Source organism: Nitrincola alkalilacustris (assembly GCF_008973755.1).
GTDB classification, from domain to species: Bacteria; Pseudomonadota; Gammaproteobacteria; order Pseudomonadales; family Balneatricaceae; genus Nitrincola; species Nitrincola alkalilacustris.
Map to the genome: position 1 here is coordinate 57,672 of NZ_WBOM01000004.1, position 57,671 is coordinate 115,342.

The window sequence follows — 57,671 nt, forward strand, 5'->3', positions numbered from 1 at the left end:
CATTGGTATAGGGGCTGAGATCCAGCAGATGCTGCGCCAGCATACCCGGCCAGACGACATCTATCTGCAGCACATCGATATCCTGAGTACCTGCCGAAAGGAGCTGCTGATAGAGCGAGAGGCGTTCTGTAGAGGAGTTCGGCGTTGATACCAGCTCGACATGGTTGCCGGTCTTGGCGCGCCAGGCGGCGACGCCCTCTTCACACAGTTGCAGTTCGGCACCGACAGCGCCACAAGAGATGGTAATGGAGGTTGCATGTACGGCGCCTGCCAGCAGCCATGCGGAACCGGCGATGAATGCCGACTTGTACAGATGTGAGGTTTTCATTCAATCGTACCTTTTATTTTTTTTATCGTGTGCTGATTCAAAATAGCAACTTAAACGTTTAAGTTATTAAGCGAATGCTATCAGAGTCAGTTCGTCGTTCAATGCATGAAATATCTTAATTGCCACTTAATTATTTGTGCGCTGCAAAAAAGGAGGGTAGTTCACCCTCCCCTTTCGTTCTGACAGGGTTGAAGGGGGACCCAATCAGAACGCGTAGTTGAAGCGCATGCGCAGTGCGTTGACTGTCTTGTCTGCCGCTACATTGCTTGCACGTGAGGTCGAGCCCGCAAAGGTGACACTTGCACGATCAATATCGAACAGAGGAACCGTGTAAGCGGCATACGCAGTCGTCACATCAGGATCAGACGCGCCTGGCAGGCTGGTTTTGGAATGAATCAGACCTGCACCGAAGGGACCATAAGTCACGTTTGCACCATAGCTGTTGACCTTGATCTTATCTGATGCACTGCTGTCACGCAGGTGTGCAACACTCAGATTGATGACAGCATCGCCGGCATTGAAGCCCGCCGTAACACCCACACCATTCTTATCCACCTTGGCGCCACCCGACTCATCAAACTTCTGATGCTCATAGCCTGCGCTCAGGCTGAACGCATCAGCACGGAAGGTCACAGAAGGACGAATACCGGTAAATGCACGTGTTTTATCACCTTGTCCATAGGCCGTTGCCAGCTCGAAGCTCAGATTGTCCGATGGATTGAGATGGAAAGCGAACTGCCCTCCATCACTGACACGCCCACGTACCAGGTTCGCCTCATAAACAGATGCCTGACCACCACCGGCATGTGCAATCAGTGTATCTTTGCCCAGTGGGAAAAGGTTCAGCGCCTCAAAGCGCCCTGCCTGCAGATCCCAGGCATTGCTGCCAAACATGATCCACATATCATCAGTTCCGGTATCGCCGCCTTTCTTCAGCAACCCCGTTCCTCTGGCCTTGACGAAGTGCTCACCCATGCGGTGCTCACCATGGACATTCACTTCCACACGGCCACCCTGGCTGTATTTAGTGCTGCTGGAGGAACTCTTGACGGCATCGGTATCCAACTCGATGTTGGCGTCAATACCAAAAGATGTGTCTGCCGCGAGCACAGGTGCTGCCAGTACCGCGCTCAAAACCACCAATCCTATCTGCCCGGAAAGACGGTGTTTTGCAAAAGGTTTACGATTCATAGGTTGTGCCACCATTTTTCTATTTATATAAGTGGATTTACTTAATTTATCTGCATACAGCCTAATATATGCTCATTAATGCTGTAAATTTAATAATATTTAATTAAATACTACATGGGCAAGGCGTAAACCTTCTTAAATCACACTTAATTTTTGTGCAGACGCACTCAGAAAAGAGGGGACAGCCGCCTGATATCAGACAAGCTTTTGATTAATATTAAGAAAGTGCTCAAAATCTGCGGAGGGTAAGGGACGACTGAAGAGATAGCCCTGGAAATGGCTGCAACCATGCTCCAGAAGGAATTGGCGTTGAGCCTCGGTTTCGACTCCCTCGGCGATGATGTCCAACCCCAGGCGTTGCGCCATGGCAATGATCGCCTGCACGATCACTGCATCGTTAGGATCATCTGTCAGATCGCGTACGAAGGATTGATCAATCTTGAGCTGATCCAGGGGTAAACGCTTAAGATAGGACAACGACGAGTAACCAGTACCGAAATCATCGATCGAGAGTGACACTCCCAGCGCCTTGAGGCGGGACAAGCGCTCAATCGTGCCTTCGATATCATCCAGCATCATGCTTTCGGTGATTTCGAGTTTAAGGCGCGCAGGGTTCACACCTGTGCTGGCAAGCACTCCAGCTATGTCATCTACAAATCCAGCATGACGAAACTGGCGAGCACTGATGTTCACAGCCAGCGTGATCTGCTCCAAGGCAGGCCCAACCTCCCAGGCTCGCAAGCGCTCACAGGCGGTTTTCAATACCCAATGACCGATAGGCAGGATCAACCCCGTATCCTCGGCCAGTGGGATAAACTGAGCGGGTGACACCATGCCCCTTGCGTGGTGCAGCCAGCGTAACAATGCCTCAGCACCTATTACCTGCCCGCACTCATCAACCTGTGGTTGGAAATAAAGCTCAAACTGCTCATGCTCCAATGCATAGCGCAGGTCACTTTCGAGCGCTGCGCGCTCTTCCACTGCGGCCTGCATCGACGGGTCAAAAAAGCGGATCATATTACGACCACTTGCCTTGGCCCGATACATCGCCATATCCGCTCGTTTGAGCAACTCATCCACACTCAGACTGGTACCGCTGAACAACGTGACCCCAAGGCTCGGTGTACTGTGATACAGGTTCTGGCCCAACAGATAGGGCTCATTCAGCACCGACAGAACCTTTTCCGCCACATGCTCTGACTCTGTCACCGCTCTTGACTCATCAGAGCTCAGCCCCTCAAGCAGGATGATAAACTCATCACCACCCAACCGGGCCACTGTATCGATATCCCGGATCGTCAGATTCAGCCTTTGCGCCACCGAAACCAGCAGCCGGTCCCCCACATCATGCCCCAGCGTGTCATTGAGGTTCTTGAAATTATCCAGGTCGATGAACAGCAGACAGCCATGATTACGATGCCGTGCACTGTTATGCATCGCATGCTGCAGTCGATCGAGTAACAGCCGCCGATTCGGCAGATGAGTAAGTGTGTCAAAGAAAGCCAGGTTACGAATCTGCTCCTCGGACTCACGCCGCTCAGTGATGTTGCGGCTCACCCCCAGCAACCCGATAACCTCACCATCGCTGCCTCGCATCGGGGCTTTCAGAGTATCGAACAAGACCCGTTCTCCACTCGGATAGGTCATCCAGTGCTCATTACGTTGTGGCTCCAAATGCTCCAGCACCAGTCGATCATGACTGTTGAAAAGATCAGCCGTATCAGGATCAAAAAGTGCATCAACCCGCTTGCCAATCACCTCCTCCTTTGAGCACCCAACGAAACGGGCAAACTCCGAATTACACCCCAGATACTCTCCATCAACGCTTTTAAAGGAAACTATGTCGGGTATGGAGTTAAGGAGACTGTTCAGGATTGCGGCTTCATGCCGCAGACTGGCCTGCACCTGATGCTGAACCAATGCGGCAGAGAGAGTGCTGCCCATCACATACATCAGACTGATCTCCTTATCAGTCCAGCACCGGTAATCACTCACCGAGTCAAACCCGAAAAAGCCGATCACCCGGTCACCCGACAGTACCGGAATCGCCAGCAGGCTCTTGACTCCCTGACTCCTGAGCAGGGCTTGCTCCACCTCTGCCTCAGGTGGCATCAGATCTACATCTGGAATAAACAGACACTTTCCGGTTTTCATCCAGTTGGACCACCAGGGCATCACCTCAACCGGCAGGTTCTGCAGTTGGTCCATCTCTGGCCTGACTCCAGCCGCACACCACTCATGTGTGTTTGAAACCTGTGTATTACCATTACAGAGCTGGAACAGGTAAGCACGCTCCACATCAAAAAACTCACCGGCACGGCGCAACATACTGTCAATTGTTTTGTCCAGCTCTCCCGGTGCACTGATAACGAAATCACGCGAGATATTGGCGAGCATCTCCTCAAAGTTCAACTGATTCTGCAGTTGCAGTTCAGCCTGCTTACGCTCACTGATGTCCACGAGTATCCCTCGCAGCCCCACCAGCTCACTCTCGTGATAAACCAGACTGACTATATCGCGTACCCAGATAATCCTGCCATCTGCCGTGCGCATTCTGTATTCAAACTCGTGGTCCAGGCCTTGCTGAGTAGAAGCCAGGCAATACCCTACGGCCTTTTGCCTGTCCTCCGGATGCACGTGTTTCTCCCAGAAGCCCTGGCGATACCAGTCCTCAATAGGATAACCGAGCAGGCGTTCGGCATAAGTGGACACATAGGTAAAGTTAAGCTCAGGATCTGCTTCCCAGGCGATAACACTGACATTATCGAGGATTTCGCGATAGCGGGCTTCGTTAGAAGCCAGACGGTCAACCAGCGCATTAAAGGAGTGCACCAGACTGCCTATCTCGTTTGATCCGTGACTACTACCGACACTCAGCTCTCGAACCTCTGTCGAGAGCATATCCTGAGCTTCTGACGCCAACTGCCTGAGCGGCCTTGTCACCCTCACCCTCAATAAAATGAGTATTGCCAGAAGCATCATGGCAACTGCCAGCAGAGGAATGGCCAAGCTGCTCATGGCTGCCCTGTAGCAGGTGGGCCGTCTGAACGACCAGCCGGATAATCAAGAAACAACTCAGACACAGGCGATCACTTTTCGAAAAATAAAGGCCAGAGTGTCGCGCATTATGACAGTTTAATCAACATGCAACATATTGATATAACCAGACTTACAAATCCCCCTTATCCGACTCCACCGAACGGGGTGTCAAATCTGTCCGATTACCCTGCTCTGCAAGCTGCTGCTCAATACGTTGCAACTGATCACTCATCATCTGCATATGTTCACGCATCCAGTGAATTTCGGCTGCCTCACCCTCACCGCTTTCGAGCTGCATCTGAGTGCTCTCCTTTTGCATCACATCCAGCACTATGCCAATCATCATATTCAGGAAGATAAAGGCGTTCAGAAATATAAAGGTCAGAAAGTAGATCCAGCTGTAGCCATAGTGCTCCATGGTCGGATACAGCACGGCAGTGGCCCAGCTTTCGAAGGTGGCCACCTGAAACAGCGTGAGCATCGCCAGCGCTATATTGCCCCAGAGTTTTTCATCCACATCATGAAACAGAAAGCTGCCGACCGCCGCATAGATATAGAAGATGATGAACATCAGCAGCGCGACATAGCCCATGCGCGGTATCGACTTCATCAACGCGGTCAGCAGCATGCGCAGCTCCGGGATCATCGACACCAGACGCAGCACGCGGAACACCCTGAGCAACCGTGCAATCAGCACCATCTCCGAATCATCCACCGGCATCAGGCTGGCTGCGACTATCAGGGTATCGAACAGATTCCAGCCATTGCGGAAGAAATCACGGAAACGCTTTTCCGCCGCCATTCGCACCAGCAGCTCAAACAGGAAAAATAGCGTGACCGTGATATCCAGCCAGCCCATCACCTGCTCGAAGCGGCTGCTCTCCTCATAGGTTTTGGCACCAACCAGCAAGGCGGAAAAGATGATGACGAAAATAATAAAGGTTTCGAACAGCTTGTTGGCCCGCAATTGCTCCAGCCGAACGCGCAGGCGTTGCCAGTGAACTCTCATTTAACCAGAACTCCGGAAATTATCTATCGCTCAGACAGCGATAACAGGGCGCACAACGGCACTACATGAAAATAAGCGCACTATTATCGCTAAAGCGAGCCGGATACGAAAGGTAAACCGCTATGCCTTGTTGCTCGACTCATTAATATGCTTCATCACAGCACTGACCAGATCCACCGGCAAGGGAAAAACGATGGTTGAGTTCTTCTCGCCGGCAATATCGATCAGCGTCTGCATATAGCGCAGTGTCATCGCGTTGCTGTTCTGCGACAGTACCGCGGCTGCATCTGTCAGGCGCTGAGATGCCTGAAACTCACCCTCGGCATGAATCACCTTGGCGCGCCGCTGACGCTCGGCTTCTGCCTGGCGCGCAATAGCCCGGATCATGCTTTCATCAAGATCGATATGCTTGATCTCGACAGTAGACACCTTCACACCCCAGGCATCACTCTGCTCATCCAGAATTTTCTGGATATCCAGATTCAGCTTGTCACGCTCCGACAGCATCTCATCCAGTTCATGCTTACCCAGCACCGAGCGCAAGGTGGTCTGGGCCAGCTGGCTGACGGCATCGTAATAGTGCTCGACATTGATGATCGCCCGCTGCGGATCCATAACCCGGAAATAGACCACCGCATTCACCTTGACGGAGACGTTATCCCGACTGATCACATCCTGTGTCGGCACATCCATGACGACGGTACGCAGATCCACCCGCTCCATCGTCTGTATGAAGGGGATAATGAAGATCAGACCCGGCCCCTTGACGGATTGAAACCGCCCCAGAATAAATACCACCGCTCGCTCGTACTCTCTCAGGATTCTGATCGCATAGATGATCAGCATCAAAAACAACAGGACCAGTACTGCCACAATCGTGTAAGTGACCATTATTCACTCTCCTCTATCTTTCCAGGTCTGAACTATTCAGGTCTGAACTATCCAGATCCGAGCTATCCAGATCTGAGCTATCCGGGGCAAGCGCCGACTTCACCTCAAGACGCAGTCCATTCTGAGCAACAATCTGCACCAGTTGCCCTGGCTGTAAGGGTTCGTGCGATGTTGCTGCCCAGAGTTCACCATCCACCTTCACTTCCACCTTCTCACCCGCAATATCTGTAACCCGCGCGATGCGCCCAACCATAGCCTGCTCAATGGCGGTACTGGCAATACGCAGGCTCTTGCTGATCGCCAGCACCACACCCAGCATCAGCAATGCACTGACCACACCTATGGCGGCGATCAGTTCAGTGGGCACCGTCAACCCCGGCACATCCGTGTCGAACAGCATCACCGACCCGAACACCAGCGCCACGACTCCCCCCATGCCCAGAATACCGAAGCTCGGCAGCATCGCCTCCGCCACAATCAGCAAGGAACCCACCACAATCAACGCCAGCCCGGCATAGTTCACAGGCAACAATTGCAGCGCATAGAGCGCCAGCAACAAGCTGATGACCCCCACAACACCCGGCACCATCGCACCCGGGTTGTAACCCTCCAGTATCAGCCCATAGATGCCCATCAGCAGCAGGATATAGGCAAACTGGGGGTTGGTGATGAAGGCCAGAATCTCATTACGCCAGTCCGGATCATAAGCCACCACTGGCAGATCACTCAGCACCAGCACTAACCGATCGCGCTCCATCTGCACCTCTCTCCCATCCGCCTGTTGCAGCAGATCTGCCAGATCAATCGCCACTATATCCACCACCTGCTGCTCCAGCGCCTCCGCAGCCGTCAGGCTTACCGCCTCCCGGACCGCCGCCTCTGCCCAATCGGCATTGCGATCATGACGATCCGCCAGACCACGAATGAAGGCAACAGCGTCATTAATGATCTTGCGCTCCATTGCGGTAGCAGGTTGTGGTGTGGAGGATTGGTCACGTTCACCGGAAGCATCAGGATCAGACGGCGTGCTTGGCGAAGGTTGCCCAGGTGGTTGACCAGGAGCCTGACCACCGCCTATCTGAATCGGTGTTGCCGCGCCCAGCGTGGTTGCAGGTGCCATAGCGGCTATATGACTGGCATAGAGAATATAGGTGCCAGCGCTTGCCGCACGGCCACCCGAGGGATAAACATACGTCATGACAGGCAGTGGAGAAGCCAGAATAGCCTTGATGATATCGCGCGTGGCAGCATCCAGGCCGCCCGGGGTATCCATCTGAATCACCACCGCTCTGGCACCCTGCTCCTGTGCTTTCTGCATCGCCCGCAACAGATAATCCGTGACGGCAGGCCCGATCGCCCCCTGCACGCTCAAGCGCGCAACATGCGGCTGCCCCGGCTCGTGAAGATTGGGGTCAGTGTCAGCCGACATCTGACTCGCCGTCCCCAACCACCCAAGCAATAAGGCTGTGAAGATCAGTATCCAATATTTCATGACCGGGCCTGCGACACGCTTCTCCTGGCACTATTGGCTATTCTCTGCAAGAATCTGCATGAATTAAGCCTAGCAGAGATTCATCCCTTTGCGCGCCCGAGGCTGACGCGGAGCAATGCGTAGAAAACGCACCTGGTCACTGGTTCAAAGGCAAACGATAAAAATCCAGATCCAGCCAGCGGTCGAACTTGAATGCTGCCTGCTCTATCGTCCCGGCATGGGTGAAACCCAATGATTTATGCAGCGCAATACTGGCGTGATTATCATGGTCGATAGCGCCAACCATCAGATGATACCCCTGTGCACGCGCCTTTGTTATCAGCGCCTGCATCAGGCTCCGCCCCAACCCACACCCCTGAAATCGTGGATCAATATAAACAGAATGCTCAACCGTACTGCGAAATGCCGCCTGGGGCCGAAAACTGCCATAACTGCCAAACCCCATCAGCTCACCCGCCTCGGATTCAATACCGATCACAGGCAAACCGGCAGCCGCCTTGGCTTCAAACCACTGAGCTACCTGCTCAGTCGAACGGGGGTCATATTCGTAGAGTGCCGTGGTGTGGGCAATAGCATGATTGAAAATACGGCAGATGGCGTCCAGATGGTGTTCGCGGTCGCATCCTATCATCTTGCCTGAATTGAGATCTGTGTTAATTTTTATATCCTGATAAACAACTGCTAATAACAATGGTTAAACAACACAGTGCAGTACCGGTATATCACGCTATCGCCTGAATACCATTCTTCTTGACTATAGTCAGGAGCCGCAATGCCGGACCTCCTGGCCTGCGAGTTCCCCGCTCCCAGTCCGAAATCAAATTCCTGCTAACGTTAAGATAACGAGCAAAAACAGGCTGAGAAAGGTGCTCCCGCTCACGCAACGCTCGGATATCCTCAGGTGTCAGGGCCTCGACAGGCGTCAGGCAAGCATCATCAAACTCACGCATAGTCTGCTTATCGACTGCCCCGATATCATGCAGGGCCTCCATCGTTTCATGAATCGATGCAAGCGCATCACTACGATATTTTTTAGCCATCATCAGTAACCTCCGACAGTTGTCCGATACTAAGTAACTCGGCCAGCTTCACATCTGAAAGACCAAGCACATAAGTTGCTGCTTTTTTAAACTGAGCCTCTTCATTATCAGTGATGTTGTCACGGTCATTCTTGGCAAATCCATAAACAAAAAAGGCCCGCTCGGCTGTTCGATATAAAATGATAGTACGAAAACCAGCTGACTTACCCTGCCCGTGCCGCGACACACGCTGTTTGATTACACCACCACCGAGATTAGCGTCGATCTGACCTTTATCAGCACGCTGAACAGCTTCAAATAGTGCCTTATATGAAATTCGATGTTTTCTGGAGAAGCGCTCGAACCATGCATTTTTAAATATTTTCATCTAATCGCCTCATCCTTAAGCCGATCAGAAAAATCATACAAAGTATGATAGATGAATAAAAAAAATGCAATCGCGCCAAACTAGCTCTCGACCACAATTACAGCATCAGAAATTATCATTCCAACACCTCTACCAATGTAACCGGCAAGGCAGATCTGCGCTTTTTCAGGGCCGGCAGCAGCTTATCTTCCATCAGCTGCTCCAGACTGATATCGGATTGCCCAAGCACAGCCAGATAATCATGGATATAAGGTGTCAGGATCTGCGGTACTTTATGCAGGCGGTCACATACACAGTGCGCCAGATAGATCAGCGCAACATTGGCTCTGACCACTTCAGGCACCTGATCCGGCCGCGCAAACTCCGGATGATCCTGATACTGAATACTGCTGCAGACCTGTTCAGGCAGATGCCAGCTCTTGAGCAGCTCCGCACCCAGCATCGCGGGCTCCAATAAAGAGAGCAGCGATGCCAGCTTCGGATTCTGCTCACGCATCAGCTCACGTACGATACTGCCCAGATCATGCAGCAGCCCCAACGTTGAAGCTTCCGCTGGCTTACCGATCGCGCACACCTGCGACAATGTAAAGGCGATATACGACACCTCCAGACTGCGCTGATAGATCGCCTGAAACAGAGGTGATTCCGGCATGCTTTTGCGCATACTCTCCAGCATCACGATCTGATAGACGCTGTCAAAACCAAGCAGCCCGATCGCATGATTGAGATCAGATACCTTCTGATGGAAGTTATAGGCCGGAGAGTTAATCGCCTTGAGCAGCATACTGGTCAACGCAGGATCGTGCCGAACCAGTTCGACAATTTCGGGGCGGGTAGTCTTTTCATCAAGCATTTTGTTCAGCAATTCCAGGGTCGAAACCGGCAGGCGCGGCACCTTTCTGATCACCTGCTGAACCAGTTCGGATCGACTCAGATCTTCATCCTGACGTGTACGTGCGGCGTACAGCAGTTCAGCCAACCCCTGACGCTGCACCAGCAAGCCCGACTGCTGCTCAGCCATCCATACCAGCAGCGCCTGATAGGCTGTCGCAAACTGCTGATGCAGAACCAACTGAAAAGCCTCACTGAAGCGATTCATATCCTGTGGGTTTATCAGCAGCAGCTTGCCTTCGTTGTGCATTCTTGCCACAACGGGTGAAGCGCTCTGACCAGCGATCAGCCACTCCCCCTCGCAGACATGGCAGACACTGCCACCCTGAGGCAAACACAGCTCAATCCGGCCCTGAAGAACAAAATAAAGGCTCGTCTGCTTTGAGCCAGCTGCAAGCAATTCGGCACCTGAAGGCAACGTCCGCTGCTCACTGATATTGAACAAAGTGGTGAGATCGGAATTTGTGATACCGGGAAAAAGGGCCGCCACACCTGCGGCATCACCAGTGGCTTTGTCAGCTTTCTTGTCGGCTTCATCCGAAGATGATTTACGCATCCATTTAGAGAGCATCCTGAATCCTCATATAAGCCACAGAAGAGTTAAATTACATGTTTTGATTCTAATGCAACCCCCTCTTGAAAACCATTGAGTCGCCCCTATATATCCAGTGAGCGGCAAGTGGAGTCGGGTCTCTGAGAGAGCGACTCCATACGCATGCTCACACAATATTGCTTCTTTTGGAGGATATACTCATGAATATCGATCTTACTCCCCTTTACCGCAGCAGCGTTGGCTTTGATCGTCTGGCCAGTCTGCTGGATACCGCCCTGCGCTCTGAACAGGCCTCTGGTGGTTATCCGCCCTACAATATCGAGATCACCGGCGAAAACCGCTATGAGATCACCCTGGCCGTGGCCGGATTCGAAGAGTCTGAGCTGGAGCTGAATGTCGAAAAAGGCGTACTGACTGTGCGTGGTCGTAAAGCGGAAAGTCAGGAAGAGCGACGTTTCCTGCACCAGGGCATCGCCACTCGCACCTTCGAGCGCAAGTTCAACCTGGCCGACCATGTTGAAGTATCAGGTGCCGAGCTGAAAAACGGCCTTCTGACCATCAGCCTGATCCGCGAGATCCCCGAAGCGATGAAACCGCGCCGCATCCAGATCAACGGTAAGAGCTCTGCTCTGGAACACAACCAGTAAGTACTGACTGACTCGCAGAATGAGTCATAACGGGATCTGTCTGAATAACCAGGTGGGTCCCGTTTTGGTATGAAATGTACTAAACTCGTTGTAAGGATCAAACTAAGAAGAGTTTCTTCAATGAGATTAACCACTCAACAACAGCAGCAGATAAAATCGACACTTCAACACTTCTTCGGCAGTGGCAGCGAAATACGTCTGTTTGGATCACGCGTGAATGATGAAGCCGCTGGTGGCGACATAGATCTCTACATTGAACCGGAACTCACAGAGGCAGATCAGGTTGTCGAAGCGCAACTGCAAGCGCTGGCAGAACTACATCAATCACTGGGTAATCAAAAGATAGACCTGGTTATCAACCGGTGCAGCGGGTTCCATCTCCCTATCTACGATATCGCCAAGCAACAAGGGATACTGTTGTGAGCACACTTCTACAGCATCAAGCATTCAAAGGTGTTGAAGATATTTGCCACACCCATGCCGAAAGACTTCAATGGGCCATGAGCAGTCTTACTGACTTGATGCCCCTTACTGCCGAAAGGTCAAGTAAGCTTTCACCTATTGAACTGGCCATTTTTGATCAGTTTATTGTTCGTTTTTCGAAACTGCAAGATGCCATGGGCGCCAAACTTCTACCCATGATACTGGAAATAACGCACGAGCAAGGAGACCTCTCAACATTCATCGACAAACTGAACAGACTGGAAAAGATCGGCGCCATCCCCTCCACTCAGCAATGGCTTCTGTTGCGTGAAATGCGAAACCAGTTTGCTCACGACTACCCGGAAGATCCAGAGATTCAGGCATCACTTCTGAACAAAGCCTTCAGTCAGGCAACAATCCTGCTGGATGTATTTGCTCATGCAACAGCCTTCGCAGCAAAGTACATCAAAGAATAATCAAGCAACAAACCCATACAACTGCAACACCAGCAGATCTACCAGCAACATCACCAGCACGAACCCCAGATTCCAGTGTGGAAACTTGAAAGCACTGATACCGTATCGGCCCTGCATCGTCAGATGAGTACCAGAGAGCGGCGACACCCCAACACCCAGCGCCCAGCCCATCAGAAACACCATCGCCAGCATATTCGGATCACTCACCCAGGGTGCCACCAGCCCACCTGCCGTGGCGATACTGATCACCGGATGCACCCCGATGGCAGACACAAACACCATCACCACCAGCAACCCCCAGGCGTGCCAGGGCCCGAACCCATTCAACGACAGCTGAAACTCCGCTGCCTGCACCATCGCCCCCAGCCCTGCTGCCAACACCCCGGCCGACAGAAACAGCAGCGTCTCGCCCGACATGGTAGGCAGCGTATGTTCGATATGCTGCTTCAGCCGCTTTCTGGCAGCCTTGCCGTGTCGCTTCCACAGCAGCACCAATGAAAAAATCAGCGACAGCCCCGATACCAGCGTCAGTACCGGCAGCTCCTCCCAGATAAAATGCATCACCATCACCGACACCGCAAGCAGCACCGGCAGCAACAACGCATCCAGGTGCATCGGATAACCTTCCAGCTCCTTTGCTTCCGGCTGAGACAGCAAACGAACACCGCCGATAAACAGCGCTATCAGCGCAACCGGCAGCCCCACCAGAATCAACACCCACAGGCTAGCCCCGGGCGCATTGATCAGCGCCACCCCCATCGCTGCAAAAAAGGGTGACCAGTGCGCAGCCAGCATGAAGCCACGCGTCAGCACCAGCGCTTGCAACGGCTGTAATGGCTTATTGCGCGCCATTCTGTCGGCCATGATCACCAGCGATGAAAAATTGATCACCGCACCGAACAGATGCACCCCCAACAACGTGCGCCAGAGCGCTTTGGGCCCTTTCGGCAACTTCTCATCCACCACCAGATCAGCCGATGCCACCAAGCGCAAAAAACTCACCGCCAACAACAGGGCCAGCAACGCCTGATTAGCCTCCAGCGCCCTCACCCACCACTGCCAGTCACCACCGGCGAGCGCACCCCAAATCAGCCCCGCCCCACCCACGCCGAGCAGCACTGCCACCTGCAGCGCCTGAATGCCCGACAGCCGATGAAACAACATCAGCGCAGCAATCCACGCCAGCACCCCTGCCAGTGGTGCCAGAAAAGACAGCCCAAGGCTGGACAGCAGTGCCAGAATCACAACCGCCATCAAAAGCCGACCCGACCAGACAGGCCAGCGGCTTAGCAGCAAAAAAGGCTTACGCCAGGCCGATACAGGCCGAGAGGATTCGTGAGAAGTCTGGTGAGTGCTCAATTGAGTGTATTCAGATCAATGAAATAGTCGGATAACAGAGAAGCGATACACTCTACACCGCCAGCATGGTAGTTTAAAAGTCTGAGTAACTGACTTATGCTTAAAGCGATTTATCGTTAAATACAACTGAGCTCCGCCGGCGTTGAGGATTGTCATCATGTAACCTCCGGGCGGTAGCGTGCTTTTTTACCAGGATTCACATAGTTCATCACACCCTATCTGAACCAATCATAATCACCATCAAGGACAGTAAGAGGACAAGGATGCCTTACCCAAGAAACGAGTACCCGAACATCATTCACCATGGAGGCGCCAGCGGAGTCACCGGCAGTTGCCACCAGCTCAACTGCGATAGCGAACACTCACTGCTGATCGACTGCGGACTGTTTCAGGGGCAAGATGCCGCCGACGACACATTCGAACAGCTCAAGGTTCAGTTCGACCTGAGCAAGATCAAAGCCCTGCTGATCACCCATGTGCATATCGACCATGTCGGTCGCCTGCCCTACCTGATCGCAGCAGGCTACAACGGCCCCATCTATTGCTCAAAACCTTCGGCCCTGCTCCTGCCGCTGGTACTGGAAGATGCCTTACGGGTCGGCTTTACACGGGATGCAAAACTGATCGAACAGTTCAAGGCCAGGATCGACCAGCTACTCGTACCACTGGACTACAAAACCTGGCACACCGTCATCGACACACCGGCCCTGCGCACCCGAATAAAACTGCAACGCGCCGGCCATATACTCGGTTCCTGCTACTTCGAGATATCCGTGACACAGCAACCTGATCACAACACTCGCACCCACAACACGCGCATCGTATTCTCGGGTGACCTGGGCGCACCCGGCAGCGCACTGCTGCCAGCACCGCAATCGCCGCATCATGCCGATATCGTCGTGCTGGAATCCACCTATGGCAACCGCAGACACCAGAGCCGACACGACCGTATCAACCGGCTCAAGGCCGCCATAGAAAAAGCCCTGCAGAACGATGGCACCGTAATCATCCCCGCCTTCAGCATCGGGCGCACACAAGAACTGCTGTATGAGCTGGAAGAACTGATCCACCGCCACAGTCCTGGTGGCGACGGGAAAACCAAGCCCCTGTGGAAAAACCTGCAAGTGATTGTCGATTCACCACTGGCAGCAGAATTCACCAAAGTGTACCGACAACTGAAACCCTACTGGGACGACGAAGCACAGCGCCGCCTGAAAGCCGGTCGCCACCCTCTGAACTTCGCCAACCTCTACACCATCGGCAGCCACGACGAACACCAACTGACCGTCGACTACCTGGCCAAAACCGGACAACCCGCCGTCGTCATCGCCGCCAGTGGCATGGCCGCCGGTGGCCGAGTGATGAACTACCTGAAGGCGATGATAGAAGACACGAGGCATCAGGTGCTGTTTGTGGGCTATCAGGCGCCCGGCACACCGGGCCACCAGATACAGAACGCAACGCCCGGCAAAGATGAGGTGGCGCTGGAGGGCAAGCGCTATCGCATTAATGCAGGCGTTGACAGTATCAGCGGATACAGCGCACATGCGGATCAGAAGGATCTGGTTAACTTTATCAGGCGGATGAAAAAGTGGCCGCGGGAAGTGCGCTTGATTCATGGGGATCAAGCGGCGCGTTTGGCGCTCAAAGATAAGATTGAACAAGCAGCGCAGGCTGCTAAGCAGGAGATTAGTGTAGTGCTGGCTGAACAAAGCTCTGATAGCAGTACCAACCATATCTACTCCAAAAGTAGCTCCCAGGATACAAGGATTGCCGGATGAAGCAATTTGCGCTGATCGGTGCTGCTGGCTACATCGCTCCACGCCATATGAAAGCGATACGCGATACCAAAAACCAACTGGTCGCGGCGCTGGATAAGAATGACTCAGTCGGCATTATCGACAGTTACTTTCCTGATGCTGACTTCTTCACCGAGTTCGAGCGCTTCGATCGCCATCTCGACAAGCTCAGGCGGCGTGAGCCCGAAAAGAAAGTGAATTACATCTCGATCTGCTCACCCAACTACTTGCACGATGCGCATATGCGTTTTGCCCTCAGATCCGGTGCCGACGCAATCTGCGAAAAGCCATTGGTGCTCAACCCCTGGAACATAGATGGCCTGATTGAACTGGAGCAGGAATCAGATAATCGTGTGCATACTATTTTGCAACTGAGACTGCACCCCTCCATCATCGCCCTCAAACAGCAAGTAGCGCAGAACCCGTCGCAGAGTAAACGGGATGTCGATCTGACCTATATCACCTCTCGTGGCAACTGGTATCTGCAATCATGGAAAGGCGACACCAAGAAGTCTGGCGGCATCGCCACCAACATCGGTGTGCACTTTTACGACATGCTTCACTTCGTATTTGGAGAGCTGCAGCAAAACATCGTCCATCACTCCACGGATACCTGTGCTGCAGGCTATCTGGAATATGCTCACGCACGCGTACGCTGGTTCCTGTCGATTGATATCAATGACATACCAGCCAAGTTACGAGAAAGCGGACAGCGTACCTATCGCTCCATCACCTGCGATGGTGAAGAGATCGAGTTTTCCGATGGGTTCACCGATCTGCATACCCGCAGCTACGAAGCGATTCTGACAGGTCAGGGATTTGGGCTGGAAGAAAACCGGTGCGCCGTCGAAACCGTTGCCCAGATACGCACCGCCACACCACTTGGCCCCAGTGGTGACTACCACCCATTTATCAAGCACAAATACGCATGAGCACACAGATCCATACCAGCGCGATAGTCGACGAAGGGGCCGAGATAGGAGATGGCAGCCGCATCTGGCACTTTACGCACGTCTGCAGCGGAGCCAAAATCGGGCGCAATGTTTCACTTGGGCAAGGTGTTTATGTCGGCAACCGAGTGGTTATCGGGAACAACTGCAAGATCCAGAACAACGTCTCCCTCTACGACGATGTTGTGCTAGAGGATGATGTATTTTGCGGCCCCAGCATGGTGTTCACCAATGTTTACAACCCGCGGGCACATATAGAACGCAAGCATGAATATCGACAGACACTCGTCAGGCAGGGTGCCACACTGGGTGCGAACTGCACACTGGTCTGTGGGGTCACCATCGGTCGTTTTGCTTTCATTGGAGCAGGTGCAGTGGTCAATGAAGATGTACCGGATTTTGCCCTGATGGTAGGAGTGCCCGCACGACAGATCGGGTGGATGAGTGAGTATGGCGAACGCCTTGACCTGCCACTGGCTGGCGAAGCGACTACAACTTGCCCATACACGAGCCAAACTTACCGGCTATCTAACAACACCCTGACACGGACCGAGAGCTGATCATGCAGTTTGTAGACCTTGCCGCACAACAGGCTCGCATCAAAGACAAGATAGATGCCGCAATCCAGCGCGTGCTGAGTCATGGGCAATATATTCTGGGGCCAGAAGTATACGAACTGGAAGAGAAGCTTGCTGATTATACCGGTGCACGCTATTGCATCACCGTCGCCAATGGCACCGATGCCCTGCAGATAGCCCAGATGGCGTTGGGGATCGGACCTGGGGATGAAGTGATCATGCCGGGCTTCAGCTATATCGCCACGGCAGAAGCGACAGCACTTCTCGGAGCCAAGCCGGTATATATTGATATAGACCCACGTACCTACAATATTGACCCTACTCTGATCGCAGATGCCATCACCCCCAGGACAAAAGCGATCATCGCAGTATCTTTATATGGCCAGTGCGCAGATTTCGATGCAATCAACAAGATAGCCGACCAGCACGGCATACCGGTTATTGAAGACGCCGCCCAGAGCTTTGGTGCAACCTATAAAGGGAGAAAGTCCTGCAACTTAAGCACTATCGCCTGCACCAGCTTTTTCCCAAGCAAACCTTTGGGGTGCTATGGCGATGGCGGAGCCATTTTCACCAATGATGAAGAGCTTGCAACTGTGATGCGCCAGATAGCCCGACATGGTCAGGATCGGCGTTATCATCATATTCGGTTAGGAGTGAACAGTCGGCTGGATACATTGCAGGCAGCAATTTTATTGGCAAAGTTGGATATTTTTGATGATGAGATCGTATTGAGAAATGTCGTAGCAGAAAGATATAACAGACTCTTCTCGAAAATTAAAACTAGCACTAACATTAAGCCACCAGTTATAAGAGATTGGCACATAAGCACATGGGCCCAATATACTATTACAACAAAAGATCGAGATGCTATAAAAACCTCTTTAGAGGAAAACAATATACCAACTGCAATCCACTACCCCACCCCTCTACATAAACAGCCAGTAACTAAGAGCCTTCACGAAAGACTGGAAATATGTGAAAGAATTTCAAAATCAATACTATGCCTACCGATACACCCATATCTAGAAAGCAGGAATCAAATAATAATTTATAATGCAATAAAAACAATTTACCTCATCTAAATAAGTCAAAATGAAACTAAAAATATCTTCTCTGAAAGCAATCACAATCATTCTGGTTATAATATCGCACATCACAATAATAGTTCCCTGCAAAAAAAAATTAATAATATTTAGTCAATCTCGAAATAGATATAGTGGAAATTCACGCTATTTGTTTGAAGAAATAGCCAAAGAAAAATTAAATGTTTTTTGGCTATATAGCTCAAAAGAGCAACTAAAAAAAATACCAGTTAGCTTTCATAGTAGATGTATTAAAAGAAATTCATTCACTGGAATAGTAACAGCTATTAGAGCTGAGTTTGCATTCATAAGCCATGGTAGCGGCGACTTTGGAAAGCTGTGGCATCTAATAAAAAACCGCAATATCACCAACCTTTGGCACGCAATCGGAATAAAATATGTAGGGCTATTAGATAAAAAGCTCTCTGAAAAAGATCTTGCAAAACACAGACGTGAAATAAAATACTACAATACCATGATTGCATCATCTGATATAGATAAGTATCTAACAGCAGTATGCCATGGAATTGATCCCAAAAAAGTCTTATTAACAGGCCTTCCGAAATCAGACCAATACATTAAGAGAAAAAAAAATCATAAGAGTAGTAGGATTAAAATTCTATACGCCCCTACATTCAGAGACTACGAAATAGACAGATCATTATTTTTCAGGTTATCCGGGTACACCGAAGAAAAGCTTATTTCAATGCTTGATAAAAATCCTGATCATAACTTTTATTTAAGACCACATCCTAATGACTTCATTTCTGTTAGTCACGCTCAACATCTTGAAGAGTTAACAGATGGAAGAGTCGTAAACTATTCGCAAGAAAAGCATGATGATATAGACGAAACACTTCATGAATTTGATATCATAATCACAGACTACTCTTCAATATATATTGAGCCTCTGCTCTTTGATACTCCATGCATATTCATTCCATTCGATATTGATAAATACCAAGAAACAAGAGGTCTAGCTTATGACTATGATCTCATAACACCAGGACCTAAGATAAGTAAATTTGAAGATCTTACATTTTACCTAGAGAATATTGACGAAATTAAAACAAAATGGAGATCGGATCGAGAGCATGCAAAAAAAATATTCCACAAATATCAAGATGGTAACTCATGCAAACGAATCATAAAAGAAATAATAAAGTAAAATGTCCATGCATGTACTAATCATACCATCATGGTACCCAATTACTAAGGATGATGTGAATGGTGTTTTTTTCCGAGATCAAGCTATTGCATTACACGAATATGGTCACAACATAGGTATAATTTCAGCTCACAGCCACTCACTTAAAACTATAATAAATAAAAGAAAACTTGTAACGAATTTTGAAGTCGACGAAGGGGTATCAACTTTTCGAAAATCATTCATTCCTGCATTACCTGCAATTCCTTATGGCAACTATCTCCTATGGAGGTACACTACTAGGAAGTTGTTTAAAGAATATGTCAAGCGCTTCGGTTTTCCTGAAATCATACATGCTCACTCAGCTTTATATGCAGGAAAAGTAGCATCTGAATTAGGTTCTGAGCATGATATTCCTGTAGTACTGACAGAGCATAGTACTGCATTTGCAAGAAACCTTTATCAGGAATGGCAACTCAAACTGATAACACAAGCAGTAAATACTGTTTCATGCTGTATTGCAGTCAGCCCAAGCTTAGGTAGCTTGCTTTCACAGCAACTCCAGACTGCAAGCGTCCATTGGCACTGGGTACCCAATGTAGTATCGAAACGGTTCGATAAAGCAGTTTGTCAGAAAAAAAATGACAGAAAAGGTCGCCCTGTGCGGCTTCTCAACCTGGCATTAATGACAGAGAAAAAAGGCCAGATAGACTTGCTGAAAGCTTTTGCGGCTGCATTCACTGATCAAGCACCCGTTGAATTATGGTTAGGAGGTGATGGCCCACTTCGTCCTACACTGGAACAACTTTCACAGGAGCTGGGCATATGTGATCGAGTAAGATTCCTTGGACTGGTGCCACCTGAAAGCGTACCGGTATTGATGTCAGAGGTCGATGTGATGGTTCTACCTAGTCACTATGAAACCTTTGGCGTAGTTGCAGCAGAGGCTTTGATGGTCGGCCTTCCAGTTATTGCAACAAGATGTGGAGGGCCTGAGTGTATCGTTGGTCCAAATGATGGGTTCTTGATTGAGCCTCATCAGCCTGAGCAACTGGTGCAAGCACTAAAGGAGATAGTTAAAAAATTGCAACTTTATTCCCGCACTGAATTAAGCGCTCGTGCACATGCCCGTTTCAGCGGACTTGTAGTAGCAGAGCAACTAACCAAGATCTACCACAACACTCTCCAAAGCAAAAATAACAAAGGGATTAAGTTGTGAGTCAATTGATTATTTGGCTATCAAAATTTCTTCAAGGATCTAATATTCGTCGAAACACATTAATGACGTTTAACAGGCAGCTTGCAGCCGCTGCAGCACAACTTTTACTTGTCATCGCTATTGCAAGAGAGCTTGGCCCTGAAGGAAATGGACTATATGCAATGGCTATTCTCGTACCTAGTATGCTTAGTACATTTCTTAACCTCGGTGTAGCACCTGCTACTGTTTATTTTGTAGGTAGAGCAGAAGTAGACGGGCGACAGGCCTCAAATGAAAACCTGAAGTTAGCAGTGATAGTAAGTTCAATAGGTATTATTTTGGCAGCTCCTATTTTGTATTATTATGGCAAAACTTTATTCCCTGATGTATCCCTGCTGCTTTTGTTGATTGGCCTCTCGATATTCCCCCTATCACTGCTACTTTCATACTGGAACTCAGTACTGCAAGGTCTCGAGAATTTCAGAGCATTTAATTGGACGGTTCTGGCTCCACCTCTTACCACTTTGCTCTTAACATTTATTACACTTTACGGGTTAAATTTGGACATTACAGCAGCGGTATTAGCTTATGCTATTGGGCAAGCATGTGGTGTACTCGTAGTATGGCGATATATCCGTCTCTTACCAAACTCGAAGCCCCTTTCTGCCCCTGGAAATTACAAGCGTCACGTATTAACCTACGGCTGGAAAGCTCATCTATCCAATGTTATGGCTTTTATCAACTATAGAGCAGATATTTTTCTGGTCAATTTCTTCCTTAGCCCTATTTCAACAGGTATCTATGTCATAGCTGTTCAAATGTCTGAAAAACTATGGATGCTATCACAAGCTGCAAGCACAGTCTTATTACCACGCCTATCTGCAATGAGAAGCGACCCTATTGAACGATATAAAATCACCATGCGCACTTCTTTTATTATTGGTGTACTAACACTGGTAGCATCATTAATTTTGGCGCTGGCTTTGTATTTTTTATTAGAACCGTTTTTTGGAGAAGACTATAAAGCATCACTATCGCCATTTCTTTGGTTACTCCCTGGTGTAGTAGTAGGAGCTGTTTCACGCATACAAAGTAACTGCATTGCAGCTGCAGGAAAGCCAGAATGGAATTTTTACTCGTCATTGATAGTTGTCAGCTTAAATATAGCCTTCAACGTTATACTTATTCCAGTTTATGGGATTATTGGTGCTGCATTATCAACTACTATCGCATATACTATAAATGCAATTATTAAGTTTTTTATGATTCGAAAAACTCTTAAGTTAAATAATTAACCCTGTCAAAACAACATCGTTTATTAAAATTTAAACTACAGAATTTAAGTTGCTGAAAAGAATGAAAATAATAACAATTATAGGAGCTCGACCCCAGTTTATTAAGGCTGCTGTAGTTTCGCATACGTTCAGCTCGATGCCTGGCAACATACATGAAGTACTAATCCATACAGGCCAGCATTATGACTCAAATATGTCAAAGGTCTTTTTTGATGAACTGAACATCTTAGCTCCCAGTTATAATCTTGCTATCGGTGGCGGTACACACGGCCAAAACACAGGTAGAATGATTGAAAAAATTGAGGCTGTGCTGCTTAAGGAACGACCAGATTGGGTACTTGTTTACGGTGATACTGACTCTACGCTTGCCGGAGCTATTGCTGCAGTCAAGCTGCACATCCCTATTGCGCATGTTGAAGCAGGTTTACGCTCCTTCAATCGTCGTATGCCTGAAGAACTTAATCGCGTATTAACCGATCATACTGCTGACCTCCTGTTTACACCAACTGATATAGCCAGTCAAAATCTCATGAATGAAGGCATCTCGCTTCGTCAGATTCATCAGGTCGGAGATGTAATGTACGATGCTGCTCTTTTCTATGCTGAACGAGCAAAGGAACATAGCTCAATTTTGAAGCAGCTGGACATTAGTAGTAAAAGCTATGTGCTAGCAACAGTCCATAGAGCGGAAAACACAGATAACCCAATTCGGTTACGGTCTATTCTAGATGGGTTTGCAGCTTCGCAGACAAGCATTATCTGGCCACTCCACCCTCGAACCAGAGATAAAATCAGTGACTACTCTCTCAAACTACCGGATAATATTCTAATAATAGAACCACTAGGCTACCTGGATATGGTTATGCTTGAGCGCCATGCTTCTGTCATCGCAACTGATTCAGGCGGAGTTCAAAAGGAGGCATACTTTTATGGTGTTCCCTGCGTTACTCTTCGCGATGAGACTGAATGGGTTGAGTTAGTTAATTGTGGTATGAACAGTTTAGTGGGTACTGATTCCGATAAAATCGCAAATTTACTTAGTATACCTTCGATGCCTGTTGAATATACTGACAGTTTATATGGTGATGGAAAGGCTTCACAGGCCATAGCATCAGCACTTATAAATTATTAGACTGAAAATATCTATTTTTAAATTAACCTAAAACGAATATCGTGTTAGAACAAATCATATTTTTCCTACACACTCATTAAAGATATCACTTAGTTTTTTTGAAGCCTCGCACCTGCTATATTTTTTAACATTTTCGCTATAATCTGTAATTATAGCGGACATTGCTTTATTGACATAGCTTTCAAATACATCAAAATCACAAGGGTATTCTAAAACGAATACATAATCTTTTTCTGAAAAACATTCAAAAACAACTGAACCCTTAGGCACAAGACAAACCACAGGCTTTTTTAACGCCACATAATCAAATATCTTTGTTCCAAGTCCATTTTTCATTCCATTAGTAAATAAACAAACATCAGACCCCGCAATATAGTCTAGAACCAATTTATAGTCTTGGTACGGTAATGCTTTAACCTGTGAGCTCACATCATATTTTAAAGAGCATTTTTCAATTTGCTTATATTCTCCACCTATATAAAAAAAAAATAGATCATTATTATTCTTCAAAACTTCAGCCATCAAGCTGAATGCATCTGGTGTATATAATAAAAACTTACCGCTGATAATAATTATATTTTTTTGATTAATTCTATTAGGTTTTACCTCTTTGAAATCATCATAATCTACTCCATTATGGATGACTGAGAACTTATTCTTATATTTATAATGTACATTAGCATACTCGCTCATCAACTCTTTAGTTGCAAACACCACATAACAGGCATATTTTATCGAAAACCTTTCAATCAAAATATAGAGCTTCTCCCTTATAAAGGACAGCACACCTCTTCGAGCTTTACCATCAAAACCATGATTAATACTCCATGAATCTCTGAAATCGAGAACAGTTTTAATATTTAAAAAAAACTTGAAGAAAAAACTAAGAATGAATGGATGATATGGACTACCCGTTATATAAACTATATCAATATCACTTTTTCTATTTAAAACTTGAATGAAAGAATAAAATGGGAATAACAGCTTACAAATAAGCACATTAAATGGAAAATTATAATATTTATTTTTAATTATTTTTCCGAAATCTAAAGCTTTCCCAGTATCACTTTTGACAACTTTACCTTTGTAATATCTTGGATCGACAGTAATTACGATTGGCTCCCAACTATATTGAGGCAAGAACTTAACATATTTACTTGCACGAACACCTGAAACATCAGCATAGGGAGGGTAATAGTACGCTAGAATAGCAACTCGTTTCACTTTCATTTCATACCCTATTTTTGTGATTTTAATATTTTTCTTATTTTTCCCACTAAAAGCTGGGCAATATTTTGCCATTCATAACGATCATCAAATCTGAATTTTTTAGGGCTATCAAGATTATTTTTAATTTTTTCCATCAAACTATCAGCTGTACACTCTGCTACAACCCACGTAGAGTGATGAAAAATCTCTTTATGGTTTGATACATCTGTTGCTACAACTGGTTTTTCACACGCCAAATACTCTGCTATTTTGCACGCACCACAATAATCGTTAAAAGTATCAGATGCATAGGGTATCGTGACAACGTCACATGCATTAATTAAGGCTGGTATTTTATCTTGCGAAAGCTCTCCCATGTAAACAATCCAGTCATTATTAATATCAACATCAGTGACTTTTCCTGCAATAACAATTTTTAATTCGGTATATTCGTCAATAAGCTTTTTACAAGCATCAATTAAAAGTGGCCCTCTTACTGGAGTAACTGATCCGAAATATCCCACAATTGGAATATTAACTTCCAACCCTGCTTCTCTGCGTGCCTCATACATATCAAGTGGCTTAAATAACTTTCTGTCTACTCCATTTACAATACATAATGTTTCTTTAGCCAGCCCTGAAACGTACTCCACCAAGCTATCACTTGCACACATGACTAAATCAGCCGACGAAACAGCTGATTTAAACATATATCTCATACCCGGAATTTTACCTGACTTGAAGCATAAATAAAAATCATAGACATCAAATATAAATTTACAACCTATTTTTTTTGCATAAATCGAGGCCATAAAACCAATGTGACTATCCCCACTAGCAATTATCACGTCTGGATTGATCAGTTTAATCTCATTATATGTTCTATATAATGCAAATGGTATCGATAAAATTCTGAATGGAATTGATGTAAACTGCACACCTTCATGCACAACCTTCAGCGGCCGATAGCTTCTATAATCTATTGCCAAAACATTTACTGAAATATCATCACCAACCATATTTACTGGCAAATGATATAAACGCCCAAACCGATCAATGATAAGGTCTTTATTTGTATAGTACCTCTTACATAATATAAGAATGCGCATTGGCTCCAGACTACTCTTCAATATGAATTGTGCATTTTTTAGTCATTCATGATGATTAACATCACTTTTTTTTAACGTCTTTAATATTTTAGAATATTCTTGGGCGATGTGACTCCAATCAAACCGTTCCTTAATATGGCTTAATGCTTTATCTGCACGCTCTAATGCCTTATGAGGGTTACCCAACGTATCTGATATAGCCTGAGCCAATGCACTGACATCCCTTGGCTTAACTCTTTGGGCAAGGTGTTCTGCTGGTACTATATCCTGAATCGCTGGTAAGTCTGAAACAATTACGGGGCTACCACACCCCATTGCCTCAACAATCACTAAGCCGAAGCCTTCCTGGTCTCCACCCTCTGCGACAACAGAAGGCACAACAGTCATGCTAGCCCTTCGATACAGGTCTGGCAAATCTGCATGGGGAATACCACCTAGAAAATTAACATGGCCAGCAAGGTCAGACTGCACTGCTCTGTTTTTTAAACCTTCTTCATCTGGCCCTTTCCCAGCAATCCAGAGCTGAAGCTCGGGGTATTGTGGCAAAATTCTGGCTATGGCCTCAAGTAAGTAGAAAACCCCTTTTTTTTCAACAAGTCTACCTACAAAAAGAACGACTCTCTTTTCCCTTATAACACTAGCATCAACAATAAACCGCTTAGTCAGGCATGTACCCATGGGAATAACTGCCGGCTTTATTTCAGGCGCCAGTCGAATGGCCTCACTAACCATGGCATTACTGACAACTGTAACAGCATCACAACACGCTAGCGACCATCGTTTTAATCTACTCAGTACTGCACCTTGGAGACCAAACAGATCGCCCCCGTGGCTAGTGCAAAGTACAGGTGGTATTTTGTTCAAGCCTAATGTGCCCAATCGTAGTGACAATGTTTGCGGTATAATCCAGTGGCTGTGTATCGCTGAAAACTCGAATCTTTTGAGCAAGCTGCGAATTGCCAAAGCCTCAGCACCAAGAAAAAGGGGAATCAATCCAACTCTCCAGGGGTTCTGCTTTAAACGTGACAGTATCCCACCATCATATGTCAGTGTTTGATATTGCTCCGGGGCATAACCAAAGCGATGAACAGTCACTCCCGACAGGATTTCAAACTTTGCTGCTCCTGGTGAGTGCGGTGCCAGCACATGAACTTCATACTCGCTACAGAGCCGACGGCAAAGCTCCAGAATAAAAGAAGGCTCAGTATCATCAGCCCAACGAGGAAATGTAGAAGCCAACACTAATAGCCGTGGGAGATGTAATACTTGATTTTGGCTGGTATCAGTCTTCATCTTTTCTGCAGTCATTCACCTTAGTCGATGAAGCCTTAGCTTTTGCTATTAAATCAAACTCGATTCGTTTTACGCGTTCGAGCGTCAACTCCTGTAATTGCCGATTAAATGACATCAAATCTGCAACCAATCCTATTAACCAAGCAAATACCGCCATCAATACAAACATACTTCCAAGCAAAAGCGATTGAATATTCCCTTGCCCTGCCCCTTGGAGATAGAAGTAGATGAACCGGATAATTGGTGCTACACCAATCAAAAAAAACACGAGTCCGGCGAAGAAGAATACACGCAACGGTTTATACATCGCATACACACGTACCATGGTAATCAGGGACTGGCTTATAAAGTGAGGAATACTCTTGAAAAGTCGCGATTCACGTAGCACTTTATTGGTACGTATAGGTACTGAAGTGATCGTTAAATTACGCCTGCTGGCTTGAATGATCGTCTCTATCGTATGGCTGAAATTGGATAACACATTGATGCGAATTGCTGCTTCGCGTGAGTAGGCACGAAAGCCACTTACAGTATCCGGTACATTGGTTCCAGAAAGACGACGTACCACATAACTTCCGAACCATTGCAGTGCTTTTTTAATCGGAGAAAAGTGAGAAATAGAAGCTGTTTGACGATCACCAATGACAAGATCTGCTTGTCCCGACAGTACGGGTGCAATCAATGCTGGAATATCAGCCCCCATATACTGATTATCCGCATCGGTATTCACTACTATATCTGCACCCAGCTCCAGACAAGCATCCATGCCAGCACGAAATGCTCTTGCCAACCCTTGGTTAGACTTCAAACGCACAATATGATCGGCTCCAGACGCCAGTGCCACTTCCGAGGTACGGTCTGTGCTGCCATCATCTATCACCAAGACTTCCACACAATCGATTCCCGGAATATCTCGCGGGATATCTGCGATCGTGACCGCAAGCGTATGCTCTTCGTTATAACATGGGATCTGAACTATCAGTTTCACAATATGTGACTCAATCTATTTGATCAATTTTAGGCCGCTACTAATTAGCTTAAATATACAATCATCTCAGATCCGACTTATGAATCGCCTGTATTTATCATCTCGGTTTTAACCATTGCCTCCAAGTCATCCAATGCTTCATCTGACATAAAGCGATTTCGATTGCGTACTAACCGTCTTTCCTCAATCAACTGTAATGCAGCCTCTTCCATACCTTTCTGATGAAGAAGATGGACCTGCATTTGCAGAATCGGCATTACATGGGGTCCCAGCCTCTGCGCAGTATTAAGATGCTCTAAAGCCAGTGAAATATCACCTTGCTCCTTTGCAAAATAGGCAGCATGAAAACTGAGGTGGACCTGATTATGCCAGCTGGAATAATTGGGATTTTCAAGCAATAACGAAATCAGTCTATAAGCATCTTGATCAGAAATAAAGCCGCAAGATTGAGTCGCCAATAGCTCCTGAAACGGGTAAAAACTGTCAAGCAACGATAACGATAGACGCGCTTGATGTGCTTCTTCCAGAAGAACATTAAAGCGGCGCTGAATATCATCCGGGCTATCATCACTAGTACAGCTATAAAGAAACAACTGCATTCTAACGTCAAGGCAATTTATACAGTTCTCTACTGAACGGTCTAATACATAAGAAGAATAACTTTCATTCCCCAGAGCGTCATAATAAACCGAGCTTAAATGCATAAGAGCCCTTGGTGAGTTAGGGTGGTGCTTCACCCAGTTTTCAGCTGCTTCCAAGGAGTTTCCCCAGATAGATGTGGTAGCATGGAGTGCACCCCACATAATCACCGTGTAAACAGCCAGCAGAACTGGTGCAATTCTCTTAAGCTTACCAGTTATCTGCCAAACTAAAACAGCTAGAGCAAAGCAGAGGCCATAAATGGCCAGGTAATTACGATGTTCAAACATCAATTCAACATGAATAATTGTAGACTCAATAAGATGGCCTGTAAAAAACCAAAGCAGAGCAAATAATGGCCAAGGGTTTTTCTTACGATGTTTGAATGCAAGAACCGTCAGAGTAACAAATATCAAAAAAGATATAAATGGAATCCATCCTGTGACTATCTCAACGTCATCATGAAAAGGACCATAGAATCCAATATGAGGTACAAAAGCTATATAAAGATAATGCCATAGCAAAACAAACTGAGTTTGCAGTCGATCAAAAGAAGACCAACCTCGGAAGCTGTTCACTGAAAACCAGTTATAATTGAGTGGTGACAGGTAATACAACAAAGCAAGTAAGCCAATCCAGAGTCCTGCACTTCGTAGCCAGCGAACCCATTTTTTTGTTTTTAAATGACTTAGCAGGACTGCATCAATCACCAACGCATAAATAGGAAACAGTACACCACTCTCTTTGGTAAACATTGCCAGAAGCGTAAAGACACCTAATGCAGCACCCTGTAGAAAAATAGCCCAGCGCGCTTTTTCAGCTTGCAGAAAGTATCCAAAAGTAAAGATATTGAGGCCGACAAGGCCGAACAGAGTGGACAGACCGGTCCATCGCTGAACTGTGATCAAACTGGTGGATACTAATAATGGTAGCACCAACCATAAAGCAGCTGCCATTATGGCTACCCAGTAGGCCGTATCACGACTAAGCTCATTTCGTAGCCTCAGAAGCTGGTAAGCAAGCAGAAACAGCAAAAAGCCATTATTCAAATGAATCAACACATTAATCTTTCGAGCTGTAATGCTGCTTTCCGGCCATGAATCAGCATGCGGCAGGAATGAAAGCAGTGCTATAGGCCGCTTCAATGGGCCAGCATTACCATCCTTAATAAACTGGATAGCATCAGCTCTATTTTCGATTTTTTCTAATGGGCCTAGAAAAGAAAGGTCATCATAAAAAAGGTCACCAGTAACACCTTGGTTATAACTGATCCATGTTGCGCTAAAAATCAGGAGGAGGACGAAAATTTTTATTACAAAAGCCAACAGGCGATTTGCAGGCCCTGCAGCCACATCCTGTTTTTTTATCATCTGAGTCCGCACATCGTTTAACCAGAGAATAAAAACAGCCCCGACTAATTAGCCAGGGCCATTATGCTACAACAGCAAATTACACAATATGTATCTGCAGATTAACCGCGGCAAGAACCAGGCATCCAGTTAGCTGGTGTACCACTACAAGTCCAAGAGCTTATATTGTTGCCGCTGATACTGCCTGTTAACCTTACTGTAGGGCTAGGGTTAGGAGCTGGGAAACCTTGACCAGTAGCTGTAACCAGTACGTTATCGGTACCAACAAGAGCAACAGTTACCCCACTAACATATTGGGTTTGGGCTGTAGTGCTACATGTAGCCAAAGCAGCGTTCGTCAAAACACCTCCTGACTGAACGATTTCAGTCGCACAAGTACGTGCAGCACTTGCAGCCAGTACAATCTCAGACGCCTTAGCACGATTCGTATAATCCTGATAAGCCGGCAGCGCGATCGCAGCCAGAATACCGATGATCGCCACGACGATCATCAACTCAATGAGTGTAAAACCTTGTTGTCTTTTCATAGTGTTTCTCCAGCGAGTTTAATAATCCGTTTTGTGGCCATACATCGTTGTCCACCGAACTTGATTTGATACTAGGTTATGCTTCAGTTGCTGTCCATATCCTTTTAAACCCGAAGCTGATCTGGCTCAAGCCAGTAGCACTTCATGCTTGGAACATCTTTCCTACACGTATCAAGCAAGATATGAGCCAACACACTCAAGGCGATCCAATAATACTCTAAATAATTGTTATTTATGTATATTTATGAATGATAATAACTTTTACCAAGTGATAGACCTACTTAAAGTAACATTATTCCGCACTGCAATGTGACAATTTTTGTCACATTCATGACCTGTTGCGTCACTCTTCTACTCCATCTCCAACTTCTTCAGCCGGTAGCGCAGCGCCCGAAATGAGATCCCCAGTCGTTTGGCTGCTGCCGTTTTGTTGTTGCCACTGTTTTGCAAGGCGTCATTAATCAGCTTGCGCTCGATGCTTTCCAGATAGGCTTCCAGACCGACCTGCTCCACCAGCGTCTCATCCGGGATCAGCTCATCCAGATCAAATGGGCTGCTGATCAGCTGTGCCACTGGTGTGATGGGTGGCTGCTCATGATGGTTATTCTTTTCAAGCAGCAGGTCATCCGACTCGATCACGGCCCCCTCACAAAGGGTTAGTGCTCGCTCCAGTATGTTCTCAAGCTGTCGTACATTTCCTGGGAAGCTGTATTTGAGAAGATCAGCACTCGCACCCGCACTGAGTTCAGGCGCAGGTATCGCCATTTTTTGTGCGAGTTGCTGAATAAAATGATCCGCCAGCAAGGGGATATCCTCGGGCCGCTCCCTCAGCGATGGCACATGCAGCTCAATCACGTTGATACGGTAATAAAGATCTTCACGAAAGCGTTTGACGGCAACCTGTTCTGATAGATCCTTATGTGTGGCGCTGAGTATGCGCACATCAACATGCACCTCAGTCTGAGACCCGACAGGCCGAACCACTTTTTCCTGAATAGCTCGCAGCAACTTAACCTGCATATCCAGCGGCAGGTCTGCCACCTCATCCAGAAACAGCGTACCACCGCTTGCACACTGGAAAAGCCCCTCCTTATCCGCATAGGCGCCTGTAAAGCTGCCCTTTTTGTAACCGAACAGTTCACTCTCCATCAGCTCTGCCGGAATCGCTCCGCAGTTCACGGCCACAAAAGGCTGCTCGGCACGTGGCCCCTGAGCATGTATAAGGCGTGCTACCAGCTCCTTGCCTGTACCTGATTCGCCACTGATATAAACCGGCGCCTGGCTGCGTGCCAGCTTGCGGATGGTATGGCGTATCGATTCGATCGGTGCTGAGTGGCCAAGCAGTTGCAAGCAATCATTACTGGCTGGAGCTTCGTCGGACTCTGTCTGCTCACCCAGCAACAGTGCCGAGCGAACCAGGTTTCTCAGGGTTGGCAGTTCAACAGGCTTGTTCAGGAAGTCAAAAGCACCCGCCTTGAGGGCATCAATCGCAGATTGCATATTGCCATGGGCGGTGATCATCGCCACAGGCAGATTGGGCCGTGTGCGTTGTATATGTCGAATGAGATCTATCCCGTTACCATCGGGCAGGCGCATATCCACCAGGCACAACTGAAAGGTTTCCCTACTCAACGCGTCTCTGGCCTGCTGCAAGTCGCCAGCTTCGGTGCAGGTGATATCCATACGGGACAAGGTGATACCCAGCAGTTCGCGGATATCAGGCTCATCATCCACTATCAGTACGCGTCTGGCCGTTTTGTTATCACTCATTCCTGATTCCTGTCGATCTGCTGTGCCGGAAATAGTAGCCGAAAATGCCCACCCTCGTCTTCTTCGCCTATATACCGTAACTGCGCCAGGTTAAACTCGGCCAGCTCTCGGCACAGATACAACCCCAACCCGACACCGCGGCCATCAGTAGTAAAAAAGGGCTCGAATAGCTGATCAAGATGGACTTTGGCCACCCCCGGCCCGGTATCAATCACATCAATATAGCCATGCTTGCCACCAAACCAGGCACATCGCAGCCTCACCTCAGCTTGTCCGGCCAAAGGCTTGCTGAAGCGCAAAGCGTTATCACACAGGTTGCTGATGATCTGATTCAGGTGGATAGGATCAAACCATACCTGCATATCTTCTGGTACTGGCTCCAGCAGGATGCGATCTCGCGCCTCTGAGCGCGTATAGTAATAGTCCCGCAAAAAGTGCGACAGCCAGTGATGTAATGAGATCAGTTCCGGCTGAGTCTTATCACGCTTGCCCAGTTGCAGGATGCTTTCAACAATACTGTTGACCCTTTTCGACTGCTCGCTGATGATCTGTGTCAGGCGTTTATCTGCCGCATCCAGCACAGGAGATTCAGCCAGAAGAGCTCCGGCATGGCTGATAGCACCGAGCGGGTTGCGGATCTCATGTGCAATACTGCCGGTCAGTCGGCCCAGCGCAGCCAGCTTGAGCTGCTGTGCCTCACGGCTTGTGGCATCAGCCTCCTCCAGAAAAATCAGGGTGGGGCTCTCCTGCCCTTTATCCATTGCCACCAGGTTGATCAGCAGCTTTCGGCGTCCGGTATTGATCAGGAAGCGTTGCCGACCCTCTCGCTTCATGCTTTTCCAGCGTTGCAGTTCTTGCGACAGCTCCTCTGAATAATCCTCAAGCTCGGCATGCTTGGGTAGCCTTGGCTCACCAGAAAGCCTCCAGGCGGCGTTGTTGATAAAGCGCACCTGGCCGTCGGGATCTACCACCATCACCCCCACCTCCATCTGTTCGATGATATAGTCGGTCAGTTGCGCCATATCCGCCAGATCCAGGCCACGCTGCCTGGCCAGCGCCTCACTCGCCGTGGCCCGACTGGCCAGCACATGTGCCATGATCGCCGTGGCAAAAAGCGCCAGCCCGAGCATGCCAGCCAGTGGATAGTTGATATGATGATCAAGCCCCACCAGCGCACTGTAGAGCTGCTCTGCTAATACAGCCAGTGTCGCTACAGCAGCGAAGAAGCCGGACTGCCGACCCGTCACCATGGTGCTGACGATGGCGATACTGACCACCAGCAGCATGCCGACACCACTGCCAACACCTCCGCTGGCGTGCATCAGCACAACGATGATCAGTATATCTGCCCCGATATGAGCACTGACTTGCAGAAGATAGCGCGGCCAGCGTAACCATAAAGGCACTATCGCAGCAAAACCGAAGATCAGGTAGGCAAGGCTTGCCTGACTGAAGAGCTGCTCAGACGTACTGGCCAGAGGCGCCTGCTGAAACCCGAAGTGAATCAGAAACACAAACAGGGCCGCAAGAAACAGGCGATAGGCATTAAATATGCGCAAGGGGCGCCAGGTTCTGGAAAAATCATCCATACTTGTGATAACTGATCTGTTTTGCTGGATGGTCATATCGATACCCGATAGCGCCTGCCAGTAACGCTCTGGGCGCAAATAACCCTTTTAAAAACCATGCCATTATATTACCGTTCAAAGAATCTTGTGACTAAGCTTAACTCAGCTTCGTGATAAAGGCTTGCCGGATTAAAGCGTAACCTGTAAAGGGCTTGCCAGTTCATTGATAACTGAAGAGAACTGTGTTTTGATTGCAATACTCTGTATCTTAAGAAGAGAATCATGGGAGTGCAGGTGACACAAGGCGTTCAACCCTTAAGTGGACTGGCCAAGAGACTGGTGCAGGATGGGGCCCTTTCAGCCGAAGTCGCAGCTGATGCCGTGGCCAAATCCCGTCAGGAGAAAGAGCCGTTTGTCAGCTATATCATCAAGCAGCGCCTGATCAGTGCACACCGTGCTGCCTCTGCCGCCTCGGAAGAGTTTGGCCTGCCATTGCTCGATCTTGATACCATCCCCGCCGACACACTTCCCAAAGGCCTGGTGGCCGAATCACTGATCAATAAGCATCAGATGCTGCCATTGATGAAGCGCGACAATCGCCTCTATGTCGCGGTGGCCGATCCGACCAATATGCAGGGTGTGGACGAAATCAAATTCCATACCGGCGTGACTACAGAAGTGGTCATCGTTGAACAGGACAAACTGGCACTTAAACTCGATAAATACCTGGATGAGCAGAACGATGCCCTGGGCGAGCTGGATGATGCCGACCTAGACAATATCGATGTTGATGATGGCCCGAACAAGCGCGAAGAGGAGCAGAGCGCCGAGGATGCGGCCAGCGATGCGCCGATTGTACGCTTTATCAATAAAGTCTTGATGGATGCGATCAAAACCGGGGCATCGGATATTCACTTTGAACCCTACGAAAAAACCTATCGTGTGCGCTGTCGTATCGACGGCATTTTGCAGGTGGTGCACAAGCCGCCTTTGAACCTTGCATCACGCCTCGGCGCACGTCTCAAAGTGATGTCGCAGATGGATATCTCTGAGCGGCGCGTGCCTCAGGATGGGCGTATCAAGCTCAAGATATCCAAGAACCGGGCCATCGATTTCCGTGTCAACAGTCTGCCTACCCTCTGGGGTGAGAAGATCGTACTGCGTATTCTGGACCCGGGCAGCGCCAAGATAGGTGTGGAGGCGCTGGGGTTTGAGCCGGATCAGCGTGAGATCTATCTCAAGACGCTGGAGCAGCCTCAAGGCATGGTATTGGTAACGGGTCCGACCGGTTCCGGTAAAACCGTCACCCTCTATACCGGCCTGAATATCCTGAACAACTCTGAGCGCAACATCTCGACTGCCGAGGACCCTGTCGAGATCAATATGGAAGGGATCAACCAGGTACATGTCAACAACAAGGTTGGCCTGACCTTTGCCGAGGCGTTGCGTGCATTTTTGCGCCAAGACCCCGACGTAGTGATGGTGGGCGAGATCCGAGATCTTGAAACCGCCGAAATCGCGATCAAGGCAGCACAGACGGGGCATATGGTATTATCGACTCTGCATACCAACAGTGCTCCCGAAACACTGACTCGCCTGCGTAATATGGGCGTACCGGCATTTAACGTGGCCACTTCGGTCAGTTTGATCATTGCTCAGCGCTTGGGACGACGCTTGTGTGAGTCCTGCAAGAAGCCATCTTCGGTTCCAGAGGCTACACTATTGGAAGAGGGCTTTACCGCCGACCAGATTCCCAACCTGCACCTGTTTGAAGCCAACCATGAGGGCTGTCAGAAGTGCAACAAGGGGTATAAGGGCCGTGTCGGTATCTACGAGATGCTGGCGATGTCTGCGGAGATCGCTGAGTGCATCATGGAGAATGGAACATCATTGGATATTCAGCGTGTTGCGCGCCAGCAGGGTTTCAGGACTCTGCGCCAATCTGCACTACTCAAGGTGGCCAGCGGTCTGACCAGCCTTGAAGAGATGAACCGCGTAATCAAAACCTGACGGCGGAAGTGAAACACCATGGCTACAGCAGTTAAGGAAAAGAAAAAACTCACCTTTGCATGGGAAGGCAAGGATAAAAGCGGCAATAAAAGCAAAGGCAAGATTGATGCCGAAAATATAGCCATGGCCAAGGCGCAACTGCGCCGGCAGGGTATCAACCCCAAGCGGGTAGCCAAAGAGCGTAGCGTCAGTTTTTTAAGCAATAAGAACAAGCCGATCAAGCCTCTGGATATCGCATTTTTTACGCGCCAGATGGCCACCATGATGAAATCGGGTGTACCGCTGCTGCAAGGCCTTGAGATCGTCGCTAATGGTTGCGAAAAAACCAAGCTGAAAGAGCTGATTTACGAGGTACGCAACGATGTCAACAGCGGTACGGATCTGTCCACCGCACTGAAAAGACACCCCAAGTATTTTGATGATCTCTTCTGCTCCCTGGTAGAGGCCGGTGAACAGTCCGGTGCTCTGGAGACGATGCTGGATCGAATCGCCGAATATAAGGAGAAAGTCGAATCACTCAAAGCCAAGATCAAAAAGGCGATGACCTACCCGGCAGCCGTTGTTGTGGTGGGTATTGTGGTATCGGCCATTCTGCTGGTTAAAGTGGTCCCTCAGTTTCAGGATATTTTCCGCAGTTTCGGTGCCGACCTGCCCGCCTTCACACTGATGGTGATTGGCCTGTCGGAATTTGCCCAGTCCTACTGGTTTTTTGCTCTAATCGGCGCTGTCGCCTTCGGTTTTGCTTTCTCGAAGTTGATGGAGAAATCCCAGAAGTTTTCCGATGGAGTCGACCGCTTTGTGCTTAAGATTCCTGTTCTGGGAGAGATTCTGAAAAAGGCCGCCATAGCCCGCTTTGCCCGAACGCTCTCCACCACCTTTGCCGCAGGTGTTCCGCTGGTAACGGCACTGGATTCGGCCGCCGGTGCAGCCGGTAACGTGGTGTATCGCACCTCCATTATCCAGATTCGCAATGGTGTATCTACCGGTCAGTCACTGCAGAATGCCGTAAACATGACCGGCGTGTACCCTGTGATGGTCACCCAGATGATCGCCATCGGTGAGGAGGCAGGCTCGCTGGATGCGATGCTCGACAAGATCGCCAGCTTCTATGAAGAGGAGGTTGATAACGCTGTCGACAACCTCTCCAGCCTGCTGGAACCTTTGATCATGGTGGTACTGGGCATTCTGGTTGGTGGCCTGGTTATTGCGATGTATCTGCCGATCTTCCAGCTGGGTAACGTTGTGTAATACTGCGAATGGTGGATTCGGGATTTGATACTCGCATTTGAACTTTTCCCTGCCGGCAGTGGTTGGGCCGCTTTGACAGGGTTGCTGTTTTCGCTGCTGGTGGGTAGTTTTCTGAACGTGGTAATTCTGCGCCTGCCGGTGATGATGGAGCGTGAGTGGAAAGCTGCCATGGTGGCAGAGGACCAGGATTCAGCGCGCACTACTACGGATGAAGAGCCACCCTTTAATCTGGCCACCCCTCGTTCACGCTGCGGTCATTGTGGCCATCTGATCACCTGGTACGAAAACATCCCGGTCTTCAGCTATCTGTTTCTGCGCGGACGCTGCAGCTCCTGCCAGACATCCATCTCGGCTCGCTACCCTCTGATTGAGCTGTTCAATGGCCTGGCCGGTGCCTTTATCGCTTGGCGTTACGGCATCACACCGATCGGCGTGGCACTGCTGCTGATGACCTGGACACTGATCGCGCTGACCTTCATCGATATTGATCACCACCTCCTGCCAGATAGTTTGACGCTACCGTTATTGTGGCTGGGGTTGATACTGAACAGCTTTGAACTGATCACAAGCCTGTCTGATGCAGTGTGGGGCGCTGCGCTGGGGTATCTGGTGCTCTGGAGTGTTTACTGGCTGTTCAAGCTGCTGACTGGCAAAGAAGGAATGGGCTACGGCGACTTCAAGCTACTGGCCGCCTTTGGCGCCTGGGGTGGCGTCTCAGTGCTGCCGATGGTGATTCTCTTCTCGTCCGTGGCCGGTGTGATTCTGGCTGGCCTGATGATTGCGGTAAAGCGGCATGAAGCTCAGAATCCCCTGCCCTTCGGCCCCTATCTGGCAATAGCCGGTTGGGTGGCCCTGCTCTGGGGCCAGGATATTTTGAACTGGTATCTGTACTGAAACTTATACAGGCTACAGTTATTCCGGCAACATTTAATCCGGCAAGACGGCCCCAGTACGCAACACGCTGATATTAACCCGGCTGCCGATATCGAAGCAGTGGTGGCTGGGGGTGATAACGCAGTATTGCGCGCCATCCTGCTCCAGTATGTAGAAGTAATCGTGCCCTCGGAACTCGCGCCCGACCACTTTAGCCCCTTTACCGTCCATGGATTGCGTTAAAAACAGATCTTCTGGCCTTAGTGACAGCCTGACCTCACCTGCCACTCCATCCGCCACGACCAGTTCACCCAGCGGGGTTTTAACCTTGCCATCTTCGGCCTCGCCGCTGATCAGATTGGTATGACCCAGAAAACGCGCCACAAAGGCATTGCTGGGATACTGATAAACCATTTGTGGCGTATCAAGCTGTACCAGTTTACCTGCACTCATCACCCCGACTTTATCTGCAAAGGTCAGCGCTTCGGCCTGATCATGCGTGACCAGTATCACGGTGGTGCCGGCTTGTTTGAACAGGTGTCGCATCTCGTTACGGGTACTCTCACGCAACGATGCATCCAGATTGGAGAAAGGCTCATCCAGCAGTACCAGATCCGGCTCTGCCGCAAGTGTTCTTGCCAGCGCCACACGCTGTTGCTGGCCACCGGAGAGCTCATGCGGGTAACGGGTTGTCAGCGTTGACAGCCCCATCAATGCCAGCCACTCAACCGCCTTGGCAGGACGCTTCGCCTTCGGCAGATGGCGCATCGCAAAACTGACATTCTGCTCCACCGTCATATGCGGGAACAGCGCATAATCCTGAAACACGATACCGATCTTGCGCTGCTGTGGTGACAGATCCGTGACATCGCGCCCATGCAGATGGATACGACCGGCATTGGGCAGCTCAAAGCCCGCGATCATTCTCAGCGTTGTAGTTTTACCGCAACCACTTGGCCCCAGCAGTGCCAGGATCTCGCCGGCATGCAGTGAGAAAGAGAGATCATCCACCGCTGGTGGATCTTCGCTGTGAAAGTGCTTGGTCAGATGTTCGACACGTATCTGTTCAGCCCAACTGGCCGACAGCGGATCGACAACCTCCACCCCACTTCTCACCATCTGATTACTGTTCATCGGTTTGCCTCGCGATTAAGCACCATTCCCACCGACAGCCCCGAAAAAATGACAATGGCGGCTGCAAAGGGCGCGGCTTCTGCCATCATGCCCTCTACCGTGCGGGAAAAAACGGTGACTGCCAGAGTATTGTAACCGGTCGGCGCCAGCAACAGGGTAATCGGCAGCTCTTTCATACAGAACATGAATGCCAGCGCCACGCCCGACAGTATTCCTCTGCGCATGCGCGGAAACACGACATGGTAGAAGGTTTCGGACTGGGAGTATCCCAGAGCGTAGGAGGCCTCTTCCAGATTGGGGCGCGTCTGCATCAATGCGCTGCGGATTGGACCCATCGCCAGCGCCAGCGTGGCCACTGTCAGGCTGATGATCAGCAGGCCCAGTGTCTGGTAGAAAAAGTAAGCGGCATGCAGGGCAAAGAACACCATTGCCAGCGCCAGAGTCAACGGTGGCAGCGCATAACCGATATACACGGAGCGCTCTACTGCTGCCGACAGGCGCGATGGGTAGCGCACACTCATATAGCACACAGGCAGCGCACACAGAGCGGCCAGAACGGCTGCCGGCATCGCCGCAAAAACGGAACGGGCAAAGGTCCAGGGCACCTGCAGGAACACACTCATGTCGGGCGGAGCCAGAAACAGCCAGTAAGACAGCATCGCAATCGGCAGGCCTATCGAGCTGCCAAATACGAACAACAGGTAGATCACGGCTAGTGGCTTCATCCGCCCCAGCGCTTTGGGCTTGATCGGCCGGATCGATCCGCTGCCGACACTGGCCAGGCGCTTGCGCCTGAGTACCAGTACCTCCATGAATACGAAGCAGGCAGCCAGCGACAGCAGCATGATCGAGAGCCAGGCGGCATAGATACGATCAAATGCACCTGAGTACTGGTTATAGATCGCATAGCTGAAGGCTTCGTAGCGCATCAGTGCCACCGCACCGAAATCCCCAAGCACATAAAGTCCAACCACCAGATACCCAGCCAGTATGGCAGGTGCCAGGTGTGGCAGGATTATTTTTCTGAGCACTTCAAAATGAGAATAACCGAGGCTCTGCGCACTCTCTTCAAGAGAGCTATCGAGGCCCAGCAAGGCTGCACGCAGATTCAGGAAAATATAGGGGAAGGTATACAGTGCCAGCGCCCAGACTGCACCCCAGTATCCCTGGATATTGGGGATATGGATATCGAACAACCGCGCCAGCGCGCCATAGTGGCCGCCGATACCCAGAAGCGCATAGGCCATCACATAGCCGGGCACGGCCAGTGGTACAACCGCCAGAATGGTCAGCAGGCGGCGATAGGGCATATCAGTGCGGGTGACCAGCCAGGCCAGCGGAAACGCCAGGAAAGTAGCAACCAGCAGGACACCAAAGGTCAGTGCCAGAGTATTGATAAGAAGATCGAGATTGCGTGGCCTGAGCACCAGGTCGGCAAGCTGAGACATGTCTGCCTGCCCGGCTCGCACAAAGAGGTAAACCAGTGGCACCAGCATGCAGATACCTACCAGCATGGCGGGTATCATGATAAACAACGGCGGGCGCTTTACCTGTGGCCGCTGAATACGAACTGCAACACTGCTACTCATGGCGACTCACTGACAAGCTCACTTACCTTTTATCAACAAGCGATGGCATCAAATCCGGATATATCAAATCCAGATGTATCACCACAAAATAAAAACACGTAAGGCCAATGTGGAGTTTCCTCCAGCATTGGCCTGCTGAATTCCACTGCCTGCATTAGATACAGGCAGATGGGCTGTCGACAGACGGCTGTTACAGCAGCTCGGCGTCGCGCAGCAGTTTAAGCGTACCTTCGAGATCTGCCAGCTGATCCAGATCAATTTCAGGTGCTATTTCCAGCAGATCGTCCAGATCGCCCAGCACTGGGTTCTGAATGATTCCGCTTACGACAGGATATTCATTAACCACTGAGGTGAAGTACTGCTGGGCAGCAGGGCTGAGCATGAACTTCACGAACTCCTGTGCAGCTTCCTGATTTTTGCTGCTCTTGAGTACAGCGATACCCGCTACGTTGATCAGGTTGCCGATATCGCCAGCTTCAAAATAAGTCTGTTTGACCGGGAACTCACTGTCTGCGGCTACAAAGCGAGGCAAATAATAATTATTTACCAATGCGAAGTCTACATCGCCATCGGCTATACCCGCAACAGCGGTGGTGTTATTGCGGAAGTAAACCGGGTCATTGGCTTTCATATCTTTCAGCCACTGCAGGGTCACATCATCACCATGCTGAACACGCATACCGGTCACAAATGCCTGGAAGCCACCGTTAGTTGGTGGAATCGCAACACGGCCCTTGTATCGCTCTTGTGTCAGATCAAATATGGATGACGGAATCTCATCTTCGCTTACACGACTGGTGGAATAAGCAATGACACGTGAACGACCGCTCAACGCTACCCAGTTACCCTTCTGGCTGGTGTATACGGCAGGCAGCCCTTCGTAAATCTCAGCGGGAAGCTCCTGCAGCATATCCTGATTGCTCAGAGCGCCCATCGCACCGGCATCCTGCCCCCAATACAGGTCAGCGGGTGAGCGTGCGCCCTCTTCCTGCACCAGAACAGCCAACTGAGCGGTATCGCCATAGCGTACATTAACCTTGATACCTGACTGCTTCTCAAACTGATCGATGATCGGCTGAACCATCGCCTCACCGCGGCCGGAGTAGAGTGTCAGACTGGATGCCGCAGCGAATGGCGCTGCAACAAGTGTACCGGCAATTGCCAGACCAGCGAGGATCTTCTTATGCATCATTCAATTCCTTGTACCAGCATGATGAATGTGTCGCCGGAGGAATTCCGACGCCAATAAAGTAAGAAGAATTATTCGCATATGGCATGTTACTGTCAATACAAACAAGTATGATTCTTATTTATTTTTTTAACCACCGTCTTTCTTTGATCTATATCATTGACACCAGACGAAACAATCACTGCAGAGGAAACAACCTGGCCAGTACAACCGGGATCGCTGTCTCGACCCTCAGGATGCGGCTGCCCAGTGATATCGGCTGAAAGCCTGACTCGGCCAGTTTTTCCACCTCATAGGTGATAAAACCACCCTCTGGGCCAACAGCCAGTGTGGTTGGCGTCAGCTCTGCCATCGGGCACGGCTGAGCATGATAGGGGTGAGCCACAAGCGCACGCGTATTCTGTGCAATAGCTGGCAGCTCATCTTCCACAAAGGGTTTGAAGCGCTTGCGCAGGTGCACCTCCGGCATGATGGTATCGCCCGCCTGCTCCAGCCCCAGCAGCAACTGCTCCCGAATCGCTTCAGGCTGCAGCAGTGGAGTCGACCAGTAACTTTTATCCACGCGGTAAGAGTTGATCAGCCAGACATGCTTTACCCCCATGGCAGCAACTGTCTGGAGTGTACGCTTCATCATCTTGGGACGTGGCAAGGCCAGAATCAGCGTCACCGGCAAGCGCTCAGGAGCCTTCTGCAGCGTATCCAGCGCCATCTGCAGCAGCACCTGCCGGTCATCCATCTGCAATACTTGCGCTACACCGACCTCCCCTCCCAGCACACCCATTCGCAGAGTATCGCCGGGGTTGGCCTTATGTACGGAGCGGATATGTTCAAAACGCCTGTCGGTCAGACAGACGCGCCCCTCTTCACCCAGCTCGGCGGGGTCTATCAGTATCAGATTCATCAGCAGGAATCAGATACGGCAACTGCCGCCACCTTTTTTGGCGAAGTACTGTTGATGATACTCCTCAGCCCTCCAGAAGGTCGCTGCCGGGACAATTTCAGTCACAATCGGTGAAGGCAGCACACCACTGTCATCCAGCGCTTTACGACTTTGCTCCGCAACGCTCTTCTGCATCTCGTCATGAAAGAAGATCGCAGACCGGTACTGAGTCCCGACATCCGGCCCCTGACGGTTTCGCGTCGTCGGGTTATGACACTGCCAGAACACGTTCAGCAACTGCTCATAATCGACCTGCTCGGGATCATATTCGACCTGTACCACTTCAGCATGCAGTGTATTACCCGCACAAACCTCCTGATAGGTCGGCTGATCCTTATTGCCCCCCATATATCCGACTGCCGTGGACAGCACCCCCTGTACTTCAGCAAAGGTGGATTCCACACCCCAGAAGCATCCGGCAGCAAAGGTCGCAATAGCCATTTTAAACTCCATTATCTGTTGAGCACCGCATACTGTCTGCACATGAGGCTGGCGACACGATACTCTGTTATCTGTTTCTGATCAGCGCTGATCATGACCTGTAGAGCCCTCAGGCTCAAGTGTTTCATACGTGCTGCCGGATCAACGGGATCTCCTGCCCTTGTTCCGGCATCGTGAACTCTTTGGCCAATTAAGCTATGATTCGTTTAATAAATTTAATAATGTGCCCGACCCGTTTGATAGGCGCAATGAGATAAGGGCAGATGGCAACTTACGCAATCGGTGATATACAGGGCTGTTATGATGAGCTCATGGGTTTGCTGGGGCAGATAGGCTTCAGCGATACAGACTCCTTATGGCTCGCTGGTGACCTGGTAAATCGTGGCCCTCAATCCTTACGAGTGCTGCGTTTCATCAAGAACCTTGGTGACCGTGCGACGGTGGTGCTGGGCAATCATGATCTGCATCTGCTTGCATTGCACTATGGTGCGACTCTCGACAAACGCAACAGTACACTACAGCCGATTCTGCAAGCGGATGACCGTGAAGAGTTGATGGACTGGCTGCGCCACAGACCCATGCTGGTTGATAACCCCGAGCTGGGTTATGTGATGACTCATGCTGGCATTCCACATATTTGGTCACTGCATAAAGCAAAAAAGCGCGCCGATGAGGTGGAAACAATTCTGCAAAGCCACCTCGCGGGTGAGTTTTTTCGACATATGTATGGCAATAAGCCGGATCAGTGGAACAAAAAAATCGAGGGCTGGTCGCGCCTGAGACTGATCACCAACTACTTTACCCGCATGCGCTTTATCACAAAGGAGGGCCGCCTTGAGTTTTCGGGCAATGGCGGCCTGGGCAGTGCACCCAAAGGCTTTATTCCCTGGTATCTGGCACAACGGGAGGAGCTGCTGGAGCGCACGCAGCTTTTCGGCCACTGGGCAGCCCTTGGCGAGATTCAGCATGATGGCGTTATTGCTCTGGATACCGGTTGTGTATGGGGTAATAAGCTGACCGCTTTCAGACTGGAAGATGGCGCCCTGTTCAGCCAGAGTTGCGATGCCTATTCCCGTAAACCCAAAACACCAATACCCGTTAACTGAGGAACATCATGCCTGCCTATCGTTGCATCTCAACACAGGAAGCAGCCGCACTCATCGAGCAGGGTGCCCAGATCGCAGATATCCGCGATCAGCAAAGCTACCAATTCGGCCATATCACTAATGCCAGGCATCTCAGTAATGACAACCTGGATCAGTTTCTGACCCAGAGCCCACGCGATACCCCCATGATTGTCTGCTGCTATCACGGTAACAGCAGCAGACCTGCTGCCGAATACCTGGCCTCTCAGGGTTTTGCCGATGTGTATAGTCTGGATGGCGGCTATGAAGCCTGGCGTCAGGATTTTCCGGCATTGTGCAGCGTTTGATGCAGATCTATCTGGTGGGTGGTGCCGTCAGAGACGAAATGCTCGGGCTGGCAGTCAAGGATCGGGACTGGGTAGTGGTCGGTGCCAGTGCTGATGAGCTTCTGGCGCTGGGCTATCGTCCTGTTGGTCGGGATTTTCCCGTCTTTATCAGACCCGATACCGGCGAGGAGTATGCACTGGCCAGAACCGAGCGCAAATCGGGTCATGGATATGCCGGCTTCCAGTTTCACGCCTCACCCGATGTCACTTTGGAAGATGATCTGGCGCGACGGGATCTGACCATCAACGCGATGGCGCGATCTGCCCAGGGCGAACTGATAGACCCTTATGGTGGCCAGAGGGATATTGCGGCACGCAAACTCCGCCATGTCTCCGACGCTTTTTCCGAGGACCCTCTGCGTGTACTGCGCGTGGCGCGATTTGCTGCTCGATTTGCCCCCCTGGGGTTTGACGTCGCTGACGAGACCCTGGAGCTGATGCGCCAGATAAGCCAGAGCGGAGAGCTGGAGCACCTCACCACAGAGCGTGTCTGGCAGGAGTTTGAGCGAGCACTTGCAACGCCCCAGCCTCTGGTTTTTCTTGAGGTACTGAAACAGGCAGAGGCCCTTACCCGGCTCCTGCCGGAGTTCGCACAACTGGACCTGGGGCTGACTGCACCTGCGCTTAATAGACTCAAGGCTCTCGATACCTCACCCGAGAGCTGCTTTGCGCTCCTGTGTGAATTGACGCTGGCAACGGGCACTGACCCGCGAGCCCAGCAGATTATACAGATGGCTGAGCGATTAAAGGCCCCCAATCGCTTTCGTGATCTGGCGGTACAGTTCTGCAACTGGCATGAAACACTCTATCGACTTGAGCAGGTTGACGCAGCCAAAAGGCTGGAGATGATTCTTTCTCTCAGGCTGTTGAAAAAAAACAGTCATCTGTCTGCACTGTTACACCTGACTCAGGCACGACACCCCGATTTTGATCTGCAATTATCCATCAGACTGCAGGATCTGCTGCTGAGGCTTGAGCGTATCTCGACACAGGACCTGATGCGTGCCGGCTTCTCTGGCAAGGCTCTTGGACAGGCAATTGAGGCCGAACAACTCAAATATTGCAGCATTTTTTAACCGGAGTGTGACGTGCTGGATAACCAATCATCTTTACCTGAACCATCCTTGTCCGAACCACCTGTCGCCCTGATCACCGGCGCGGCTCAGAGGATCGGCGCCTGTATCGCCAGAAGCCTGCACCAGCAAGGATATGACCTGCTGATTCACTATCGCCAGTCGGCGACTGAAGCTCATGCGCTGGCCGATGAGTTGAACAGGATACGCCCTCACAGCTGCAGATACCTGCAGGCAGATCTGACTGATATGAACGAGGTGGAGCATTTATGTGGAGAGGTGATTGAGCTTGGACGCCTGGATCTGCTGATCAATAATGCATCATCCTTCTACCCAACCCCGGTTGAACAGGTCACACAGGCTGCCTGGAACGATCTGATCAACTCTAATCTGCGCGCCGCTTTTTTTATCAGCACTCGGCTCAGTCAATTAATCACAGTGCGCAAGGGCGCCATTATCAACCTGGTCGATATTCATGCCCAGCGCGGACTCAAAGGCTACCCGATCTACTCCATCGCCAAAGCCGGCCTGTTGATGATGACCCAAAGTCTGGCCAAAGAGCTGGCCCCCGCTGTGCGCGTCAATGGCATATCACCCGGTCCGATCCTTTGGCCAGAAGCCGAAGCGGCATTGTCACCTGAACAACAGCAGGAGGTCGTCAGCAAAACCCTGCTGCAACGCTGCGGCACACCCCAGGATATCGCCGACGCTGTACTCTTCCTGAGCAGCGCAAGCTACATCACTGGACAGATACTCAATGTCGATGGTGGAAAGTCTCTGTTTTCATAGCGTCCTTGCTCAACCCTTTTCTTTTTACCTTTAGTCGAGCGCTTTACCTTATACTCAATCTACAGACACCCAACGTGTCATGGTTAAGGAGAACAAGATGAGTGCATTAAAAGCCGCTGGACTGATTCTGATAGTACTGGGGGTCGTTGGATTGGCTTATGGCAGCTTCAGCTTCACCAAGGAAACACATGAAGCCAACCTTGGCCCGATCTCCCTTTCCGTACAGGAAAAAGAGACAATCAATGTGCCAGTCTGGGCAGGTATAGGATCGATTGCAGTCGGCACCTTCATGCTACTGGCTGGCAGCAGGAGACGCTGAAAGCAGAAAAGGGGTCCAGAAAAGGGGTCCAGCAGAAAAGGGGTCAGGTACATTTAATGCTGCGCATTAAATGTACCTGACCCCTTTTCTTTTAGCTTTTTGAGATTATTTTTCCCTGCCATTTGAAATCGACCGTCCAGAGTTTCTGATCACGGTCGTAATCCTGCCACAGGCTGGCATAGGTCCTGCCACATTCCGGGTGCAGCTCATCAGGTGCTATCTCGGCGAGTGGCAGGAGTACAAATGCATTTTTCAGCACTTCATCGCGCGGTAGCTGAATCTTGCCAAACCGCCCTACACAATCATCGTAGGTCAAGATGTCTATATCCAGTGTACGAGCACTGAATCGTGGACCGCTGCGCTCTCGACCATTGCGATCTTCAATCGATTTGAGTACCAGCGACAAGGCGTCTATGGAAAGATCTGTATCAATGCCCACGACCAGATTATAGAAGACGTCGCCGTCGAAACCGACCGCTTCGCTTTCATAAACGGATGACAGTTCAAGTGCACCAAACTGCTCACTCAGAGCATCCAGCGCCACACTGACGTAATGTTCACGATCAACATTGCTGCCAAGGCTCAGATACACTCTTGCCATCAGATGCGCTCTCCTCGCTCGATAATCACGCCCACATCCTTGGCACCACGAATCGCACCCGGCTTACCCAGGCGCAGACGCAACCAGGGTACGGAGAACTCATCCAGCACCAGCTGTGCTATCTCTTCGGCCATGGTTTCGACCAGCAGGAACTCGCTTTCGCTGATAAAGGAGATCAGGCGCTTGGAGACACTTTTGTAGTTCAGTGTGTTCTCGATATCTTCAGTTGCTGCTGCAGCACGAATATCGGTGCCCATCTCCAGATCAAGACTGACCGTCTGGCGCACCTGACGTTCCCAGTCATAGATCCCGATTATCGTTTCCACTTGCAGCTCGCGTATGTAAACTAGATCCATCATCTATCCTGTGATTATGCTTATGCCAATCAATAGCCTGCTGGAACCGGCACTGATCAGCGTTGCTTATCTGCTCGGTTCAATACCGACCGCTCTGTTGGTGTGCCACTCTATGGGGATCGCGGACCCTCGTCAACAGGGTTCCGGCAACCCCGGAACCAGCAATGTACTGCGTATCGGCAACCGTGTCGCAGCTGCCCTGACCCTCGCCGGTGACCTGGGCAAGGGCATTCTGGCAATCTGGCTGGCACAACTGGCAAATCTCACACCCGGTGTTACGGGACTGTGCGCACTGGCGGTCGTACTGGGTCACCTGTTCCCTATGCTGGGCGCCTTTCGTGGCGGAAAGGGTGTCGCGACAACACTTGGCTGTACCCTGATGCTGAGCTGGCCCGTGTTTATTTTACAGGTACTGACCTGGCTGACTATCGTCACAATGACACGAACCGCATCCATTGCGTCACTATGCATGGCGCTGATCACACTACCGGGCATCTATCTGATGGCTCCGGAGCTACTCAGCCCGATGGCATTGATCGCCCTGCTGCTGATTGCCCGCCACAGCCCCAACATCCGTAATCTGATCAGCGGTAAAGAGCGCCGTTTCTGAGTCCAACAGGTTGGGAATAAGAGCCTATCCCGGAGGTCTTGGGTGAGTGTATGCCGCAGGGATGCGGCATTCAAGCCTACAGGGATGTATACACGGCGTCTCACACAAGGCATCCGGGATAGGTCCGCATATACAAAAATTGGCACTGAAATCACACAATCAGATACTTGCCAAGGTATCCATGGGCCAGCGCGGTTTGGCCAGAATCGTAAGATCACTACTCTGCCCCGCCATTAAACGCTGACAACCCGCATAGGCAATCATCGCTCCATTATCGGTACAGAAACGTGGGCGTGCATAGAAAAGCCCTGCACGCTCCTTCTCCACAGCGTCGCCGAGTTTTTCCCGCAACCGCTGATTGGCACTCACGCCACCTGCAATCACCAGTTGCTTCAAACCGGTCTGCTGCAGCGCACGCCGACATTTAATTGCCAGCGTATCCACAACTGCCTCCTCAAACGCCGCTGCGATATCCGCCCGCGTCTGATCATCAATCCTACCCTGCTCATCGCGATGAGCGTTCGCCGTGTTAAGCGTAAAGGTCTTCAGGCCAGAAAAGCTGAAGTCCAGCCCTGGCCGATCTGTCATGGGGCGCGGGAAGGTGAAGCGCTGACGATCGCCCTGAACAGCCAGCTTTGCGATCAGAGGGCCACCGGGATAATCAAGACCCAGCATCTTGGCCGCCTTATCGAAGGCCTCACCAGCAGCATCATCCAGCGATTCACCCAGCAAGTGGTACTGCCCGATATCTGTCACCTTGACCAGCTGCGTATGCCCACCGGATACCAGCAGTGCCACGAAAGGAAAGGCCGGGGGGTTATCCTCCAGCATCGGCGCCAACAGATGCCCCTCCATATGATGCACACCGATCGCAGGAATATTCAGACCCAGCGCCAGCGCACGAGCGGTGGACGCACCCACCATCAGCGCACCGATCAGCCCGGGGCCTGCCGTGTAGGCAATGGCATCAACATCAGGCATCGTCAGGTCTGCCTTGTGCAGCACCTCGCGAATCAGCGGCAGCAGTTTACGAATATGGTCCCGCGAAGCCAGCTCCGGCACGACGCCACCGTACTCCGCATGCATCTTCACCTGACTGTACAGCGCATCCGACAACAGCCCTTTCTCACTGTCATACAGCGCTACACCTGTTTCGTCACAGGAGGTTTCTATCCCCAATACTCGCATTTTCATCACTCTTAATGTTCATTTCCGACCCCTGTTTCTTTTACAGCAGCGGCAGAGCAGACTATTATCCTTTATGAATGTAGAGATTTCGAGCTTTCTTTCTTTACTTCAGGCCCTGTGGTCAGTAAAATTTCGTGCCTTGATCGGACAACCCCTTTTCAGGAGGCGTCGGATCATACAAAACCCCATTAATTGCAAGGTAGGATTTAGATGCCAGCTGTAAAAGTTAAAGACAACGAGCCGTTTGACGTTGCCCTGCGTCGCTTCAAGCGTTCATGCGAAAAAGCCGGTGTTCTGGCTGAAGTACGTCGTCGTGAGTGCTACGAAAAACCCACAACCGTTCGCAAGCGTAAAGCAGCGGCTGCGGTTAAGCGTCACGCTAAAAAACTGTCACGTGAACAGTCTCGTCGCGTACGTCTTTACTGAGATCCATTCATTTCGAATGTGATCAACTGCAAACTTTGTTTGAGTAGAATACGTAATCGTTGATACAGCGACCATTCAGGCGCTCGATCACTCATACGGGAAGCTATCATGTCTGATCTGAAAGCACAGATTACAGAACAGATGAAAGATGCCATGAGGGCAAAGGACAAAGTCCGCCTCGGCACTATTCGCATGATGCTGTCAGAACTGAACCGTATCGAGATAGACGAGAGAATAACACTGGATGATGCACGCGTTATCGTCACGCTGGACAAGATGTTAAAGCAGCGTCGCGAGTCGATTGCCCAGTATCAGGCGGCTGAGCGCCCTGAACTGGCAGACAAGGAGCAGCAGGAGTCGGAGGTGATTAAAACTTTCCTGCCGCAGCCTCTCAGTGATAGTGAGATAAAAGAGATAGTCGATCAAGCCATCGCCGACACGGGCGCAAGCTCGATGCAGGCAATGGGACAGGTAATGGCCCTGGTCAGACCTCAGATTCAGGGGCGCGCCGATATGGGAGCCGTCTCCGCTCAGATCAAAGAGCGGTTGCAGTAAAGCGCTTCAGCCCTTACCCTGCTCTCGCTGCAATGATACAGCGGAGACATCATGGCCGGACGCATACCACAGCACTTCATCGACGACCTACTGGCACGCGTCAATATCCTTGACGTAGTGGAGAGTCGCGTCAAAATCAAGCGTAGCGGCAAAAACTACGCAGGCCTGTGTCCATTCCATCAAGAGAAGTCACCCTCCTTCACCGTTGCACCAGACAAACAGCTTTATTACTGTTTCGGCTGCGGCGCCGGCGGAAATGCCATCGGCTTTATCATGGAGTATGAGCGCCTTTCATTTCCCGAAGCGATCGAAGAACTGGCCAAGCTCGCCGGTGTTGAAGTCCCGCGAGAAGAGAGCCATAACAGCGATAATCAGCACGAAGAGCGCCTGAAACAACAGTACCAGCTACTGGAACGCGCCAACCTGTTTTTCCAGCAGCAGCTACGCACCCATACTGATCGACAGCGCGCCGTCGACTACCTCAAGGGTCGAGGGCTGTCAGGCAAGATCGCCAGCCGCTTTCAGATAGGCTTCGCCCCGCCTGGCTGGGACAACCTGCTCAAGGATTACTACGACCTGAGCGAAGCAGCCCAGAAACTGGAGCAGATCGGCCTGGTGATCCACAACGAAGAGCGCGAGCGTTATTACGACCGCTTCCGTGATCGCATCATGTTCCCTATCCGGGATATGCGCGGTCGTGTCATCGCCTTTGGCGGACGTGTCCTGACGGATGAAAAACCCAAATACCTGAACTCGCCCGAAACCGATACCTTCCACAAAGGCCGCGAGCTGTATGGCCTGTACGAGGCCCGCCAGCATACACGCAGCCTGACCCGCCTGCTGATTGTGGAGGGCTATATGGACGTGGTAGGGCTGGCTCAACACGGCATCACCTGGTCCGTTGCCACCCTGGGCACCGCCACTTCCGGCCAGCATCTGTCGCGCCTGTTCAAGCTGGTTCCGGAACTGATCTTCTGTTTTGATGGCGATCAGGCGGGTCGCACAGCTGCTGCGCGCGCATTGGAAGTGGCATTGCCGATCATCAAGGACGGCATGGAGGTGCGATTCCTGTTCCTCCCGGAAGGAGAAGACCCAGACACCCTGATCAGACAGGAGGGCCAGGAGGGGTTTGAGGCGCGCGTGAACGAGGCCCTGCCACTGAGCGAGTTCTTCTTCCGCCTGCACGGCGAAGATGCCGACCTGAGCAGCATGGATGGACGTGCCCGTTTTGCCACTCACGCACTGCCGAAAATCCAGTCGATGCAGCCTAGCCTGTTGCGCGAAATGATGGTTGAACGCATTTGCGAAATCACCGGCCTGTCGCACGATCAGCTCAACAGTGTCATCAACCTTCACCAGAGCACACAGAGCGCCTCTTCGCCTCAGACCCATGAGTACTACTCAGGCACATCCACTGGCTCACCCTCTGCAGCAGCCTCTACACAGGCTCCAGCAGCACCAGTTCGCTACCAGCAGGTCAGACCAACCACCCAGACCGAGGGTAATCGACGCAGCCTGGTCAACAGTGCCATATCCATCCTGCTGCACTATCCACAACTGGCAACAGATGCTGCCGACCCCAGCATGCTGGAAAAGCTCGATGAGCCCAATGCGGGTTTACTGGCAGCACTGATCCGCTACTTCAACTCAGCACCCAATCTTTCTCTTGGCACCCTGCTGGTTGACTGGCAGCAATCCGCCGAACTCAGCGCATCACTGGTGACGCTGAACGAAATCTCGCACCTTGATCCGGTGGTTGGGGATATCAACCCTGCGCAGTTGCTTAGCGATGCTTTTCAACGCCTGCTGCAACGTGCAGATGAAGGCAAACTCGATCAGCTCTTGAAAAAGTCACGCCAGTCCCCATTAACTCAGGACGAGAAGCAGCAATTGCAACAACTACTGATGGCCAGGCACCAGAAATAGACCGAACACTGAAATATTTTTTTAACCTGATTTGGCAAACCCAATATGTTGGACTATCTTTAAGTAGCCGACAGGCAAGCCCTTGACTTCACTGAATTAGCAGAACTCATACGGCTCACATCCAACTCGAATTAATCAGGTTTATTACAATTTATGAGTGTTTCGTCCATATTCTCATCTGTTCAGTTCAGCTTACAGACGCTATAATGTTGCGCTTCATTTTTCTGCTTTCCAGTCATCTCACAGCATTCACCGCAGGGGCTCTATGTCAGATACTTCCCAACAGCAGTCTCGCCTGAAGGAACTTATTGCCCGAGGCAAAGAGCAGGGTTACCTCACTTACGCTGAGGTCAATGACCATCTGCCCGAAGATATTGCCGATCCGGATCAGGTCGAAGATATCATCCGCATGATCAACGACATGGGTATCAGTGTTTCCGAGGAAGCACCGGATGCCGAAACCCTCCTGATGACCGAGGGTGATAATGTCGATGAAGCGGATGATGAAGCCGTTGCCGCACTGGCTGCCGTTGAATCCGACGCCGGTCGCACAACCGACCCTGTGCGCATGTATATGCGTGAAATGGGCACCGTTGAGCTGCTGACCCGCGAAGGAGAAATCGAAATCGCCAAACGGATCGAAGAAGGCATCCGCGAAGTGATGATGGCACTGTCTACCTTCCCCGGCAGTGTTGATGTGGTACTGGATGCTTACAACTCCACCCTGCTCGAAGAGGGTCGCCTGAGTGATATCTTCAGCGGCTATATTGACCCGGATTCCTATGTCCCTGTCGAAGAGGTCGATGTCATTGAGATCGACGATGAAGATGACGATACCGACAGCGATGATGACGACGATGAAGATGGCGACAGCAGCGATGACGCCGATGATGAGCGCGATCGCGGCCCGGATCCCGAAGAGGCCAAGCAGCGCTTTGGCCTGCTGCAGCAATCTCTGGATGAGTTCCTGGCAGCCCGTGAAGCCTATGGCGAAGGCAGTCCACAGGTAAAAGCAGCAATAGAAACACTGGCAGTATCCTTTGCGCCGATCAAACTGTCTCCACGCTTTTACGACCTGCTGGTGACACGCGTGCGTGACTATATCGATCGCATTCGGGCACAGGAGCGCAACATCATGCGCATCTGCACCCAGCGCTCGGGCATGCCTCGCAAGGATTTCATCAAGGGCTTCCCCGGCAATGAAACCAACCCTGAATGGTTTGAATCTGTCGCTGCTGGTAATGCCTCTTATGCCAAGAACGTCGCAGCCAACCTGATGGATCTGAAACGCGCACAGCGTAAACTGATCCAGATCGAGAATGATGTCGGCATCAAGCTGCAGGACATCAAAGAAGTCAACCGCCGCATGTCGATCGGCGAAGCGCGCGCACGTCGTGCCAAGAAAGAGATGGTCGAGGCCAACTTGCGCCTGGTTATCTCCATCGCCAAAAAATACACCAACCGCGGCCTGCAGTTCCTCGACCTGATCCAGGAAGGCAATATCGGCCTGATGAAAGCCGTGGACAAGTTCGAATACCGTCGCGGTTACAAGTTCTCGACCTATGCCACCTGGTGGATACGTCAGGCGATCACGCGCTCTATCGCTGACCAGGCCCGCACTATCCGTATACCGGTACACATGATCGAGACGATCAACAAACTGAACCGCATCTCACGCCAGATGCTGCAGGAGATGGGCCGCGAACCCACCCCTGAAGAGCTGGCTGAGCGCATGGATATGCCGGAAGACAAGATCCGCAAGGTACTGAAGATCGCAAAAGAACCGATCTCCATGGAAACCCCGATCGGCGACGACGAAGACTCAAGCCTCGGCGACTTTATCGAAGACGTGGTAATGACCTCCCCGGTCGACACCGCTACCGGTGAAGGTCTGCGCGAAGCCACTCGCAGTGTTTTGTCTGGCCTGACGGCACGTGAAGCCAAAGTACTGCGCATGCGCTTCGGTATCGATATGAACACCGACCACACTCTGGAAGAGGTCGGCAAGCAGTTTGACGTCACGCGTGAGCGTATTCGTCAGATCGAAGCCAAGGCTCTGCGCAAACTGCGTCACCCAAGCCGCTCCGATCATCTGCGCAGTTTCCTGGATGAATAAATCCGAGTAGTTTCAGACTATTGCGCCAATGACTACAGATCTGTATTATTGGCGCTCGTTTTTCGGGCCTATAGCTCAGTTGGTCAGAGCAGCGGACTCATAATCCGTTGGTCCCAGGTTCAAGTCCTGGTGGGCCCACCATTTCAAGCTTAAAAAATACTTAAAAATCAGAACATTAAAGATTGATAAGTATTTTCCGCTACACCTGATGACCTCACGGATTTCCTAACGGTACAATTTCGGTACACTGACAAAGTGCAACGGTACAGTCAGGTACAAGGAAAGTGAGGAAATAGCATGGCTACAATTGTCAGAACAGAGTCCAAAACCTGGAAAGCCCTCATCCGCAAAAAAGGCTTCCCAACGACTGTAAAAACCTTCAGAACAAAACGCGATGCCGAAGATTGGGCACGACGTACTGAAGATGAAATGGTTCGTGGCGTTTATATTCAACGCGCACCTGCCGAACGAATGCTTTTCAGCGACGCCCTTGATCGCTATATCAAAGAAATATCTTCCAAGAAGCGCGAGCGGACTCAAAAAGCTGAATTAACCAGGGTACCACCACTCAAAGCTTACTTCGGTAAATACTCCTTAGCGGCAATCACTCCAGAACTCATTGCAAAGTATCGTGACCAACGACTCTCTGGCCATGATCGCCTTGATAAGGACGGCAAACCCAAACCCCGCTCAAGTAATACGGTTCGTTTGGAGTTAGCGCTGCTTGGCCACCTCTTCAACATCGCTATTAAAGAATGGGGTATTGGACTCACTTACAACCCGGAAACCAATGTTGACCGCCCTGCTCCTGGTCCAGGTCGAAATCGGCGCATTACTCAAGATGAAGAGATACGCCTCCTCAAGGCCGTAGACGACTTTTCCAACCCAATGCTAGGCTGGATTGTCAGAATCGCCATAGAGACAGGAATGCGCTCGTCTGAGATCACAACCTTGACATTGGGACAGGTCAATCTGAAAAAACGAATTGTCACGCTGCTAGAAACCAAAAACACCATGCCAAGAACAGTGCCGTTAACTCGCGCTGCTGTCGAACAGTTTCAGATGGCCATAGACAATCCCGTTCGCCCGCCCGATACCAACTTGATCTTCTTTGGTGAACCCGGTCGTGACGGACAGCGAAGACCCTACACATTCAACAAAGTCTGGATGAATATCAAAGAAAGTGTTGGCATGAAAGACCTACGCTTTCATGACCTCCGCCACGAAGCAGTTAGTCGCTTTGTTGAAGGTGGCCTAAGTGACCAGCAGGTTGCGGCTATTAGTGGGCATAAGTCTATGCAGATGCTACGGCGCTATACGCATTTGCGAACTGAGGACTTAGTGGACCAGCTGGACGCCATTGAGCAGAAGCGTTCACAAGCCGCTCAAAAAACATAACTGCGAACGGCATGAAATTTTTCCTGACACAAAACAGGATACGTTGAGGCCGCCAGGCCGAATAAGTTGCAGCATTCGGAACGGCCCCAGTTTACTGGCGGTCTGACGAATGCCTATCCTGCCCGCAACAATGACCGCGCCAAGCTGCACTCCCAGCATTTCTTCGCAATGAAAGAGGATAATTTACTGTGGTTTAGAATATTTATGAATATTCTTCTCACGATTCATAACTTTAAGGCATTGAGTGCGCTTATTGTGCGGCTCAATGCGATTGCAGTGCGGCTATAGTGCAGTAAATCCATATTTTTCAAGATCTTACGATATATCGTAAGTATACAAACCAGCCCGAAATTCATAACCTTCGTAAGGCAAGCATCAATTACGGAGGATTACACAATGACTATCGAGGACTCCCTTCTCGACCGTTTTGGCCCACTACTGAGCCTTCCCCAACTGGCAACTATTCTTGACCGCTCACCAGACGGTCTGCGCATAAGCCTGCGTACAAACAACCCCTGGGCAACAGAGATCAACCAGGCAAAGCTGAAAGTCGGTCGGCGTGTCTATTTCCGCACTTCGCAAATTGCCGAACTGCTGGACAGTGACCGGCTCTGCGGTGATAGGGGGTGAGGCATGGCGATTGATCTGATGTGGGCTTTTGAGAATGAACCGCCACCCTTGGACTTCATCTGGCCCGGCTTTCTCGCGGGCACCGTGGGCGCGTTGGTAGCACCTGGCGCGACAGGCAAGAGCTATTGGGCTCTGGAAGCGGCAATGTGTATTGCATGCAGTGTTGCTGGCGGCGACGTTCTGAAACTCAACCCATCCAAAACGGGACGAGTAATCTATCTCGCAGGCGAAGATCCAGAAGTGGTTTTGCTTCGGCGGAGCCATGCCATTGGAAAGCATTTGGGTCATTCCGCCAGAGTATCCATAGCTGAGAACCTGGTACTGGAATCGATAATGGGCAAGGGGCTCAACATCATGGATCAGCGCCATATGCAGTGGATGCTGGGCTTCTGTAATGGGGCGCGCATAATCGTCATCGACACTCTGAGCCGTGTTCATCATCTTGATGAAAACAGCAATGGTGATATGGCCCAACTGGTGTCACGCCTGGAACAGATTGCCTATCTCACTGGCGCTTCAGTGCTCTACCTGCACCATGTAAACAAGAACAGTGCCCGAGAGGGCCAAACCGGACAGCAGCAAGCGGCCCGAGGTGCGTCAGCCTTAATTGACAACGCTCGCTGGTGCGGCTTTGTCGAGCGGATGACGGAGGATAAAGCCGAGCTTCTGAGTGATCGCACCTTTGATCGTCGCCCAATCGGTAACGATCGGCGTAAATATTTCTTGCGGTTCGGTTCCAGCAAAATCAATTACGGTGAAGATCTTGATGATCGTTGGTACGAGCGCCAAGCAGAAGGCGTGTTGATACCAGTCGAGCTAGTCCCTGCAAAACAAGAAAACGCCAAAAAGGGGCGGGCTACGAATGTCTACACTGGCTGAAAACCTCACTCGCGTTGAATATGCCCGCTGTGACCCGGCTTTATGGCTTGTTTCATTGTTTCGTACCATGTATCGCGGTCGCCGCCCTGGCGGCCTTACAATCGAACATGAGCACAAAGAGCTTAAGCTGAAATTCAATGTGTGGCGGGCACTGGATGCCCGCGATCAATCTGTCTTGCTGGCAACGATCGCATTGGCAGGCGTGCTAGACAGGCAGGAGTTACATGCAGGCATTCGTCATTGCAGAGCACAGCAGCTTTGGCAACGGCTGCAACCCGAAGATCTGGCGCTAATGGATCAGGCTATAGTGGTCAAAACGACCCGCTACGCGCTGTTGCAGGCCGCAGGCATGGCAGCCGGCAAGGCCGAATACAATCGCCTGGAGGACTGTCTGGAGCGCCTTAGCATGGTGGGCTGCCGTGCCCGTAAAGACGGCTACGACTGGTCAATGCGCTTGCTGTCCTATGCGGAGACGCCCGAGGGTCAGCTACATATCGCCTTGAATTCCCGCCTTGCCGAGGCGCTGTCAGGGCATCATGTCTATGTG

55 protein-coding genes and 1 tRNA gene (2 of these 56 cut by a window edge) are annotated in these 57,671 nt (G+C 50.3%); 29 read left to right on the top strand and 27 right to left on the bottom strand.

All coding sequences use genetic code 11. From position 1 onward, the window contains the following. The 10 genes from F7R27_RS08210 to F7R27_RS08255 all read right to left on the bottom strand — a co-directional run. Window positions 1-328 carry the 5' portion of an ABC transporter substrate-binding protein gene (locus F7R27_RS08210; protein ID WP_151703769.1) on the bottom strand. 944 nt of this gene lie to the left of the window's left edge, so only the first 328 of its 1,272 coding nucleotides appear in the window; its start codon is at window positions 326-328; its stop codon lies off the left edge, out of view. Between the two features lie 204 nt (window positions 329-532). After that, complete coding sequence (locus F7R27_RS08215) at window positions 533-1,519, bottom strand: carbohydrate porin (RefSeq protein ID WP_151703770.1); 987 nt, start codon at window positions 1,517-1,519, stop codon at window positions 533-535. A 195-nt stretch (window positions 1,520-1,714) separates the two neighbouring features. Then, the gene (locus F7R27_RS08220; protein ID WP_151703771.1) at window positions 1,715-4,537 is read right to left on the bottom strand and encodes an EAL domain-containing protein; all 2,823 of its coding nucleotides are present in this window, start codon (window positions 4,535-4,537) and stop codon (window positions 1,715-1,717) included. A 151-nt stretch (window positions 4,538-4,688) separates the two neighbouring features. Continuing rightward, window positions 4,689-5,567 carry an ion transporter gene (locus F7R27_RS08225; RefSeq protein ID WP_151703772.1) on the bottom strand — a complete coding sequence of 293 codons (879 nt, stop codon included), beginning with the start codon at window positions 5,565-5,567 and terminating at the stop codon, window positions 4,689-4,691. Between the two features lie 120 nt (window positions 5,568-5,687). Continuing rightward, a complete protein-coding gene (locus tag F7R27_RS08230; protein WP_151703773.1) occupies window positions 5,688-6,458 on the bottom strand; it encodes a slipin family protein in 771 nt (256 codons plus the stop codon). 13 nt (window positions 6,459-6,471) lie between these two features. Next, window positions 6,472-7,887 (bottom strand): NfeD family protein, encoded by a 1,416-nt coding sequence (locus tag F7R27_RS08235; RefSeq protein WP_206060457.1) that lies wholly within the window; start codon window positions 7,885-7,887, stop codon window positions 6,472-6,474. Window positions 7,888-8,086: 199 nt separating this feature from the next. Beyond that, complete coding sequence (locus tag F7R27_RS08240) at window positions 8,087-8,581, bottom strand: GNAT family N-acetyltransferase (RefSeq protein ID WP_151703775.1); 495 nt, start codon at window positions 8,579-8,581, stop codon at window positions 8,087-8,089. Between the two features lie 91 nt (window positions 8,582-8,672). Beyond that, window positions 8,673-8,993 carry a helix-turn-helix domain-containing protein gene (locus tag F7R27_RS08245; RefSeq protein WP_240776305.1) on the bottom strand — a complete coding sequence of 107 codons (321 nt, stop codon included), beginning with the start codon at window positions 8,991-8,993 and terminating at the stop codon, window positions 8,673-8,675. Next, window positions 8,983-9,357 (bottom strand): type II toxin-antitoxin system RelE/ParE family toxin, encoded by a 375-nt coding sequence (locus tag F7R27_RS08250; protein WP_151703776.1) that lies wholly within the window; start codon window positions 9,355-9,357, stop codon window positions 8,983-8,985. The genes F7R27_RS08245 and F7R27_RS08250 overlap by 11 nt, the downstream gene beginning before the upstream one ends. A 115-nt stretch (window positions 9,358-9,472) precedes the next feature. Continuing rightward, window positions 9,473-10,804 (bottom strand): HDOD domain-containing protein, encoded by a 1,332-nt coding sequence (locus tag F7R27_RS08255; protein ID WP_168927460.1) that lies wholly within the window; start codon window positions 10,802-10,804, stop codon window positions 9,473-9,475. 197 nt (window positions 10,805-11,001) lie between these two features. Between F7R27_RS08255 and F7R27_RS08260 the strand changes: the two genes are divergently transcribed. From F7R27_RS08260 to F7R27_RS08270, 3 genes are all read left to right on the top strand, one after another. Next, complete coding sequence (locus F7R27_RS08260) at window positions 11,002-11,448, top strand: Hsp20 family protein (protein WP_206060458.1); 447 nt, start codon at window positions 11,002-11,004, stop codon at window positions 11,446-11,448. A gap of 120 nt (window positions 11,449-11,568) precedes the next feature. Next, the gene (locus F7R27_RS08265; RefSeq protein WP_151703778.1) at window positions 11,569-11,871 is read left to right on the top strand and encodes a nucleotidyltransferase domain-containing protein; all 303 of its coding nucleotides are present in this window, start codon (window positions 11,569-11,571) and stop codon (window positions 11,869-11,871) included. Beyond that, entirely contained in the window at window positions 11,868-12,347 is a 480-nt protein-coding gene (locus F7R27_RS08270) for a hypothetical protein (protein WP_151703779.1), read from the top strand. Before F7R27_RS08265 ends, F7R27_RS08270 begins: the two co-directional genes overlap by 4 nt. Here F7R27_RS08270 and F7R27_RS08275 read toward each other — a convergent pair whose 3' ends face one another. Next, window positions 12,348-13,601 carry a hypothetical protein gene (locus tag F7R27_RS08275; protein WP_151703780.1) on the bottom strand — a complete coding sequence of 418 codons (1,254 nt, stop codon included), beginning with the start codon at window positions 13,599-13,601 and terminating at the stop codon, window positions 12,348-12,350. It abuts the gene before it with no gap. A gap of 368 nt (window positions 13,602-13,969) precedes the next feature. On the opposite strand from F7R27_RS08275, the gene F7R27_RS08280 reads away from it, so the two are divergent. The 8 genes from F7R27_RS08280 (at window position 13,970) to wecB (ending at window position 22,890) form a co-directional block, all read left to right on the top strand. Continuing rightward, entirely contained in the window at window positions 13,970-15,487 is a 1,518-nt protein-coding gene (locus F7R27_RS08280; RefSeq protein WP_151703781.1) for an MBL fold metallo-hydrolase RNA specificity domain-containing protein, read from the top strand. After that, complete coding sequence (locus F7R27_RS08285; RefSeq protein ID WP_151703782.1) at window positions 15,484-16,437, top strand: Gfo/Idh/MocA family oxidoreductase; 954 nt, start codon at window positions 15,484-15,486, stop codon at window positions 16,435-16,437. Before F7R27_RS08280 ends, F7R27_RS08285 begins: the two co-directional genes overlap by 4 nt. Beyond that, window positions 16,434-17,015 (top strand): acyltransferase, encoded by a 582-nt coding sequence (locus F7R27_RS08290; RefSeq protein WP_151703783.1) that lies wholly within the window; start codon window positions 16,434-16,436, stop codon window positions 17,013-17,015. The genes F7R27_RS08285 and F7R27_RS08290 overlap by 4 nt, the downstream gene beginning before the upstream one ends. 2 nt (window positions 17,016-17,017) lie before the next feature. Next, window positions 17,018-18,118, top strand: coding sequence for a DegT/DnrJ/EryC1/StrS family aminotransferase (locus F7R27_RS08295; protein ID WP_151703784.1), 1,101 nt, complete (start codon window positions 17,018-17,020; stop codon window positions 18,116-18,118). 10 nt (window positions 18,119-18,128) lie between these two features. Further along, on the top strand, window positions 18,129-19,286 hold the full coding sequence (locus tag F7R27_RS08300; RefSeq protein ID WP_151703785.1) for a CDP-glycerol glycerophosphotransferase family protein: 1,158 nt from the start codon (window positions 18,129-18,131) through the stop codon (window positions 19,284-19,286). Between the two features lie 55 nt (window positions 19,287-19,341). After that, window positions 19,342-20,484: a glycosyltransferase gene (locus tag F7R27_RS08305; RefSeq protein WP_168927461.1), complete on the top strand. Its 1,143-nt coding sequence runs from the start codon at window positions 19,342-19,344 to the stop codon at window positions 20,482-20,484. Next, the gene (locus tag F7R27_RS08310; RefSeq protein ID WP_151703787.1) at window positions 20,481-21,758 is read left to right on the top strand and encodes a flippase; all 1,278 of its coding nucleotides are present in this window, start codon (window positions 20,481-20,483) and stop codon (window positions 21,756-21,758) included. Before F7R27_RS08305 ends, F7R27_RS08310 begins: the two co-directional genes overlap by 4 nt. Before the next feature lie 61 nt (window positions 21,759-21,819). Then, the gene (gene wecB, locus F7R27_RS08315; protein WP_151704137.1) at window positions 21,820-22,890 is read left to right on the top strand and encodes a non-hydrolyzing UDP-N-acetylglucosamine 2-epimerase; all 1,071 of its coding nucleotides are present in this window, start codon (window positions 21,820-21,822) and stop codon (window positions 22,888-22,890) included. A 54-nt stretch (window positions 22,891-22,944) separates the two neighbouring features. On the opposite strand, the gene F7R27_RS08320 is transcribed toward wecB, so the two are convergent. The 8 genes from F7R27_RS08320 to F7R27_RS08355 form a co-directional block, all read right to left on the bottom strand. Beyond that, window positions 22,945-24,192, bottom strand: coding sequence for a glycosyltransferase (locus F7R27_RS08320; RefSeq protein WP_151703788.1), 1,248 nt, complete (start codon window positions 24,190-24,192; stop codon window positions 22,945-22,947). Continuing rightward, on the bottom strand, window positions 24,129-25,208 hold the full coding sequence (locus tag F7R27_RS08325) for a glycosyltransferase family 4 protein (protein WP_151703789.1): 1,080 nt from the start codon (window positions 25,206-25,208) through the stop codon (window positions 24,129-24,131). Before F7R27_RS08325 ends, F7R27_RS08320 begins: the two co-directional genes overlap by 64 nt. Window positions 25,209-25,250: 42 nt before the next feature. Continuing rightward, window positions 25,251-26,516, bottom strand: coding sequence for a glycosyltransferase (locus tag F7R27_RS08330; RefSeq protein WP_151703790.1), 1,266 nt, complete (start codon window positions 26,514-26,516; stop codon window positions 25,251-25,253). Beyond that, window positions 26,491-27,489 (bottom strand): glycosyltransferase family 2 protein, encoded by a 999-nt coding sequence (locus F7R27_RS08335; RefSeq protein WP_151703791.1) that lies wholly within the window; start codon window positions 27,487-27,489, stop codon window positions 26,491-26,493. Before F7R27_RS08335 ends, F7R27_RS08330 begins: the two co-directional genes overlap by 26 nt. Before the next feature lie 77 nt (window positions 27,490-27,566). After that, window positions 27,567-29,498 (bottom strand): hypothetical protein, encoded by a 1,932-nt coding sequence (locus F7R27_RS08340; RefSeq protein WP_151703792.1) that lies wholly within the window; start codon window positions 29,496-29,498, stop codon window positions 27,567-27,569. Window positions 29,499-29,599: 101 nt separating this feature from the next. After that, the gene (locus F7R27_RS08345) at window positions 29,600-30,025 is read right to left on the bottom strand and encodes a pilin (RefSeq protein WP_151703793.1); all 426 of its coding nucleotides are present in this window, start codon (window positions 30,023-30,025) and stop codon (window positions 29,600-29,602) included. A gap of 351 nt (window positions 30,026-30,376) precedes the next feature. Next, window positions 30,377-31,795, bottom strand: a complete 1,419-nt coding sequence (locus F7R27_RS08350) for a sigma-54-dependent transcriptional regulator (protein ID WP_151703794.1) — start codon at window positions 31,793-31,795, stop codon at window positions 30,377-30,379. Continuing rightward, complete coding sequence (locus F7R27_RS08355; RefSeq protein WP_151703795.1) at window positions 31,792-33,462, bottom strand: sensor histidine kinase; 1,671 nt, start codon at window positions 33,460-33,462, stop codon at window positions 31,792-31,794. Before F7R27_RS08355 ends, F7R27_RS08350 begins: the two co-directional genes overlap by 4 nt. 183 nt (window positions 33,463-33,645) lie before the next feature. On the opposite strand from F7R27_RS08355, the gene pilB reads away from it, so the two are divergent. From pilB to F7R27_RS08370, 3 genes are read left to right on the top strand one after another with little or no spacing between them, the layout of a single operon-like run. Continuing rightward, on the top strand, window positions 33,646-35,373 hold the full coding sequence (gene pilB / locus F7R27_RS08360; protein ID WP_151703796.1) for a type IV-A pilus assembly ATPase PilB: 1,728 nt from the start codon (window positions 33,646-33,648) through the stop codon (window positions 35,371-35,373). 18 nt (window positions 35,374-35,391) lie between these two features. Next, window positions 35,392-36,621, top strand: a complete 1,230-nt coding sequence (locus F7R27_RS08365; RefSeq protein ID WP_151703797.1) for a type II secretion system F family protein — start codon at window positions 35,392-35,394, stop codon at window positions 36,619-36,621. Window positions 36,622-36,645: 24 nt separating this feature from the next. Further along, window positions 36,646-37,515, top strand: coding sequence for a prepilin peptidase (locus tag F7R27_RS08370; RefSeq protein ID WP_338088394.1), 870 nt, complete (start codon window positions 36,646-36,648; stop codon window positions 37,513-37,515). 33 nt (window positions 37,516-37,548) lie between these two features. Here the strand turns inward: F7R27_RS08370 and F7R27_RS08375 are convergent, their stop codons facing one another. From F7R27_RS08375 to msrA, 5 genes are all read right to left on the bottom strand, one after another. After that, complete coding sequence (locus F7R27_RS08375; protein ID WP_151703798.1) at window positions 37,549-38,628, bottom strand: ABC transporter ATP-binding protein; 1,080 nt, start codon at window positions 38,626-38,628, stop codon at window positions 37,549-37,551. Next, window positions 38,625-40,217, bottom strand: coding sequence for an ABC transporter permease (locus F7R27_RS08380; protein ID WP_206060459.1), 1,593 nt, complete (start codon window positions 40,215-40,217; stop codon window positions 38,625-38,627). The genes F7R27_RS08375 and F7R27_RS08380 overlap by 4 nt, the downstream gene beginning before the upstream one ends. Window positions 40,218-40,407: 190 nt before the next feature. Continuing rightward, on the bottom strand, window positions 40,408-41,406 hold the full coding sequence (locus F7R27_RS08385; RefSeq protein WP_151703799.1) for an iron ABC transporter substrate-binding protein: 999 nt from the start codon (window positions 41,404-41,406) through the stop codon (window positions 40,408-40,410). A 178-nt stretch (window positions 41,407-41,584) separates the two neighbouring features. Beyond that, a complete protein-coding gene (locus F7R27_RS08390) occupies window positions 41,585-42,307 on the bottom strand; it encodes a 16S rRNA (uracil(1498)-N(3))-methyltransferase (protein WP_151703800.1) in 723 nt (240 codons plus the stop codon). A gap of 9 nt (window positions 42,308-42,316) precedes the next feature. Then, a complete protein-coding gene (gene msrA, locus F7R27_RS08395; protein ID WP_151703801.1) occupies window positions 42,317-42,787 on the bottom strand; it encodes a peptide-methionine (S)-S-oxide reductase MsrA in 471 nt (156 codons plus the stop codon). Window positions 42,788-43,050: 263 nt separating this feature from the next. Here msrA and F7R27_RS08400 point away from each other — a divergent pair, with 263 nt between their 5' ends. From F7R27_RS08400 to F7R27_RS08420, 5 genes are all read left to right on the top strand, one after another. Continuing rightward, window positions 43,051-43,893, top strand: coding sequence for a symmetrical bis(5'-nucleosyl)-tetraphosphatase (locus tag F7R27_RS08400; RefSeq protein WP_151703802.1), 843 nt, complete (start codon window positions 43,051-43,053; stop codon window positions 43,891-43,893). An 8-nt stretch (window positions 43,894-43,901) separates the two neighbouring features. After that, a complete protein-coding gene (gene glpE, locus F7R27_RS08405; RefSeq protein ID WP_151703803.1) occupies window positions 43,902-44,219 on the top strand; it encodes a thiosulfate sulfurtransferase GlpE in 318 nt (105 codons plus the stop codon). Further along, window positions 44,207-45,334 carry a tRNA nucleotidyltransferase/poly(A) polymerase-related protein gene (locus F7R27_RS08410; protein ID WP_338088395.1) on the top strand — a complete coding sequence of 376 codons (1,128 nt, stop codon included), beginning with the start codon at window positions 44,207-44,209 and terminating at the stop codon, window positions 45,332-45,334. Before glpE ends, F7R27_RS08410 begins: the two co-directional genes overlap by 13 nt. A gap of 12 nt (window positions 45,335-45,346) precedes the next feature. Next, window positions 45,347-46,120: a pteridine reductase gene (locus F7R27_RS08415; protein ID WP_240776306.1), complete on the top strand. Its 774-nt coding sequence runs from the start codon at window positions 45,347-45,349 to the stop codon at window positions 46,118-46,120. A gap of 97 nt (window positions 46,121-46,217) precedes the next feature. Next, window positions 46,218-46,439 carry a hypothetical protein gene (locus F7R27_RS08420; protein WP_151703804.1) on the top strand — a complete coding sequence of 74 codons (222 nt, stop codon included), beginning with the start codon at window positions 46,218-46,220 and terminating at the stop codon, window positions 46,437-46,439. A gap of 91 nt (window positions 46,440-46,530) precedes the next feature. Here F7R27_RS08420 and folK read toward each other — a convergent pair whose 3' ends face one another. Together folK and folB are read right to left on the bottom strand one after the other, a co-directional pair. Then, complete coding sequence (gene folK / locus F7R27_RS08425) at window positions 46,531-47,040, bottom strand: 2-amino-4-hydroxy-6-hydroxymethyldihydropteridine diphosphokinase (protein WP_151703805.1); 510 nt, start codon at window positions 47,038-47,040, stop codon at window positions 46,531-46,533. Then, complete coding sequence (gene folB, locus F7R27_RS08430) at window positions 47,040-47,396, bottom strand: dihydroneopterin aldolase (protein WP_151703806.1); 357 nt, start codon at window positions 47,394-47,396, stop codon at window positions 47,040-47,042. Before folB ends, folK begins: the two co-directional genes overlap by 1 nt. Before the next feature lie 22 nt (window positions 47,397-47,418). On the opposite strand from folB, the gene plsY reads away from it, so the two are divergent. Next, window positions 47,419-48,006, top strand: a complete 588-nt coding sequence (gene plsY / locus F7R27_RS08435) for a glycerol-3-phosphate 1-O-acyltransferase PlsY (protein ID WP_151703807.1) — start codon at window positions 47,419-47,421, stop codon at window positions 48,004-48,006. A 159-nt stretch (window positions 48,007-48,165) separates the two neighbouring features. On the opposite strand, the gene tsaD is transcribed toward plsY, so the two are convergent. Then, the gene (gene tsaD / locus F7R27_RS08440) at window positions 48,166-49,194 is read right to left on the bottom strand and encodes a tRNA (adenosine(37)-N6)-threonylcarbamoyltransferase complex transferase subunit TsaD (RefSeq protein WP_151704141.1); all 1,029 of its coding nucleotides are present in this window, start codon (window positions 49,192-49,194) and stop codon (window positions 48,166-48,168) included. A 210-nt stretch (window positions 49,195-49,404) separates the two neighbouring features. Here tsaD and rpsU point away from each other — a divergent pair, with 210 nt between their 5' ends. The 9 genes from rpsU to repC form a co-directional block, all read left to right on the top strand. Further along, window positions 49,405-49,620 carry a 30S ribosomal protein S21 gene (gene rpsU / locus F7R27_RS08445; protein WP_151703808.1) on the top strand — a complete coding sequence of 72 codons (216 nt, stop codon included), beginning with the start codon at window positions 49,405-49,407 and terminating at the stop codon, window positions 49,618-49,620. 108 nt (window positions 49,621-49,728) lie between these two features. Then, window positions 49,729-50,175, top strand: coding sequence for a GatB/YqeY domain-containing protein (locus F7R27_RS08450; protein WP_151703809.1), 447 nt, complete (start codon window positions 49,729-49,731; stop codon window positions 50,173-50,175). Window positions 50,176-50,226: 51 nt separating this feature from the next. Then, window positions 50,227-52,101, top strand: a complete 1,875-nt coding sequence (gene dnaG, locus F7R27_RS08455; RefSeq protein ID WP_151703810.1) for a DNA primase — start codon at window positions 50,227-50,229, stop codon at window positions 52,099-52,101. A gap of 265 nt (window positions 52,102-52,366) precedes the next feature. Then, window positions 52,367-54,217, top strand: coding sequence for an RNA polymerase sigma factor RpoD (gene rpoD / locus F7R27_RS08460; RefSeq protein ID WP_151703811.1), 1,851 nt, complete (start codon window positions 52,367-52,369; stop codon window positions 54,215-54,217). A 64-nt stretch (window positions 54,218-54,281) separates the two neighbouring features. Continuing rightward, window positions 54,282-54,358, top strand: a tRNA-Ile gene (locus tag F7R27_RS08465). Window positions 54,359-54,514: 156 nt separating this feature from the next. Beyond that, window positions 54,515-55,615: a site-specific integrase gene (locus F7R27_RS08470; RefSeq protein WP_151703812.1), complete on the top strand. Its 1,101-nt coding sequence runs from the start codon at window positions 54,515-54,517 to the stop codon at window positions 55,613-55,615. Between the two features lie 396 nt (window positions 55,616-56,011). Beyond that, complete coding sequence (locus F7R27_RS08475) at window positions 56,012-56,245, top strand: DNA-binding protein (RefSeq protein WP_151703813.1); 234 nt, start codon at window positions 56,012-56,014, stop codon at window positions 56,243-56,245. Window positions 56,246-56,248: 3 nt separating this feature from the next. Then, window positions 56,249-57,124 carry a helicase RepA family protein gene (locus tag F7R27_RS08480; RefSeq protein ID WP_151703814.1) on the top strand — a complete coding sequence of 292 codons (876 nt, stop codon included), beginning with the start codon at window positions 56,249-56,251 and terminating at the stop codon, window positions 57,122-57,124. Beyond that, window positions 57,108-57,671: the 5' portion of a replication protein C, IncQ-type gene (gene repC / locus F7R27_RS08485; protein ID WP_151703815.1), read on the top strand. It continues 291 nt past the right edge of the window; the window shows 564 of its 855 coding nt (coding positions 1-564); its start codon is at window positions 57,108-57,110; the stop codon falls past the right edge of the window. The genes F7R27_RS08480 and repC overlap by 17 nt, the downstream gene beginning before the upstream one ends.

What these genes read in the sequence shown, in the direction of transcription:
- F7R27_RS08390 (WP_151703800.1), bottom strand. Translation starts at nt 42,307, where the DNA reads ATGAATCTGATACTGATAGACCCCGCCGAGCTGGGTGAAGAGGGGCGC.
- F7R27_RS08285 (WP_151703782.1), top strand. Translation starts at nt 15,484, where the DNA reads ATGAAGCAATTTGCGCTGATCGGTGCTGCTGGCTACATCGCTCCACGC.
- F7R27_RS08250 (WP_151703776.1), bottom strand. Translation starts at nt 9,357, where the DNA reads ATGAAAATATTTAAAAATGCATGGTTCGAGCGCTTCTCCAGAAAACAT.
- folK (WP_151703805.1), bottom strand. Translation starts at nt 47,040, where the DNA reads ATGGCAAGAGTGTATCTGAGCCTTGGCAGCAATGTTGATCGTGAACAT.
- plsY (WP_151703807.1), top strand. Translation starts at nt 47,419, where the DNA reads ATGCCAATCAATAGCCTGCTGGAACCGGCACTGATCAGCGTTGCTTAT.
- F7R27_RS08280 (WP_151703781.1), top strand. Translation starts at nt 13,970, where the DNA reads ATGCCTTACCCAAGAAACGAGTACCCGAACATCATTCACCATGGAGGC.
- F7R27_RS08265 (WP_151703778.1), top strand. Translation starts at nt 11,569, where the DNA reads ATGAGATTAACCACTCAACAACAGCAGCAGATAAAATCGACACTTCAA.
- F7R27_RS08450 (WP_151703809.1), top strand. Translation starts at nt 49,729, where the DNA reads ATGTCTGATCTGAAAGCACAGATTACAGAACAGATGAAAGATGCCATG.
- F7R27_RS08400 (WP_151703802.1), top strand. Translation starts at nt 43,051, where the DNA reads ATGGCAACTTACGCAATCGGTGATATACAGGGCTGTTATGATGAGCTC.
- F7R27_RS08420 (WP_151703804.1), top strand. Translation starts at nt 46,218, where the DNA reads ATGAGTGCATTAAAAGCCGCTGGACTGATTCTGATAGTACTGGGGGTC.
- pilB (WP_151703796.1), top strand. Translation starts at nt 33,646, where the DNA reads ATGGGAGTGCAGGTGACACAAGGCGTTCAACCCTTAAGTGGACTGGCC.
- glpE (WP_151703803.1), top strand. Translation starts at nt 43,902, where the DNA reads ATGCCTGCCTATCGTTGCATCTCAACACAGGAAGCAGCCGCACTCATC.
- F7R27_RS08470 (WP_151703812.1), top strand. Translation starts at nt 54,515, where the DNA reads ATGGCTACAATTGTCAGAACAGAGTCCAAAACCTGGAAAGCCCTCATC.
- F7R27_RS08290 (WP_151703783.1), top strand. Translation starts at nt 16,434, where the DNA reads ATGAGCACACAGATCCATACCAGCGCGATAGTCGACGAAGGGGCCGAG.
- dnaG (WP_151703810.1), top strand. Translation starts at nt 50,227, where the DNA reads ATGGCCGGACGCATACCACAGCACTTCATCGACGACCTACTGGCACGC.
- wecB (WP_151704137.1), top strand. Translation starts at nt 21,820, where the DNA reads ATGAAAATAATAACAATTATAGGAGCTCGACCCCAGTTTATTAAGGCT.
- F7R27_RS08300 (WP_151703785.1), top strand. Translation starts at nt 18,129, where the DNA reads ATGAAACTAAAAATATCTTCTCTGAAAGCAATCACAATCATTCTGGTT.
- F7R27_RS08385 (WP_151703799.1), bottom strand. Translation starts at nt 41,406, where the DNA reads ATGCATAAGAAGATCCTCGCTGGTCTGGCAATTGCCGGTACACTTGTT.
- F7R27_RS08480 (WP_151703814.1), top strand. Translation starts at nt 56,249, where the DNA reads ATGGCGATTGATCTGATGTGGGCTTTTGAGAATGAACCGCCACCCTTG.
- F7R27_RS08320 (WP_151703788.1), bottom strand. Translation starts at nt 24,192, where the DNA reads ATGGCAAAATATTGCCCAGCTTTTAGTGGGAAAAATAAGAAAAATATT.
- rpsU (WP_151703808.1), top strand. Translation starts at nt 49,405, where the DNA reads ATGCCAGCTGTAAAAGTTAAAGACAACGAGCCGTTTGACGTTGCCCTG.
- rpoD (WP_151703811.1), top strand. Translation starts at nt 52,367, where the DNA reads ATGTCAGATACTTCCCAACAGCAGTCTCGCCTGAAGGAACTTATTGCC.
- F7R27_RS08345 (WP_151703793.1), bottom strand. Translation starts at nt 30,025, where the DNA reads ATGAAAAGACAACAAGGTTTTACACTCATTGAGTTGATGATCGTCGTG.
- F7R27_RS08220 (WP_151703771.1), bottom strand. Translation starts at nt 4,537, where the DNA reads ATGAGCAGCTTGGCCATTCCTCTGCTGGCAGTTGCCATGATGCTTCTG.
- F7R27_RS08295 (WP_151703784.1), top strand. Translation starts at nt 17,018, where the DNA reads ATGCAGTTTGTAGACCTTGCCGCACAACAGGCTCGCATCAAAGACAAG.
- msrA (WP_151703801.1), bottom strand. Translation starts at nt 42,787, where the DNA reads ATGGCTATTGCGACCTTTGCTGCCGGATGCTTCTGGGGTGTGGAATCC.
- F7R27_RS08225 (WP_151703772.1), bottom strand. Translation starts at nt 5,567, where the DNA reads ATGAGAGTTCACTGGCAACGCCTGCGCGTTCGGCTGGAGCAATTGCGG.
- F7R27_RS08325 (WP_151703789.1), bottom strand. Translation starts at nt 25,208, where the DNA reads ATGCGCATTCTTATATTATGTAAGAGGTACTATACAAATAAAGACCTT.
- F7R27_RS08215 (WP_151703770.1), bottom strand. Translation starts at nt 1,519, where the DNA reads ATGAATCGTAAACCTTTTGCAAAACACCGTCTTTCCGGGCAGATAGGA.
- F7R27_RS08235 (WP_206060457.1), bottom strand. Translation starts at nt 7,887, where the DNA reads ATGTCGGCTGACACTGACCCCAATCTTCACGAGCCGGGGCAGCCGCAT.
- F7R27_RS08245 (WP_240776305.1), bottom strand. Translation starts at nt 8,993, where the DNA reads ATGATGGCTAAAAAATATCGTAGTGATGCGCTTGCATCGATTCATGAA.
- tsaD (WP_151704141.1), bottom strand. Translation starts at nt 49,194, where the DNA reads ATGCGAGTATTGGGGATAGAAACCTCCTGTGACGAAACAGGTGTAGCG.
- F7R27_RS08240 (WP_151703775.1), bottom strand. Translation starts at nt 8,581, where the DNA reads ATGATAGGATGCGACCGCGAACACCATCTGGACGCCATCTGCCGTATT.
- F7R27_RS08255 (WP_168927460.1), bottom strand. Translation starts at nt 10,804, where the DNA reads ATGCGTAAATCATCTTCGGATGAAGCCGACAAGAAAGCTGACAAAGCC.
- F7R27_RS08275 (WP_151703780.1), bottom strand. Translation starts at nt 13,601, where the DNA reads ATGGCGGTTGTGATTCTGGCACTGCTGTCCAGCCTTGGGCTGTCTTTT.
- F7R27_RS08340 (WP_151703792.1), bottom strand. Translation starts at nt 29,498, where the DNA reads ATGATAAAAAAACAGGATGTGGCTGCAGGGCCTGCAAATCGCCTGTTG.
- F7R27_RS08475 (WP_151703813.1), top strand. Translation starts at nt 56,012, where the DNA reads ATGACTATCGAGGACTCCCTTCTCGACCGTTTTGGCCCACTACTGAGC.
- F7R27_RS08375 (WP_151703798.1), bottom strand. Translation starts at nt 38,628, where the DNA reads ATGAACAGTAATCAGATGGTGAGAAGTGGGGTGGAGGTTGTCGATCCG.
- folB (WP_151703806.1), bottom strand. Translation starts at nt 47,396, where the DNA reads ATGGATCTAGTTTACATACGCGAGCTGCAAGTGGAAACGATAATCGGG.
- F7R27_RS08350 (WP_151703794.1), bottom strand. Translation starts at nt 31,795, where the DNA reads ATGAGTGATAACAAAACGGCCAGACGCGTACTGATAGTGGATGATGAG.
- F7R27_RS08380 (WP_206060459.1), bottom strand. Translation starts at nt 40,217, where the DNA reads ATGAGTAGCAGTGTTGCAGTTCGTATTCAGCGGCCACAGGTAAAGCGC.
- F7R27_RS08230 (WP_151703773.1), bottom strand. Translation starts at nt 6,458, where the DNA reads ATGGTCACTTACACGATTGTGGCAGTACTGGTCCTGTTGTTTTTGATG.
- F7R27_RS08260 (WP_206060458.1), top strand. Translation starts at nt 11,002, where the DNA reads ATGAATATCGATCTTACTCCCCTTTACCGCAGCAGCGTTGGCTTTGAT.
- F7R27_RS08365 (WP_151703797.1), top strand. Translation starts at nt 35,392, where the DNA reads ATGGCTACAGCAGTTAAGGAAAAGAAAAAACTCACCTTTGCATGGGAA.
- F7R27_RS08330 (WP_151703790.1), bottom strand. Translation starts at nt 26,516, where the DNA reads ATGACTGCAGAAAAGATGAAGACTGATACCAGCCAAAATCAAGTATTA.